General features: G+C 60.9%; 33 protein-coding genes and 1 pseudogene (1 of these 34 only partly in view). 16 read left to right on the forward strand and 18 right to left on the reverse strand.

Annotation, left to right across the window (positions count from 1 at the left end; genetic code table 11):
• Positions 1-815, forward strand: the 3' portion of a protein-coding gene (locus HB633_RS19140) for a PAS domain-containing sensor histidine kinase (protein WP_213779748.1). 844 nt of this gene lie to the left of the window's left edge; only the last 815 of its 1,659 coding nucleotides appear in the window; its start codon lies off the left edge, out of view; it ends in the stop codon at positions 813-815.
• A gap of 7 nt (positions 816-822) precedes the next feature.
• Here the strand turns inward: HB633_RS19140 and HB633_RS19145 are convergent, their stop codons facing one another.
• From HB633_RS19145 to HB633_RS19155, 3 genes are all read right to left on the reverse strand, one after another.
• Positions 823-1,698 (reverse strand): hypothetical protein, encoded by an 876-nt coding sequence (locus HB633_RS19145; RefSeq protein WP_213779749.1) that lies wholly within the window; start codon positions 1,696-1,698, stop codon positions 823-825.
• Positions 1,699-1,991: 293 nt separating this feature from the next.
• Complete coding sequence (locus tag HB633_RS19150) at positions 1,992-3,050, reverse strand: helix-turn-helix domain-containing protein (protein ID WP_213779750.1); 1,059 nt, start codon at positions 3,048-3,050, stop codon at positions 1,992-1,994.
• Between the two features lie 275 nt (positions 3,051-3,325).
• Positions 3,326-7,666 carry a DEAD/DEAH box helicase gene (locus tag HB633_RS19155; protein WP_213779751.1) on the reverse strand — a complete coding sequence of 1,447 codons (4,341 nt, stop codon included), beginning with the start codon at positions 7,664-7,666 and terminating at the stop codon, positions 3,326-3,328.
• 277 nt (positions 7,667-7,943) lie between these two features.
• On the opposite strand from HB633_RS19155, the gene HB633_RS19160 reads away from it, so the two are divergent.
• The 7 genes from HB633_RS19160 to HB633_RS19190 all read left to right on the forward strand — a co-directional run bounded on the left by HB633_RS19160 (position 7,944) and on the right by HB633_RS19190 (position 16,265).
• The gene (locus HB633_RS19160) at positions 7,944-8,645 is read left to right on the forward strand and encodes a gluconate 2-dehydrogenase subunit 3 family protein (RefSeq protein WP_213779752.1); all 702 of its coding nucleotides are present in this window, start codon (positions 7,944-7,946) and stop codon (positions 8,643-8,645) included.
• 67 nt (positions 8,646-8,712) lie between these two features.
• Positions 8,713-10,497: a GMC family oxidoreductase gene (locus tag HB633_RS19165; protein ID WP_213779753.1), complete on the forward strand. Its 1,785-nt coding sequence runs from the start codon at positions 8,713-8,715 to the stop codon at positions 10,495-10,497.
• A gap of 11 nt (positions 10,498-10,508) precedes the next feature.
• On the forward strand, positions 10,509-11,837 hold the full coding sequence (locus HB633_RS19170; RefSeq protein ID WP_213779754.1) for a cytochrome c: 1,329 nt from the start codon (positions 10,509-10,511) through the stop codon (positions 11,835-11,837).
• Positions 11,838-12,107: 270 nt separating this feature from the next.
• Positions 12,108-13,103 (forward strand): 2-keto-3-deoxygluconate permease, encoded by a 996-nt coding sequence (locus tag HB633_RS19175; RefSeq protein ID WP_213779755.1) that lies wholly within the window; start codon positions 12,108-12,110, stop codon positions 13,101-13,103.
• Positions 13,100-14,380, forward strand: coding sequence for a four-carbon acid sugar kinase family protein (locus HB633_RS19180; RefSeq protein ID WP_213779756.1), 1,281 nt, complete (start codon positions 13,100-13,102; stop codon positions 14,378-14,380). The genes HB633_RS19175 and HB633_RS19180 overlap by 4 nt, the downstream gene beginning before the upstream one ends.
• Positions 14,381-14,435: 55 nt before the next feature.
• Positions 14,436-15,437 carry a 4-hydroxythreonine-4-phosphate dehydrogenase PdxA gene (pdxA, locus tag HB633_RS19185; protein WP_213779757.1) on the forward strand — a complete coding sequence of 334 codons (1,002 nt, stop codon included), beginning with the start codon at positions 14,436-14,438 and terminating at the stop codon, positions 15,435-15,437.
• 54 nt (positions 15,438-15,491) lie between these two features.
• Positions 15,492-16,265, forward strand: coding sequence for a DeoR/GlpR family DNA-binding transcription regulator (locus HB633_RS19190; RefSeq protein WP_213779758.1), 774 nt, complete (start codon positions 15,492-15,494; stop codon positions 16,263-16,265).
• 96 nt (positions 16,266-16,361) lie between these two features.
• Here the strand turns inward: HB633_RS19190 and HB633_RS19195 are convergent, their stop codons facing one another.
• The 12 genes from HB633_RS19195 to HB633_RS19250 form a co-directional block, all read right to left on the reverse strand.
• Positions 16,362-16,577, reverse strand: a complete 216-nt coding sequence (locus HB633_RS19195; RefSeq protein ID WP_213779759.1) for a hypothetical protein — start codon at positions 16,575-16,577, stop codon at positions 16,362-16,364.
• Positions 16,578-16,744: 167 nt separating this feature from the next.
• Positions 16,745-20,389: an ImcF-related family protein gene (locus tag HB633_RS19200; protein ID WP_213779760.1), complete on the reverse strand. Its 3,645-nt coding sequence runs from the start codon at positions 20,387-20,389 to the stop codon at positions 16,745-16,747.
• 65 nt (positions 20,390-20,454) lie between these two features.
• Positions 20,455-21,837: a hypothetical protein gene (locus tag HB633_RS19205; RefSeq protein WP_213779761.1), complete on the reverse strand. Its 1,383-nt coding sequence runs from the start codon at positions 21,835-21,837 to the stop codon at positions 20,455-20,457.
• Positions 21,834-22,091, reverse strand: a complete 258-nt coding sequence (locus HB633_RS19210) for a PAAR domain-containing protein (protein ID WP_213779762.1) — start codon at positions 22,089-22,091, stop codon at positions 21,834-21,836. Before HB633_RS19210 ends, HB633_RS19205 begins: the two co-directional genes overlap by 4 nt.
• Before the next feature lie 37 nt (positions 22,092-22,128).
• A complete protein-coding gene (locus HB633_RS19215) occupies positions 22,129-22,845 on the reverse strand; it encodes a hypothetical protein (RefSeq protein WP_213779763.1) in 717 nt (238 codons plus the stop codon).
• Positions 22,846-22,862: 17 nt separating this feature from the next.
• Positions 22,863-23,582, reverse strand: coding sequence for a hypothetical protein (locus tag HB633_RS19220; protein WP_213779764.1), 720 nt, complete (start codon positions 23,580-23,582; stop codon positions 22,863-22,865).
• On the reverse strand, positions 23,579-25,555 hold the full coding sequence (locus HB633_RS19225) for an alpha/beta hydrolase (protein WP_213779765.1): 1,977 nt from the start codon (positions 25,553-25,555) through the stop codon (positions 23,579-23,581). Before HB633_RS19225 ends, HB633_RS19220 begins: the two co-directional genes overlap by 4 nt.
• Position 25,556: 1 nt before the next feature.
• Positions 25,557-28,034 (reverse strand): type VI secretion system tip protein VgrG, encoded by a 2,478-nt coding sequence (vgrG, locus tag HB633_RS19230; RefSeq protein WP_213779766.1) that lies wholly within the window; start codon positions 28,032-28,034, stop codon positions 25,557-25,559.
• 380 nt (positions 28,035-28,414) lie between these two features.
• Positions 28,415-29,719, reverse strand: a complete 1,305-nt coding sequence (locus HB633_RS19235; RefSeq protein WP_213779767.1) for a sigma-70 family RNA polymerase sigma factor — start codon at positions 29,717-29,719, stop codon at positions 28,415-28,417.
• Positions 29,716-30,123, reverse strand: a complete 408-nt coding sequence (locus tag HB633_RS19240; protein WP_213779768.1) for a VOC family protein — start codon at positions 30,121-30,123, stop codon at positions 29,716-29,718. Before HB633_RS19240 ends, HB633_RS19235 begins: the two co-directional genes overlap by 4 nt.
• Before the next feature lie 37 nt (positions 30,124-30,160).
• Positions 30,161-30,574, reverse strand: a complete 414-nt coding sequence (locus HB633_RS19245; RefSeq protein WP_213779769.1) for a YciI family protein — start codon at positions 30,572-30,574, stop codon at positions 30,161-30,163.
• Between the two features lie 114 nt (positions 30,575-30,688).
• Positions 30,689-31,036, reverse strand: a complete 348-nt coding sequence (locus HB633_RS19250) for a YciI family protein (RefSeq protein ID WP_213779770.1) — start codon at positions 31,034-31,036, stop codon at positions 30,689-30,691.
• Positions 31,037-31,191: 155 nt separating this feature from the next.
• On the opposite strand from HB633_RS19250, the gene HB633_RS19255 reads away from it, so the two are divergent.
• From HB633_RS19255 to HB633_RS19290, 8 genes are all read left to right on the forward strand, one after another.
• The gene (locus HB633_RS19255) at positions 31,192-31,623 is read left to right on the forward strand and encodes a YqaA family protein (protein ID WP_213779771.1); all 432 of its coding nucleotides are present in this window, start codon (positions 31,192-31,194) and stop codon (positions 31,621-31,623) included.
• A gap of 412 nt (positions 31,624-32,035) precedes the next feature.
• Positions 32,036-32,491: a cellulose biosynthesis protein BcsD gene (bcsD, locus tag HB633_RS19260; protein WP_213779772.1), complete on the forward strand. Its 456-nt coding sequence runs from the start codon at positions 32,036-32,038 to the stop codon at positions 32,489-32,491.
• Positions 32,492-32,655: 164 nt separating this feature from the next.
• The gene (bcsP, locus tag HB633_RS19265; RefSeq protein WP_213779773.1) at positions 32,656-33,549 is read left to right on the forward strand and encodes a cellulose biosynthesis protein BcsP; all 894 of its coding nucleotides are present in this window, start codon (positions 32,656-32,658) and stop codon (positions 33,547-33,549) included.
• On the forward strand, positions 33,546-34,334 hold the full coding sequence (gene bcsQ, locus HB633_RS19270) for a cellulose biosynthesis protein BcsQ (protein ID WP_213779774.1): 789 nt from the start codon (positions 33,546-33,548) through the stop codon (positions 34,332-34,334). The genes bcsP and bcsQ overlap by 4 nt, the downstream gene beginning before the upstream one ends.
• On the forward strand, positions 34,331-36,541 hold the full coding sequence (gene bcsA / locus HB633_RS19275) for a UDP-forming cellulose synthase catalytic subunit (protein ID WP_213779775.1): 2,211 nt from the start codon (positions 34,331-34,333) through the stop codon (positions 36,539-36,541). The genes bcsQ and bcsA overlap by 4 nt, the downstream gene beginning before the upstream one ends.
• Before the next feature lies 1 nt (position 36,542).
• On the forward strand, positions 36,543-39,110 hold the full coding sequence (bcsB, locus tag HB633_RS19280; RefSeq protein WP_213779776.1) for a cellulose biosynthesis cyclic di-GMP-binding regulatory protein BcsB: 2,568 nt from the start codon (positions 36,543-36,545) through the stop codon (positions 39,108-39,110).
• 61 nt (positions 39,111-39,171) lie between these two features.
• A complete protein-coding gene (bcsZ, locus tag HB633_RS19285) occupies positions 39,172-40,299 on the forward strand; it encodes a cellulose synthase complex periplasmic endoglucanase BcsZ (RefSeq protein ID WP_255581008.1) in 1,128 nt (375 codons plus the stop codon).
• Positions 40,293-45,086 carry a cellulose synthase subunit BcsC-related outer membrane protein gene (locus HB633_RS19290; RefSeq protein ID WP_255581009.1) on the forward strand — a complete coding sequence of 1,598 codons (4,794 nt, stop codon included), beginning with the start codon at positions 40,293-40,295 and terminating at the stop codon, positions 45,084-45,086. The genes bcsZ and HB633_RS19290 overlap by 7 nt, the downstream gene beginning before the upstream one ends.
• Before the next feature lie 43 nt (positions 45,087-45,129).
• Here the strand turns inward: HB633_RS19290 and HB633_RS19295 are convergent, their stop codons facing one another.
• The 3 genes and pseudogenes from HB633_RS19295 to HB633_RS30955 all read right to left on the reverse strand — a co-directional run.
• Positions 45,130-45,870 carry an SDR family oxidoreductase gene (locus tag HB633_RS19295; protein ID WP_213779778.1) on the reverse strand — a complete coding sequence of 247 codons (741 nt, stop codon included), beginning with the start codon at positions 45,868-45,870 and terminating at the stop codon, positions 45,130-45,132.
• Positions 45,871-45,873: 3 nt separating this feature from the next.
• Positions 45,874-46,740, reverse strand: a complete 867-nt coding sequence (locus HB633_RS19300) for an NmrA family NAD(P)-binding protein (protein ID WP_213779779.1) — start codon at positions 46,738-46,740, stop codon at positions 45,874-45,876.
• A gap of 200 nt (positions 46,741-46,940) precedes the next feature.
• Positions 46,941-47,040, reverse strand: a pseudogene (locus tag HB633_RS30955) (polyisoprenoid-binding protein); the annotation flags it as partial.

The raw sequence follows: 47,040 nt of genomic DNA on the forward strand, positions 1-47,040 counted from the left end.
TGCGGCTGGAACTCACCGACGAAACCGCGCTCGTGATCGCCGATGCAACCCAGCTCGAACTCGCACTCCTCAATCTCGCGATCAACGCACGCGACGCCATGCCGTCGGGCGGCGTGCTGCGCATCGGCACGGTATCGAGGACGATTGCGGACGACGCCGATCTCGCCGATGGCGACTACGTCGAGCTCAGCGTTGCCGATTCCGGCACCGGCATGCCCGCCGATGTCGCAGCACGCGCCTTCGAGCCGTTTTTCACGACCAAGGAACTGGGTGCGGGCACGGGTCTCGGACTCGCTCAGGTGTATGGCATCTGCCGGCAGGCGGGCGGCCATGCACGCATTGAAAGCAGTCCGCATGGCACGCGCGTGTCGCTGTTTTTGCGCCGCTCGCCCGAGGTGCAGGCGGCGCAGGACCCATCAGCGGCATTGGTGGTCAACTCGAGCAATAAAACCGCGCCGCACATCCTGGTGGTCGACGACGATCCCGATGTGCGCGCGTTCATGGTGGAGACGCTCGTTTCGCTGGGGTATCAGGTGGACTCGGCGGCGAGTGGCCGTGCAGCGCTGGACATGATGGCCGAAGCGCAGCCTGACTTGCTGGTCCTCGATTTCGCAATGCCGCATCTGGACGGTGCGGCGGTCGCAAAGCTGGCACGCTCGAACGGTTACGTGATGCCGATCGTCTTTGCCAGCGGCTACGCGGACAGTTCGGCGCTCGATGCCGCCATGGGCACGAACATATCGTTGTTGCGCAAACCGTTTTCGATTGCCCGCTTGTCGGCGGCGGTCGCCGCGGCGTTGTCGGCGGAACGCTGATTGAAGCTCACCAGCGGCGCGATGCCGCTGGTAGCGCTGCTTGCGCAAGCACCGGGGCAGTTGTTTCCTCGATACCGGCATCGCTGCGCCGCCGCGCCTGCTCCGACTCTTCGACGAGCCGGTTCGCTTCCCAATCGCGCTGCCACTCCTCGACTTCCTGACGCCGTTCGATCGCGAGGCGCGCGTCGTCTTCCTCGTCGAGCCAGGCGGAGAACGTCGAGAACGCGCGCTGCACTGCTTCATACTGGGCGGCCGGGCCGGATACCGTGAACAGCAAACGCTCGCCGTGTCCCGGATGGGTCCAGTAGATCGCGGTCTCGTGTTCGGTCGCGGTGGCGGCCTTCGCGTAGGGCACGACGTACGCGCCCGATGCCGGTTTAGCCGGAGATACCGGCGCAAAATCGCTCCAACGCATCATCTCTTCTCTGGACGCTTCGAACTGTGGCGCTTCCGGCTTTACATCGCGCGGCGCCCGTTCTTTCGTCACGATCTTGACCGGCCACTCGAAACTGCCCGAGCGCAGGCGCTGGAACTCGCCGGGGGCATCGCTGGAAATGAATTCCTTCGATACCCGGTTCACATTCAGCGTGCGCGAAGCCAGCCGCAATACCAGATCGACACCGCCGCCGATCACGCGGATACGGCGTTCGTCTGCGCGGATTTCGGCCACGCACGGCGACGACACCGGCGATTCGCGCCGGTCGTCCATATATCCATGCACCCAAAGCACCGCCAGCACGAGCAACGACACCGCGATCGCGACGTCGGTCTGCGGCGCGAGGACGAGCCCGGCAAAAAGCATGGCGATGGCCACGGCGAACGTGCTGATCTTGATGAACCGCCCGAAGGCAGTCTCAGCATGGAAGAAAGCAAGCAACCACATGATTTTCCCGGATCTTTTCTTTGTTTTGACTTCATTGCCGCGGCCGGCAAGCGCGAAGGTCTAAATCGCCCGGCCTGCGAAATGCACGATGCCTCGCAGAACACTGAGTAAAAACTTCAAGGAAACGCTGCGGAAACCCCCGTTACCGCAGCGCCCCTTTCTCTCACACACGGCCCCGCCAGTTTCAGCAATGATGCGCGCGGCTCACTACGCCGCCCTCTCATTGCGTCCGCCTTTTCCACCCATTCCGTTCGCAACATTCAACACGCGCTTACAAATGACTCCACGCTCAGTCAGGCGCGCAGTTCGCGTACGCGCGCAGCCGTTTCCGCACCAATGCTGCGTGCATTGCGTACCAGACGCGCATTGGCAGCCGTACGCAGACTCGTCACACCGCTGGCAGAACACCGGGCGCGCGCTTCCGTTGGCGTGCAGCCAAATCGTTCCTTGAACGCCCGGTTGAACGTCGATTCGCTCATGAAGCCGACCGCGCACGCAATGGCGCCGATCAGGTCGCGGGTATGCATCGGCGATTCAAGGCGGCGCATGGCTTCGTCCAGCCGGCGCGCACGCACGTATTCGGCTACGCCGCCCATCGGTTCGAAAAGCTCGTACAAAGCCGTGCGCGATACCTTCAGTGTTTCCCGCAAGCGCGCCGGCCCGAGAGTGGGATCGGCGAGATTTCCTTCTATATAGCTGAGCGCCTGCGCCCGGACCATCGGCGTCAAGCGCGGGTCGCCGGACTCTTCGCGGCGCTCGGCACGGCGCAGCACGCATGCGGCCAGGAAGTCGAGCGTGGCTTCGCCGGCGACGCCCGATTCTTCGTCGTCCATCGATGTCGCCACGTTCGCAAGACTGCGCATATGCGCTGCGACCAGCCGCCCGATCGGGTCAGTCGCCGCCCAGGACAGACCGTGCATCTGCAGCAAGCCGCCGGTGCGCCGGTCGATCGCCTGACGTGGAATCATCAGCGTCAGCATGGGCGCGTCGCGGCTGACGCCGGTGTTTTCAACGGCCAGATCGCGCACGACCACGGAGCCGAGCGAGACCTCATGCGTGTCGCGGCCGAACGTGGACATCAACCTGCCGTCGAGCAGGCAATGAACGAGGTAATGATCCACGCCGGACGTCGCGATCTTGCGCTTCGTGCGCTGGAACGCGACTTCGCCGTGGGTGATGTGAGAGGTGAGCAGCATGCCGCCGAGCGCCCAGCTTTCCTGGCTGGCCCGAAACGGCGTGGCCGAATTGCTGGGGCGCTGGATCTCGAACATGGCGTCGAGCCCTTCGCGCCAGATTTCCTCGGCGTCGTTTTCCGCGAACTCGGCGCTGTCGAATTTGAGGATCAGTGGCATCGCATTACTCTGCCTATTTTATAAACCGGGCTGACTTTTGAATTGTCTTTATATACTTGACTGACGCTGATTTCGAAATAAAGCTGATTACCGGATGTTTCCCTTCATTCAGGATCGTTACTTGACGACCCTGGACTTATTATCGGCTTTCACTCGTCAAACTTTAATGCCGGTTTAAAACGGCAGGATGACAGACGCGGGTCCGGGGTCACCGGAAGCGCCAGGCGACGCGGCGTCTGCATGAGAGCCAAGGATTGAATCAGGGCCGAATCTGATCAACGCCCGGATAAAACCGGCGCTCGATCAAAGCTGCGCCGCACGAGATGCCAGCGGACGCGTTCTTGCAGTTCTTTATCGAGTTCCGTCAGAAAGCGCGTTTTACCCGCAATAACGGCGCCCACCGGCACGCCATCACGATAAAGCACGCGATTACCCGGCATTGCAGGGACTTTTTCTCCGGGCAATAACGTTCCTGCGAGGTTCAGCGGATCGACGGCGCTGATTGCGATCAGGCTGCCATCGGCGGGACGGTTGCGCATGTCGCGTAACAGCGGCACGGCTTCGGGCAACGCGAACTGCTCTCCCGACAAGCCGGCGACAAAGCGCCCGCCGCGAATTTCGCCGCGCGCTTCCAGCCGGTGAAAGACGCGCAGCAAGTCGCGCCACGGCGGCAGCCAGTCGGCTTCGCGTTCCAGCAGGCGCCAGAACACGACGCCGTAGCGGCGCAGCAAGGTCACGGCGACGTGTTCCAGCGCGTCGGTTGCAGCGCCTTCGGTCTGCGAGCGGCGCAACAACGCCCAGCGTCCGGCGTCGTCCATCCCGCCTATGAAACGCCCTCCACGTCTCGGCCTGCGGCTACCGAATGCAGTGCGCCGCGAAGCGGGTGCGAGCAAGGCGCGCAGGCCCGCGAAACTGTCGGCATTGACCAGTCCCATCGATACCAGTTCTCCCAACGCCGTCTCGAGTTCGGTGTCGAGCAGACGCACGTCGGTGCGCAGTTCGTCGAAGAACATCGCGCCGTGTCTGGTCAGGGCATCAAAGACCATTTGCGCGCGCGATGAAGGCTCGGGCGATTGAACCGGCTGCATCAGCGCGTTCCACGCAGGCAGATTGCGGCGCGGCAATAAAACGATGGGCGTGGTGCGCACCGGACCACCGGAGCTGCGCGATCGCGCGCCCGGCCTGCTCCAGACGACCTTGCCGGCACGGCAGAGATCGTCGAGCCAGGACATCGAATATTCGCCGAGCCGCGCGGGCAGGATTTCGTCTTCCCAGGCCACCGCCGGCGCTTCGTAACCCTCGAGCTGCTCGATGACCGACATCAGCGCGTCATGGCCATCGGCATGCGGATCGGCTTTGGAATCCGCGCTCAGATGCTGCCAGTCGAATTGGAAACGCATGAAGTCCTGCAGTTCGACCGGTTCTATTTCGCGTCGCAAGCGGCGCACGGTGTATCGATGAATACGGGCAAGCAGATGACGCTCGCACCATTCTTCTTCCAATGCGCCCGGACTGAAGCGGCCGCGCATGACGTAACCCTCGGCTTCGAGGCGCGTAAGCGCGAGCGCCACGGATGAGGCCGGGACCACCAACGCGCGTGCGATTGCTGAGACCGGCAGCGGGCCAAAACCGCTCAATCGCGCGCGAACGATTTCGGTGAGTGCATCGTCTTCGTTCCATGTCTCGTCGAAACCGGCGAGCGGTTTCAAGAGCGGCTGCATGGGCGCGACCGGATGGATGGCACGCACGCATGTGAGGCGTTCGAGTGGCACCCACAAGCCTTCATTCGATGCCACCAGCAACCGCGTTGCGCGTCCGGAATTTGCCAAAGCGACGAGCCATGCGGGCCAGCCATCGTTGGCGTGCGCCTCGGCGTCGGTGATGCAGGCAAGTGTGGACAACGCTTCGTGCATTTCGTCGGCGTTACGCACCGATGGCCACGCTTCTTCGCGCACGCCCTCGATGGCTCCGGCGTCGAGCGCGCCGAGATCATCGGCGGATTCGGGGTCGGTCCAGCGGCGCGCTAGCACTGCCTGCGTGCGGCGTTCCTCGATGGGGGCATCGTCGAGAAAAGCGTATGGACGCGCCGATAAAACCTCCGCCGCCAACGGCGACGGCGCCGGCAGATCGCGCGTGATCAGCTTGATGTCGCCGCTTTCGATACGGCGCAACACCGCGAGCCACGCGTCGCAATCCATGGCGTCGTGCAGACAGTCATCGATAGTCTGGTCCACCAGCGGATGACGCGGCACCTCGCGCTCGCCCACCACGTTTTCGATGCACGCGACTTGATCCGGGAACACGGCCGCCAGCAGATCCTCGCTTTTCATGCGCTGCAATTGCGGCGCGACGCGTCTTCCTCCGGCATAACGCGGCAAGGCGAGCGCGTTGGTCGCGTTCCAGCGCCAGCGCACGCCAAAAAGCGGCGCGTCGAGCAGCGCCTGGACCAGCACGTGTTCTGCCGTAGCCGAGCGCAGATAACGCCAGACTTCGTCGAGCGGAAAACTATGGCTGCCCGTCAGCGAGAGAACAATCGCATCCTCGGTCGCCGCCGCCTGCAACTCGAAGTTGAACGTGCGGCAAAAGCGCTTTCTCAGCGCCAGGCCCCAGGCGCGATTCACGCGGCTGCCGAACGGCGTGTGAATGACGAGTTGCGTGCCGCCGGAGGCATCGAAGAAACGTTCCATCACCAGCGTATCTTGTGTCGGCAAGACGGAAAGCGCCGCGCGCGAACGCGCAAGATATTCGACGATCTGCCGCGCTGCGGCATCTCCAATACCCGTGGTTTCATCGAGTTTCGTGATCGTTTCGTCAACCGTGGCTGAACCGAGCCACGCGTCCACGTGCTGATGCAACCGCGCGATCGCAGCAGACAGTTCGTCGCTGCGGCCCGGCGCCTCGCCGAGCCAGAAAGGAATGTTCGGCGGCTGGCCGTGGGCGTCTTCCACCCTCACCCGGCCGCCCTCCACGCGCAGGATCTTGTACGACGCATTGCCGAGCTGGAACACGTCGCCGGCAAGACTTTCGACCGCGAAATCCTCGTTGACCGTGCCGATCTGCAAACCCTGCGGTTCGAGCAGGACGGCGAAGTCGGCGTTGTCGGGAATCGCGCCGCCGGACGTGACGGCCGTCAATCGGCCGCCTCGCCGTCCTCGCAACGTATGCGTCACCGCGTCCCGATGTACATAGGCGCCGCGCACGCCGGTTCGTCCCGTGTAGCCTTCGGCGAGCATCCGCAACACCGCGTCGTATTGCGCGCGTTCGAGCGTGGCGTACGGCATCGCGCGGCGCACGAGCGCGAACAACGCATCCTCGTGCCATTCGCGGCTCGCCACTTCGGCCGCGATCTGCTGCGCGAGTACATCGAGCGGCGCGTTCGGGATATGCAGCGCGTCGAGTTCGCCGCGCGCGACGCAATCGAGCAGCGCGGCGCATTCGATCAGATCGTCACGGGATTCGGGAAAGAGCCGCCCTTTCGGGGTGCCACCGACCTGATGCCCCGAGCGCCCCACGCGCTGCAAAAATCCACCGATCGAGCCCGGTGAACCGAGCTGGCAGACAAGCTGCACGTCGCCGATATCAATGCCGAGTTCCAGCGAGGCCGTCGCGATCAGCACCTGCAACTCGCCGCGCTTGAGACGCTGCTCGGCGTCGAGCCGCTGCTCTTTTGCAAGGCTGCCGTGATGCGCGGCGACTGCGGCACGGCCGAGCCGCTCGGTTAGATGGCGTGCGACCCGCTCGGCCATGCGACGCGTGTTCACGAACACGAGCGTGGTGCTGTGCATGGCGACGAGTTCGGCGAGCCGGTCGTAGACCCGTTCGCGCACGTCGTTCGACATGATCGCGTCGAGCGGCACGGGCGGCAGTTCGAGCGCGAGATCGCGTTTGCGGACGTGGCCGACATCGACAATCGAACACGGACGGTTGCCGGTCAAGAATTTTGCGACCAGTTCGATCGGTTTTTGCGTCGCCGACAACCCCACGCGCACCGGCGTTTCCTGTCGCCGTTCCACGCACAACGCATCCAGCCGTTCGAGGCTGAGCGAGAGGTGCGCGCCGCGCTTGTTCCCGGCGACGGCATGGATTTCATCGATGATCACCGTGCGCACGGTGGACAACATCGAGCGTCCGGAATCGGAGCTCAACAACACGTAAAGCGATTCCGGCGTAGTGACGAGAATATGCGGCGGGCGCTTTTTAACGGCGTTGCGTTCCTTTTGCGTGGTGTCGCCGGTGCGAACGGCAGCGCGGATTTCAACGGGCGGCAACCCTAGGCGCTCGAGTTCCTTCGAAATTCCGGCGAGCGGCTCTTCAAGATTCAAGCGGATATCGTTAGAAAGCGCCTTTAACGGCGAGACGTAGACGACCGTCGTCTCGTCGGGCAACGCATGCTTCACGCCTTCGTGCACAAGCTGATCGATTGCCGCGAGGAACGCCGTCAAGGTCTTGCCGGAACCCGTGGGCGCTGCGACGAGCGTTGAACGGCCGGCCTTGAGCAACGGCCAGGCGCGCGCCTGCGCTTCGGTGGGCGCGGCGAAATGCCGGTTGAACCAGCTCGTGACGGCGGGGTGAAAGCCGTCGAGCGGTTTGGGATTGGCTGGGGGCCTGGCGATCATTCCCAATTATATTGCCGATGAAAAAAGTCCGTGCGCGAGCAGCACGCCCATCCTTATTTTCTTTCCAAACGTGAAATAAATCTGCATTACTTAATAATTCGTCTTGATTACATCCAATGCAACAATAGTTCATCGATGAATTTCAGTTAGTTAAGTTTTAACTACTATGCAATACTGAAAATGTAGAAGCTCACGGAAGGTTTAACCGCTTCGCTCGTGCATCGACCAGTCCTTAGTCATGCATATGAAAGTTTCAAACCATAAAAAGGACTCCACAATGCCTCTCGGAATCTCCCCCGCACGTCGCGCATTTCTTCGCGATGCCCTCGCCATGGCGCCAGCCGCCGCGGCAGCCGGTACAGGCATGCTGGGCGCCACGCTTGCCAAGACAGTCTCCGCCGCCGGCGCACCTGCGTACCGGCCGGCCTACTTCAGCTCGGCGGAGTGGACCACGCTCAACGCGCTGGTCGACCGCCTGATTCCTGCCGATCAACTGGGTCCCGGCGCGCTCGAGGCAGGCGTGCCGGAGTTCATCGACTTGCAGATGAACCTCCCTTACGGCTACGGCGCCCTTTGGTACATGCACGCGCCGTTCGTCAAGGGAGCATCGCTGCTCATGGGTTATCAACTTGAATTCTCACCCCGCACAATGTACCGCAGCGCGCTCGCCGGTTTTGAGCAGGCAGTTCAAGCGCTGCACAAACAGCCATTCAACCTCCTCGACGAAGCTGCGAAAGACGCACTGATCGCTGATCTCGAACACGGCACTCTGCGTATCGGCGACGTACCTCCGGTGGACTTCTTCACGCAACTGCTGCAGAACACGCACGAAGGGTACTTCTGCGATCCGAAGCACGGCGGCAACAAGAACATGGCGGCGTGGCGAATGATCAACTTTCCAGGCGCGCGCGGCGACTACACGGACTGGGTCGAACAGTATGGCAAGCACTATCCGTTGGGGCCAGTATCCATTGGTTGAAACTCAGCGAGAAAACTGAAACACGTTTCGGCGACATCGCCCTGTTGGAAAAACGCAAGGATCATCTATGGCAGAAATACGAATGAAGCCCGTCGACGCGGTAATCATCGGCTTTGGCTGGACTGGCGCCATCATGGCAAAAGAGTTGACTGAAGCCGGACTGCACGTCGTGGCGCTTGAACGCGGCGCATATCGCGATACCTATCCCGACGGCGCATATCCCGGAAGCCTCGACGAACTCACGTATCTGCAACGCTGGAAGCTGTTCCAGAAAATGTCGAAGACGAGCGTCACTTTTCGTCATTCCGCGAGCGACACCGCGTTGCCCTACCGGCAAATCGGTGCGTTCAAACCCGGCGAAGGGGTGGGCGGAGCGGGGCTTCACTGGGCCGGACAACATTGGCGCGTGCACCCCGAAGAGTTGAAAATGAAGTCGCATTATCAGGAGAAATACGGCCGCAACTTCATCCCCGAGTCCATGACGCTACAGGACTTCGGCATCACCTACGAAGAGCTCGAACCGCACTTCGATTTTGTCGAAAAGATGATGGGAACGTCTGGTCAGGCATATTGCGTAAAAGGCCAGGTCGTGGCGGGCGGAATTGGCAATCCATTTGAGGCCAATCGTTCGGATAACTATCCATTACCTCCGCAAAAAACACCTTATCCTGCTTATCTTTTCGAAGTGGCGGCGCGCGAATGCGGTCTGCATCCGTTTCAGGAGCCGTCGGCAAATGTGTCCCAGCCTTACACGAATCAATATGGCTGTCAGATGGGTCCGTGCAATTTCTGCGGTTTCTGTTCGGGTTATGCCTGCTACAACTATTCGAAGGCATCGCCGAACGTCAACATCCTGCCCGCGCTCAAACAGGTCGCGAACTTCGAGTTGCGCTGCGACTGCAATGTGCTGCGCATCGACCTCGACCGCACGAAGAAACAGGCAACCGGCGTGACGTATGTAGATGCCAACGGCAATACCGTGATGCAGCCAGCGGCGCTCGTGATTGCGAGTACTTTTGCCTACAACAACGCGCGCCTGTTCCTGCTGTCGGGCATTGGCAAACCGTACGACCCGAAGACAGGTAAAGGCGCTGTCGGCAAGAACGTTGCGTACCAGACCATGTCGTCGGTGCGGCTGTTCTATGGCCCGGGCAAGAATCTCAACACGTTCATAGGTGCAGGAGGCAACGGCGTAGCGCTCGATGACTTCAACGCTGACAACTTCGACCACGGTCCGCTCGGCTTCGTAGGCGGCGGTCCTGTCTGGTGCAATCCGACCGGCATCAAACCCATCTCCGGGATTCCGGTTCCCACAGGTACGCCAGGCTGGGGCAAGGGCTGGAAATCAGCGATCAAGGACAACTACATCAACACAGCTTCCTTCGAGGTTCACGGCTCGAACATGGTGTACGCCGACAACTATCTCGATCTCGATCCTACCTACACAGATAGCTTCGGCCAGCCGCTGTTGCGCTTTACCTTCGACTTCAAGGATAACGATATCCGCATGGTCCGCTACATCACGGAACGAATGCAGCAAGTGGCGCGCGCCATGAACCCGAAGTCCATCCAGACGAGCGTCATGCAGATTGGCGATCACCTCGACTTGCGCCCCTACCAGACCACGCATTGGGCTGGCGGCGTGGCCATGGGCGCGGACCGCGACACCAGCGTGGTCAATCGTTATCTGCAAAGCTGGGACGTGCACAACGTGTTCGCAGTGGGCTCGGGCGTGTTTCCGGTCGGTATCGGCTATAACCCAACCGGGCTCGCGACAGCTTTGGCGTACTGGTCCGCCAAAGCGATCCGTGAGCAGTATCTGAAAGATCCGCGGCCGCTGGTCGATGCATAGGCCTACAAAATATGAACCTTTTCCTCAAGATTCCCGGCGGTTCTGCGTTGATGTTCTCAGCTGTGTGCTCCGTGAACGCGGCCGTTCTGCCACCGCTCGAACAGCAGCAGGTCGCGCGCGGTGAATATCTCGCGCACGTGGCGGATTGCGTCGCGTGCCACACGGCCGTCAACGGCCGGCCTTTCGCGGGCGGCTTGCCGATCAACTCGCCGATCGGCCAGATTTATTCGACCAACATAACGCCTAATGAAACAAGCGGTATCGGCGCATGGACGTACGACGATTTCGCTCTCCTACTGCGTCGTGGTCAAACCCGGGCCGGCTACACGGTCTATCCAGCCATGCCCTATCCGTCGTACGCACGCATAAACGACGCCGATATGCACGCGCTGTTTGCGTATTTTCAGCACGGCGTGCAGGCTGTCGACCAGCCCAACCACGAGAACGCCATTCCATGGCCGCTATCGATACGTTGGCCGCTTGCGGTGTGGCGCAACATGTTCGCGCCGGCGCCGGCGCCCTACGCTCATACCGGCAGTTCCGGGCCATCGGTTGCGCGAGGTGCGTATCTGGTGGAGGGTCTGGGACATTGTGGCAGTTGCCATACGACTCGCGGCGTTGCGATGCAGGAGCAAGCGCTCACGTCTGACGACAACCTGATCTATGTGTCGGGAGGAGCTGAGATCGACGGATGGATCGCGCCTTCGCTCAGGAACGAGAACGGCGGCGGCCTGGGCGAATGGAGCGAGGTCGAGATTGAAGAGTTCCTGCGCACCGGGCGCAATCATCGCAGCGCGTCGTTCGGGCCCATGAACGATGTGATCGCCCAGTCCACGCAGTTCATGACCGATCAGGATCGATCGAGCATTGCCGCGTATCTGAAGTCGCTGCCGGCGCGCCGCACAGACGCGAAACCCTATGTCTACGATGACCATGTCGCGGTCGAACTTCACGCCGGGCGCGTGACTGGCGCAGGCGCGCAAATCTATCTCGATCGTTGCGCGGCGTGCCACAAATCGAACGGTCAGGGTAACGGCAAAGCGTTTCCGCCACTTGCCGGCAATGCCGTGCTGCAGACGTCCGATACCACTTCAGCCATCCATATCGTGCTGTCCGGCAGCGCCATGCCCGCTACACGAACGGCACCCTCCGCGCTCACCATGGCCCCTTACGCCCACGTGCTGAACGATCAGCAGATAGCAGACGTCGTGTCGTTCATTCAGACCAGTTGGGGAAATACGGGTGGCGTGGCGTCCGCGAGCCAGGTCGCAAAACTGCGCAAGACAGCCGTGCCGGTTGTGGCCAAAACGTTCTCGTTCGGTGAACCTTGGGCGAAGTGAGCGGCGCTCATTGACCGGATGCCGGGATCGACCCGGCTAACAGTCGGTATCGATGGAAAAAAGCACATGTTCCTGAAAAGGAAGAGGTGCTTTTTTTCAGTTTACCGCTTGAGACATTCAAAATGATCGAAACGATCATTCTAACGATCGATTTGCGCATTTCAGCAATCCGGACTACACTTCATTTTGATCATTTCAATCAAATGTGTGATCGATTCGAGCATTCGACTCGAAGTCGCCCTTCAGACAGGCATCAAACCGGAGACCGGCATGGCCCAATTACCTATCAAACGCTCGATCGAGCGCGTTCCCGGCGGCATGATGATCGTGCCCTTGCTGATTGGATCGCTCATCGCGACCTTTTTGCCCGGTATGCCGAAGTTCTTCGGCTCCTTCACAAACGCGCTCTTCACGGGCGCGTTGCCCATTCTTGCCGTGTTCTATGTGTGTATGGGCGCGAGCATCGATGTCAAGGCCACGCCCTATCTCGTCAAGAAAGGCGGTGCGCTGTTCGCGGCGAAAATTGGTTCCGCGATCCTAGTCGGGATCGTGCTCGGGCACTTTCTGGGTGAGCAGCCGGTGTCATCGGGCATCTTTGCGGGGATTTCGACGCTCGCCGTCGTCGCCGCAATGAACGATACCAACGGAGGCCTCTACATGGCGCTGATGGGCCAGTACGGCCGCTCGGAAGACGTGGGCGCGTACACGATCATGTCGCTGGAATCGGGTCCTTTCCTGACGATGGTTACGCTCGGCGTGGCGGGGTTGTCGGCATTTCCATGGCCGACGCTGGTGGGAAGTATCCTGCCGCTGGCGGTCGGCATGCTGCTGGGTAACCTGGATCGCGAAATGCGCGACTTCCTCGCGCGTGCCGTGCCCGTGATGATCCCGTTTTTCGCTTTGGCACTGGGCGCGAGCCTCGACTTGCATAAAGTCTGGCAGGCCGGCCTGCTCGGCATCGGCCTTGGATTGGCGGTCGTGATCGTGACGGGCATTCCGCTTTATTTCACCGATCGCATGACGGGCGGCACGGGCGTGGCAGGCGTCGCGGCCGCGAACACCGCGGGCAACGCGGCCGCCGTTCCGGCCTTGATCGCGGCGGCGAATCCGGTCTACAACGAGGCCGCGAAAAGCGCCACACTGCTGGTTGCGGCGTGCGTGGTGGTGACGGCAATCGTGTCGCCGATCCTGACCGCCGCCGTCGCCAAACGCGTGAGCGCCCGAGCCGAGGAGCGACGCGTCCTGAACAAGGAGGCCACGCGATGAACGCAACGAACATTCGCCGCAGCATCCTGATCATCGCCGACGACCTGTCCGGCGCGGCCGACTGCGCGATCGCGTTCGCCGGCGCGGGGCGGCGCACCATCGTTACGCTGGATGCATCGAGTGCGGTCAAAGCCGGTTCAGATGCTAATCCGGTCGACGTGATCGCCGCCGATACCGACACCCGCCGCCTCGCGCCGCCAGCCGCCGCGCGCCGGACTGCCGACGCGCTCAATACGCTCAACGCACCCGGGTGTCGTGTCTACAAGAAGATCGATTCGACCTTGCGTGGCAACTGGGCCGCGGAAGTCGCGGCGCTGCAACCGCGCGCGGGTCTTGCGATCGTCGCGCCGGCATTTCCCGCGACCGGCCGGACCACGCACGGCGCGCGCGTACTCGTGCATGGCGAGCCGCTCGAAAGCACCGATACCTGGAAGCTCGAGAACGCCGACCGGCCGGCGAACGTGCAGACCATGCTGGAAGACGCGGGTCTGCGCTGCGATTCAATCGATGTGGAAACCCTCCGAGGAGACGCCGAGATCCTGCGCCAACGCATCCGTGCGACGACGAAGGAACGGATCGAGGCGCTGATCATCGATGCTCACACCGGCGACGATCTCTATCGCCTCGCCGAGATCACCTCGCAACTCGACCACGATCTGTTCTGGGTCGGATCGGGCGGACTTGCGCGCGAACTGGCGGCGCTTCCCGATCTCTTCAGCAGCCCGCCGGGCGAAGCGCCCGTTCATGAGAAACAGGATGGCGCAATCCTCGTGCTGGTCGGCAGTTTGTCGGCCGTCTCGGAGCGTCAGTGTGCGATGCTGCGCGAGCGCGCGGGCATCGCCGAAATGATCGTGCCGCCGGCCGTGCTACGCGCCGGAGATACGCATGCCGACTGGCGCGAATGGCAATCGAAGATCGGCGATTTTCTCGTGAAGCGCATCGATTTGCTGGTTCGCATCGGTCGCGACGATGCCTTCGATCCCGCCGAAGGCGCGCATTTATCTAATGCGTTGGCCGCGTTGGTCGCGCCGCATTTCGGGCACGTGGGCGGCCTGATCGCGACCGGCGGCGAAACCGCCCGCGCGATGCTGAGCGCAGCGGGCATCGGCAGCCTCGACCTGCTGGCCGAAGTCGAAGCCGGCGTGGCGGTGGCGCGCCCTTCGGCGCCGCTGGCGTCGCGGCCGGCCATCGTCACCAAGGCCGGCGCGTTCGGCAGCGAGCACGCGCTGTTCGGCGCGTGGGAACACCTGCAGCGGCTGCCACTGAATACGCATTGAATCCGGCGCGCGACTTCAACGAAGCGCCCCACATACACGGAGCAACACCCAGATCATGAGCAACTATCTTCCCGTAATCGGCATCACGATGGGCGATGCAACCGGCGTCGGTCCCGAGATCGTCGTCAAGAGCCTGACGCACAAAATGGTCTACGAGCAATGCCGCCCGCTCGTGATCGGCGATGCGCGCCGGCTCGAACAAGCCAACAAGATTGTCAACGGCACCGCGAAAATCCGCCGCATCAAGGACGCGACCGAGGCTGCGTACGAGCCGGGCACGATCGACTGTATCGACCTGGACCTGATCCCCGACGACCTGCCCTTCGGCAAGCTGTCACCAATCGCGGGCGACGCCGCGTACCAGTACATCGCGCGTGCGGTCGAGCTGGCGGAATCGAAGCAGATCGACGCCATCTGCACCGCGCCGCTCAACAAGGAAGCGCTGCACGCGGGCGGCCACAAGTATCCCGGCCACACCGAAATGCTCGCGCATCTGACGGGCGTGAAAGAAGTATCGATGATGCTGGTCGCGCCGCAATTGCGCGTGATTCACGTGACCACGCATATCGGCATCATCGATGCGATCAAGAAGATCGAACCCGGTCTCGTGCAGCGCACGATCGAGCGCGGCAACGCGACGCTCATCAAGGCGGGGATCGCAAAGCCGCGTATTGGCGTATGCGGCATCAATCCGCATGCCGGTGAAAACGGCCTGTTTGGTTATGGCGAGGAAGAGGAAAAGATCATCCCGGCGGTGAAGGTGTTGCAGGAACAGGGACTGGACGTCACGGGCCCGCTTCCCGCCGATACCCTCTTTTTCCGCGCCGGCCGTGGCGACTTCGATCTCGTGGTCGCGATGTATCACGATCAGGGACATGGACCGGTGAAGGTGCTGGGTCTCGAAGCCGGCGTGAACGTCACGGTCGGGCTGGAAGTAATCCGGACGTCGGTGGATCACGGCACGGCATTCGATATCGCAGGCCAGGGTATCGCCGATGAACGCAGCCTCCTCGAAGCCTTGCGTCAAGGCGCGGAGCTCGCCACGCGCCGCGGCTGATGAGGCCGGGTCGTGTAACATCGGCGGCCTTGTTCCCTGCATGAGCCCCTCACGATGAAAGCCGCCGACCGTCACCGCGCCATCCTCGATCTCGTCCTCACGCGCGACGCCAACGTCGAGCAATTGAGCGAAGCGCTGGGGGTATCGGAGGCGACGGTGCGGCGCGATCTGACCATGCTCGCGAAGGAGCGGCGCCTCGTGCGCACTTACGGCGGCGCGACAGCGCTGGTCGGCTCGCACGAGCCGGAGGCGTCGCTGGAAGAACGCAAGTCGGCGCAGCGCGAGCAGAAGGAAGCGATCGCGCAAGCAGCGGCGTTGCATGTCCGGGACGGCGACACCGTTCTACTCGATGGCGGCACGACATGCGCGGCGCTCGCACGGCAGTTGAGCGCGCATCACGATTTGCACGTGGTCTCGAACAACCTGCTCGCCGTGATGACGCTGGCGAATGCCCCGGGCGTAAGGATCACGCTGATTGGCGGAGACTTGCGGGCATCGAGCATGAGTACGCTCGGGCCGCTTGCTGAACTCGTGCTGAGCCGCTTGAGCGTGGACGTGGCGTTTCTCGGCGCCGATGGCGTGGCGGCGGATTTTGGGCTGTGCGAGGCGACGGCCGAGCAGGCTTATCTGAAGGATTGCATCATCCGCCGCGCGGCAAAAGTCATCGTTCTCGCCGATGCCGACAAGCTCGGGCGCGCCAGGCAGCAGCACTGGACGCCGCTTGAGCGGGACTGGACCTTGATCACTACGGATCTGGCCGGGGCGGACAGGCTTGCGCCGTTCAAAGCGTTGAAAGGGGTTGCGGTTCAGGTGGTGACGATGTCGTGATCGTCCTCAGACGCGCTAGCCTACGGGATTGTCCAACGCGTCCAAGATTACCGAATATCCTTTACAAAGCGCGCCACATCCTGATTGAGGTCGTCTCTAATTTGCCTGCATCACGCATACGTCACGGTAAGCCACACTTATTTTAGCCGGCGACATGTGGCGTAAAACACTGTCGGAGTAGACGGTATGTATGAGCATCGACAGCGCGCGCAGTTCATTGCCTGAAACCAGTGTGATCGCCTGTTCTTGCAACTGTTTTTCTGGCGTCCCTGCTTCGCGTTGCATTGCAGTCAACGCGGCGACTTTCCCCAAGGTGGCACACCTGTCCACTCGCGCCGCGCCAACAAGAGCGTATGAGTGGACCGGCGTAACAAGCGCAAGGGCGAACAGGAGAACGTGCCTTATATTTGACCTTGGCGATAACATTACACGATCCAGCAGGATTCCCACAATCGCGCCCCGTGGAAAAGAGCGCGACTTCATGGCTGATGCCCAATGTCGCCACTTGGTAGCGGCGTGACGGCCTGTTTTGCGGCTTCGCGCGCGGCTTTCGGCAAGGGCGGCGGGCTTGCGCCGCTGCTCTGCGGTATCACGCGCTGTTTATCGATGAACATGCGGTTTGGCAACGTAAATCCTTTCAGAGCGAGCAGTTCCAGCGGTCCTTTGCCTACGTCAGTGCGCATAAAATAACTTAGCGGATACGTCAGGCTCGCAGGCGCAGCGGTGAGCGGCGGTTGCATGACACGGCCGTCGAGTGACCCATGTCCGCGTGATGCATCCTGTTCCGCACCGCTCCAATCGTCTGCCGCTGGATGAGAAATTTTGCGCGAAGTAGCGTCGATAGCCGTGGCGGCAGCTGACACCATCCTCGTATCCGGCGCGGCTTGCCATGTCAGTTGAAACGTCGCGCCATCGATGGGCTCGACGTTCGCGCGCTCCAGCATCCGCACGAACGCCCAACGCCCGCCAAACTCGAAATTCTTGCTCGTGCCCGCCGTTTCGGTTTGCCATTGCAAGCGCGTACCCGCGACCTGCGGATCGTTCGATGGCCACTGCAACCCTTGCCATCGTTCCCGCTGGTTGTAGTAATGCAGCTTCTGCGCGTCGAGCGTCAGTACGGTATCCGTTATGCCCGGTGTCGGAATCGGCTTCAAGTCAAATCGATATTGCGGCTCGCCCTGCGGCATCAAATGCCCCGCGACGCGTTGCAATATATTCACTGCTTTCAGAAACGCCGGATCGAATTGCAATGCGCCGCCCGTGTTGACTTCCACCCATTGATCGCCTTGCAATTCCAGCACGCCTGCAAGTTGCGAACTGAGAAACGACGCGATTAACCCACCTTGCGGTCTGATGAATCGGGTCAGCTCGGGGATCGATGCGTCGTTGTTGGTGTTGTCGAACGGATAGCGTCCCGCGAACGACTTATTCCAGTTGACCACGATGGACTGATGCCAGGTATCGTTAAGGCTCGCCTGTGCCGGTTGCAAAACGATCTGTGTAGCTTGCGCGACAGGCCGTACGAACAGTGCATCGCCCATTCCAGACCATTGCGCGCCAAGGCTCGCTGCGATCAGTTGTGCGTAGGCCTGGGTGTCGGCGAGTTCGGACGCTTTGCCTTGAAACAACGCTTGCGCGAGCTGGCGGGCTTGCACGTCGGCATCCGTGCCGTTGCTGATCTGCTGAAGCTTTAAACGCAGCGCTGTCAGGCGTTCTAAGTAGCGTTGCATGCTGACGTCGCCGGCCACCGTTGTTTTTGCAGTTGCCGATTCGCCGACCTGTCCTATAAGCCTAAGCACCGGACCGAACGATGCTGCCAGCGGCCCGACAGCGCTCGCATTCGCAATCGCCGTCATGTCCTCTTTCTTGCCAAACATGTTCTGCGCTTTCGCGACCAACGTATCGGATAGCAACGCCCGACGCAAACCCGCATTCCCTTGATAATCGAGAGATTTCATCAAAGCGATCACCGGCGACTGACGCGCGTCGGCAAGCAGTTTCATTTGCTCAATGGCGGCGGGAATGTTGGGGGCATTCTGCCATTCCAGCGCATTCATGAAACCCTGCCAATGCTCGGCGTAGTCGTTGAAGTATTGCGTCGTCAGGGCTAGTTCAAGCGCATCAGTGGATGATTCAGGTAATGCTTGTTCGGCGGTATTGGAAAGAACCCAATCCCGCGTCACATCCCGGCTCTTCGCGGCCTCGGTAATCGCCGCTGCGACGTAACCTTCATAAGCTTGGCGCGTGTAGACGCCAGGCACTGTCGCGCTGGTGCGAATCAACCCGCGCGTGTCGGTGCCTGCTGTGAGTGTTGCAAGTGTCTGATCCGGGTACCTGTTGCCGACGCCGGCGAGCACGTTTTGATAAACCGTGTCCTCCGAATTGCGCACACCGATCACTGAGAGCAATGTTTGACGCGATGCATTCACAAGTTCGGCGTGCGGCTGGATGCGCCAGGCGTCGTGCGTTTTGAGATGTTGCGCATAAAACTCAAGGAGGCGTCCGGAGATATCCAGCTTCGCGCCCAGGGAAATATTCGCGCCCGTGGACCAGTAATGCATCAGTTGCGGCGTGATGAAACCAACATCGATCCGGTTCGGCTCTGCCAGCATGAGGTAGGTTTTAAGCGCTTTGTGGCCGTCCTGAGCAGCCGCGTTCGCGTGGTCATCGAGGGCATCAGTTGGCATCTGGCTTAGCTCCAAAAGTGAGGCTTCAAGGTTTTGCTGAATGGGCGCCACCAGCAAAGATCGACTGGCCTCCGTGTAGTGCGGCCACAGCGCGGCGAGAATCGCGGCGTCCTGATTCAGTCCGAAGCGCGACCATAATGGCGGCTGATGCGCGACGCGCTCTTCATAGGTGCCAAGTTTCTGTTGCAACGTAAGCAACGCTTGCAGTCGGGCGGCGGGATCGGTTGCTGTCTCGAGTTTCTGGATCGTCTGCCGTGCTTCTACAACGTCGCGCCCGTTTGTCATCCCCGACACAAGCATGCCGGCGATCCATACGCAAGTGACGGCAAGGGCAACGACCGAAAACACCGTCAGGGGATGCCCGTTCATGCGCTTGCCGCGCGGCTTGCGCGAGATCTCGGCTAGGTGCTTCCAAAGCGGTAGATCGGCGGCTGTCAGTGCCTCGTGGTCGGTCTCTTCAATATCGATCGTCACGGGGTACGGTGCAAAAAAAGCGCTGATTACCGGTTGATGCCGGGCGTTGCGGTCTGCCAATGACGCAATCAGTGCTGCCAGCGACGCGCTGCGCTTTTCGAGCCGCTGAGACAGAACCGCCCCATACGTGTCCTTGGTATTTCGAATCAGTTGCGCAATGCTTTTATGGCTGATCCGGCTACGCAGTGCGAGCAGCGCCGATTCAATCGAACGCTCATTGGCGTCAGCAGGAAACTCACAGCCGATGAGCGCGGTGCGTCCATCGTTGAATTCGTCAGTCTGCGCCACGTCGAGCGCATACACCGGCGCGGACCAATGCAGGATGTCGGCAATGTGCGTGAGGGTCACGCTGTTGGTATTGGTGCCACGACGCGGCAACGTGGTGTCGGCGTTGCCGTCGAGCGTCAGGATCACGGCATCGACCGGGCGGCGTCGGCGCAGCGTGTAAATCTGCGTGAGCCATGTGGTATCGGGACGGCCATCAGTATCGGGCGCGCTCCAGAGCAATAACGCGTCGCCCGTGCTTAACCAGCCTTGTGACGTTAGCTCAGGCATCAATCGACGGACTACGGCGTTATCGCCCGTTATGAGCAGTCTGGGTTGGCGACGTAACGTTCGTTCACGCAAAGCAAACTTGAGGCTGTCGAATTGGGATGCCTTCCGATTCTCCGCTAAATCCGCGTCTTCCTGATCGAATTGATCGGGCGCGGCGTCGGTATTCATCGCTTCGCGAGGCACTGTGTTATCGAGCGCAGCGTCGCGTGTCAGCGCACTCCACGCGCTCGCAACGGGACCGCGAAACCCGATTAGCAGTGCACATACAGTGCCGATCAGCACGAAAAGTGCGCTACGTTCGGAGATCAGCGATGCACCCGGTGTGCTGCTGAAATACACAGCCGATGCCGCAAGCGCGCCAACGACCACAATGATCGCGGCGTATTTCACGCTGAAACGGGTAGTCATTTAATGATTCACTTTGTACTGTGAGGTCCAACGCGCGGCGCGAGGAACGCCATGCACCGGATATATCAACGCGCTTCGTAGGCGAAGGCACGCGAGGTTCGTTTGAGGGTCCATATTTCAGCGCCGACCTGAATCGCGACCAGGACGGGAATCGCGGCAAGCATCGCGATCTTCAGCGTGTCGCTCAGGCCATCGGGCAACAGAATCAAAAACAGGCACGCGACGAATGCAACAACCATCGCCAGAAACGGCCATGAGAAATAGTGAATTGGCGGATGCGCGGGGCGTAATACCGGTGTCGGATTAGATGCCAACAAATTCCATGCAACACCGCTCGTATGCGGGACCGCGATAAGTTGCGCGCCTTGTCCGTGTTGAACCATTTCGGAGGCTAACGCCTGAGCAAGCCAGCGGTTCGCCGGGCCGCCTTTGCCAATTGCCTTGTCAATGTTGTGATGCTCGATCTTCAACCCTGAGTCGTTCAGGGCGGCAGCGACCGCGTGTGCGGTGATCTTGTTCAGATGGCTCGACCAGAAATGGCGAAGTTTGCCGACCGGCGTCTGCTCGGCGCTTAAAAGCGTTGTTAATGCCTGCTCCGCGGTGCTGAAATCGGCGGTGATCGGCCTGAAGATCAAGGCTTGCGGCCTGATCTTCGTTTGCGCGGCAAATTTCGTCGAGGTCAACAGCAAGGCGACCGCCACTTCGGAAAACTTGGGGGCGACGTCAGGTGCATGCAACTGGCATGCAAGGACGATGCGGCACTCGGGCGGGCGCACGGCGAACCATGGGCCCGTTAATGGCGATATTGCGTCGGGTGCAAGCCACTGGAACGTGGGCGTGTGCGACAAGCCGAGACGGCCCCAAGCCGCACGCAGATGAACGATGTCATTCTCGCGCTCGGTTTGGTAGACGATTTCCATTTGCTCCGCGCGTTTCATGCGGTTCAATGCGGGAACAAGCGGGGTGAGGAGTTGATCGAAAACCGATTGAAGTCGTGAGCCGCCTTGGCGCACCTCCAGTTCTGATAACAACAGTGCTTTTCCCGGATTGTCCGGAAGCGTTCCCTCAAGTTTCAGCATGCGCTCGGCGAGCTCAGGTTCAGGCGACAGCACGACGCTATCGACCACAACGATCCGCGTCTGCGTCCACCGCCGCCAGCCTGTTTTGTGCTCTTCAGAAAGGTAGTTCCACCAAATGGCGCGGTTCTGGTCCTGCAGATACGCGAAAAACAATGCGCCGCACACGCCGAACCAGAAGAGCCAAGGAATGACAATGAGGCCGATCAAAAAATCCGGCACTAACGCGGGCTGTCCCTTGGGCCAGGTATAGATGCGCATCGCAGCGCCGATTGCCTGGATAAGAACAAACAGCGCCGCCAGCAACCACACTGGGGGCGGTAGCGCATCCGCTTGACGCGGCACGCTGGATAAATACCAACGACGGTTCATGCGATCGTCACGCCCGGATTACGTGCAATGACCACACTGCCGCATTGCGTGCGACAGCCATCAACCACGAGGTTTTGACCATGAAAGCTAAAACCCGGTCCATCTTCGACGATCGGATTGTCGCCGTGCTCGGGGCACGACACAATATCGCCTTTGACCGCGGCCTTGCGTCCGTTCAGATTGAACGCTGAAGAAGCGGATTTGACTTTGCCGCCGTGACTTGTGTCGTCGCCTTCGCAGACTGGTTTTTTCATGGATTCTCGCAGTCGATTTGGTTACGCTTAATTTGTTTTACGGTGTCGGCTGTCCAGCCGAGCGGATTGAGGCGTCGCAGGTAAAACGGTCTTGACCAGAGGGTGTGTGAAGACCTTCTGGAAGCAATTTCTTGTTGGTTGCCCACGCGCTATCTGGATGCAGTCCCTGCGGGTAAGGCTTATTTAGTTCGATTTGAAACGCGAGGGGAAGCTTCGTCACGTGTGTGTTGTATTGAGCTTTGTCGGCAATATAAAGCGCATCCTTGGTTACAGCAAAAGTGTATTTTTCCGAAGCCTCGGAAGGCCGACTAGAGTATTTCAAATAGTCAAACCATCGAAACGTGCGCCCGCGATCGGTCGAATAGGCGAGCGAGTTGGTGCAACCCCGCTCACCGCACGTCGTATTTTCGGATGTCGGAAGTACGATATTTGAGCCCGAAGGATCATCAATTACTAAGCGCCCTCGGTAGTCGGTTGGCGAACCCGTCCAGACTTTTTGGTGTATGCCTAGCCGTGTGTCGTTGTAGTAGTTGTCGCCATAGCATTTATCATAATTTTCCAGCGAGACAAACCGGTGGTCGTCAATGCGATAAGTCACCTGTACGGGTGCGTTCGGGTCTGGTTTATAAGAGTACGTGCTACCGACGTGGCTGTACGCGGCGCGTTGATCCGCTGTCATATCCTCATAATCAGTCTGGCATCCAGCCAGTGCTAAGACCGCGATTAGCAGGCTCACCGTTGCAATGCGCTTCATGCGCCTCTCCATTTTTCTCACGGCGTTTTCGGCTGTCCGGCGGAACGAATAGAGGCGTCGCAGGTAAAGCGATCTTGGCCAGAGGGCGAGCGGAGTTCGGAGAGAACAGATGGCCGTCGCGACGCAGTAAAATTGCCGCCGAACACGCCGGGAGGATAGGGTTTGTCAAGCTCGATATCTTTTACAAGAGGAAACCCTTTCACGTAAGCATCATCTTGCATTGTCTCGGCCACATACAATTTATCCTTTGTTACTGCGATCAAGAACTTCTTTGAATCATCTGAGGGCCGACTGGAGTATTGCAAATAGTCAAGCCAGCGAAATTTGCGTCCGCGATCGGTCGAATAGGCGAGAGAGTTGGTGCAACCTCGCTCACCGCACGTCGTATTTTCGGATGTCGGAAGTACGATATTTGAGCCCGAAGGATCATCAATTACTAAGCGCCCTCGGTAGTCGGTTGGCGAACCCGTCCAGACTTTTTGGTGTATGCCTAGCCGTGTGTCGTTGTAGTAGTTGTCGCCATAGCATTTATCATAATTTTCCAGCGAGACAAACCGGTGGTCGTCAATGCGATAAGTCACCTGGACAGGTGCGTTCGGGTCTGGTTTATAAGAGTACGTGCTACCGACGTGACTGTACGTGGCGCGCTGATCCGCGGACATATCCTCATAATCAGTCTGACATCCAGCCAGTGTTAAGACCGAGATAAGCAGGCTCACCGTTGCAATGCGCTTCATGCTCCTCTCCATTTTTGGTTTTCTTGATCTGTCTTAGTCACGACTTCAGAGACGGTCTCCGTGTCGATCGTGGACGGCATCGGCGGCGTAGATAGCTCACCATCGTTGTAATACGGGTCGGCCATTTGAGTCCAATCAGCCTCTCGTATCAGGTCGTACCAAAAGTCTTTTGATATGTCGTAGGCATCGCAAAAACCAATCGGCAGGTCGTATGCGACTACGCGGCTCATAAACGCATGATGTTTTGGAAGCGTGCTGTGATTAGTTGGCATCGGTTGGTAGTTAGCGATGCGTTTGTGACGCTCTTCCTCCGTTTCAAGCTCGCGGCGCTTTCCTGTGTTTGCATACACATCTTCTCGTTCCATCCAGAGCTGGCGGTCGTAGATCGAGTCGAGGTACACGTATCCGTCGTCTAAATACTTGCCCTTCGAATCTTTCGCGGCCAGCATGTTTTGGTCCCTGCGCGATTCGTCAAAGTACACTTGCCTGTCGTCTTTTCCCGTCGCGGTCGTCACCGGGGTTTGCACTGACTTGGACATCTCTTCCGCCGTAATCGGATCAGGTACCTTTTCGGCGTTAATCGTCACCTTTTGGCTTCGTTTTGGTACCGCCCACAGCAGCGTCCCGAGCACCCGACGATTGCCGTTCCAAAAATCATTTGGGCCTACGCCCGCTTCGGGATTGGCGATGGGCGGAAGCGTGCCGAAGTTCTGTACGCCGGGCTCATCGCCGCACGGCGTGCCGCGCGCCAGCATGCGCTGTCTCACGGTATCGCCCAGTTCGCCAAGCAGTTCATCGTCTACACCTTGCCAGCCGATACTCTGAAGCGGCGCGGAACCCATCACCCGGTCATGCGGATTAAAGTAGACATAGAAGCGCCCGTGGTTATCACGCTCAGGCAAACCGTAGTGCATTTTCAAATCAGGCCGCCAGAAATTCATGTCTTCGCTCGCCCCGACGTGCAGTTGCTGCATAAGCTCTTCGGTGTAGACGCATTTATCCTCCTTGATGCGTTGAGCGACGGCCTTAAAAGTACGCACGCGCGCGCCGGTAGTGGGCCGTTCGTTGCCACACGTAAGCGAATCCGTGAACTTGTCTTTTAGCGCGAACGGCGAGTTCATCACGATCAACGCATCGGGCGCACGCGTCTTGCACAGCAAGGTCGCGGCCATCGCGACCATCGTCCCCTGACTGTGAGACATGACCGTGATGGTGTCGCGCGGCGAGTTCGCGCGGATTTTGTCGATCAAATCCGCGAGTCGTTGCGCGGCCCGTGCGCAATAGGTCCGCGGCGGCGCATCGTGGATTTCACGGTCCCATTCGGTGTTGAACGCCTGCAGGTTGATGCCCGCCACGTGCTTTCGAAATCCAGTTTTTCCCCACATCTGCTGCAGGTTGTTCGTTCCATTCTGAAAGGGGCCACCGCCCCAATGCCACGGCCCGCGATCGCCAGCCTTTCGCTTCCAGAAGTCAGCGCCCCACACATTGCGCATAGGAATTCGCCATTCCTTCTCTTCCCCGTCTTTAGCGCGGAAGCCCCAGTAAAAGCGGATGACAGGGGAAAGAGCTCCTTTCCAATCGGGATCAAGTCTACGAGGAATCTCTTCGCCCGTAGCTGGGTCCCGTCCAAGATACTTATTTGTCTTTAGGTCGCTTCGATTGAGTCGCTTGTTCAGCCCTTCACACAATGCGATCTCCGCGTCGTCATACCATTCGCCCTGCGAATTCACGCCATGCACGAAGATAACAATGCCGGGTAGGTGCGGCGGAATAAGCGCTTCTGCGCGCACCTCGAAACTGGCTGGCGTATGAAAGGATTCCCAATACATTCTTCCAAACGCATCGTGTTTCATGGGCACCACACGTGTAGCATGCTGGTGCTTATAGCGGCTACCTTCGGCGGGCGCTCCCGTAGCGTCTGCGTCTGCGTTGTTGTCTGCCGGTGTATTGGGTTGGTTTGAATCGTCGCTCATATCAACCTTTCTTGAATTGGGTCAACAGCTTCATGCCTTGCGCAATATCGGCCTTCGAAAGCGACGTTTTACCGTCGTCACCAGTAACGCCTTCAACGACTTTTCCGTCTGCAAGCTGTATCTTGTAGGGACGCTTTACGAGCGGACGCCCGGTCACTGCGTCGCTGAGGGTGAACATCTCGTCATGGGAAACATCCAGTTTTTCGAATTTCGGCAATGGCAGCGACAAGCCGCCTGGACCCACCAACACCACCTCGGTGAAATGCAAATACAGCTTTCCCGCGCCGCCCATATGAACGTCGTCGGCGAGAATCTTTTCGTAGGCCGTACCGCCTCCGCCAAGCACCACGCCATTGGCTGCGTTCGCGGTGAGCGTACCTTCGGCGCTGCTCAGGTGCATGTCCTTTGCAGCCACCATTTCAATCGCATCTGACTGCGCCTGAATCAGCACCTTCCCGCGTGCCGCGAACAATTTGATGCCGAGCTTGTAGGCAAAGAGAGACAACACGTCTCCGGCCGCGATCGCCATATTGCGCAGCGCACTGATGCCAACGCCGGCGCTTGTCGTCAACGTCACGTCCTTACCGGCAGCCACCGATATCCGATCAGGTGTCGCCACTGCAATTCCAGCGGGAGCCGACAGCACCATGACCGCCTGCTTTAACTCGGCAACGTTCTCCTTGAGCCACTGACTCTCAGCCTTGAGCGCGGCGATCTCGGCCTTTGCGACCGCAGCAGCGTCAGCCAGTCCTTGCGCTTGGGCATTGGATACCTGCAATTGCCCGATTGCGGGACTCATATCGCGCTGCTTGCCCTGAGCCTTGGGCTGCAGATCGGCGGAGAGGAACAGTCCCTTGCCGGCGCGCACCGCGCCGTATTCGTCGGTACGCAGCTCGAAGCCGCCACCGCGTTCTTCGCGCTTGGCATTGACCATATGGCCCAGCGTCAATTGCGATTTTCCGTATTCGGTCGCCGTCTTGATGTGCTCCTGGCCCTTCCAGTCCTCCATCCGAAACTTGTTATTGGACTGCGTGCGCAGGACGTTGCGCGACATCCATCGTTCCTGATTGTGGATCAAGTCGGACTGAATGCTGTTGTGATGGAACTGCGAGATGAAGAGCTTGTCCGGGTCGCCGTCGCGCGCCATGATGACGGCTTCCGTGCCATCGAGTACGGGGAAGTGGAAGCCGGTTTGCAGCGCACCCGCGAAAGGTTTAGCCATGCGCAGCGGCACGCTTTCACCACCCGGATTCCATTTATCGAAATCAAGGTCGAGACGCACCGGGTAATGCCCGGCCTTGGTCAGATATGCATAAGGGTATTTGTTCGGCGATGTGATGCGTGCGCTGAGTGCCCCCCATATTCGGGGCCACTTTTTTTCGTCAATTTTTAATCGGAAACGCCGGTTGGACGGGATCGCTTTATATGAATTGCCGTAGGCCACACCCCGACCACCGGAATGAGTCACCTCAATGACGACTTGCCCGCTCGGCGCATCGGGCAACTCTTCGTCAATGCGCAGAATGCGACCCGGTCGCAGCTCCAGCACATTGCTCTGTCCGTGGTACACGACTTGCCACGCGATTGCGGCTTCGTGCCGTAACTGCGCTTCCCAATGCGCGTCGTTTTGGCTGAGGTGATGCGTGCCGTACACGTAGGGCTGACCATAGGTGGTCGTATCATCAATCGCGACGTTCGCCTCGTCCTTAAAACGCTCCCATGCGGCCAGCGGATTGTAGTCGGCGACCATGACCGATTTTGGCACCACTTCAGCGTGTGTCTCAAGCACGAACACCGCTTCGACGCCTGCCTCGAGCCCCGCATTCTCCCGATACGGCACCTTCAGTTCGGGCGTATATACGTAGTGGTCGATATCGTCACCGAACACAACCACGTCACCGTGCTTGCCTTGTTCGATGTAAAAATAAATGCCGCCCTTTTCACATAGAAGTTTGATGTAATCAAAGTCCGACATCTGGTACTGCAAGCGGAAGTCATGGACGGGATATTCGCGGCGCAGCTTGAATACAAACTGGTGGTCCATGAATTCGCGCAGCATCATCGATTCAATGATTTGCGGCGTGCTCTGATGCTGGTAGACGCGGCTTGCGTGCAGCAGGCGCATGCGCGCCATTTGCGACTCGACCACGATCGTGTAACGGAAATAGTCCTTTGTTTTCTTGATCCGTTTGAACCCCGTGACAACGCCACGATAAACACGCGGCTGTGTGCTGTCTTCGGCGGTGATCGTAAAGTGACCGTCGCGCCCGAGGTAGTCGGCGCGAGAAAGCTGTTCAGGGTGTGTGAACTCGATCGTGATCTCGTAAGGCGAAGCCATGCCTTCATGCGCTTGATACGAGATGACCGATATGTCCTTGGCGTTCGCTGCGCTCGGCACGTCAAGGTGGTATGCCTGCCGCCCCGTTACGCGGCCCTTATCCAGTCGGTACGCGTCGGCGTGCTCATGAGTCTCCTGCATGTTTGAAGCCTTGATCTCTCAGGTGAACCGTGACCAACTGATATTGGCGATTCTTTTATTGGAACAATCGTTCTAGTCGTTGCAAAAACTAGACGTAATCGTGAATGATCAGCCAACGTCGTGTAAAAGGGCAAGGGGCGATAGCGGAATCGGCGAGAGATTCGGATTTATCTGAGATATGTTTCGACTTAAGACGTATCAGTCGCGTCAGGAACACGATAGGAAACCGGTTGTAGCGTGTGCCTTTTTGGGTCTAGTCCTGAGTCGAGAACTTTCGTCTTCGATGCATCTTCCGTTCTTTGACCATAAGTTTAACTAACTAATTATGCGCAAGACGCTCATACGCACAATCTTTCTTGGAACAAGCCCAACGGCAAAAGTTATTTTACCGAGTCTCGCCGTTCAACCTCCGCCCGCTCTAGCAACAACTCTTGCTCCCTCACGTTCCTGGTCATCGACGCGGCACGCTCGAACTCCTTGCGCGCTTCTTCGTGCCGCCCGATCTTCGCCAACAGATCGCCCCTGACGCTTGGCAACCAGTGGTAGTTCGCGAGCGCGGCGTTTTCGGCGAGTCCATCGACGATCGCGAGACCCGCCGCCGCATCAAACGCCATGCCCACCGCGACCGCCCGGTTCAACTCCACTACAGGCGAAGGCGCGACTACAGCCAACGCGTCGTACAAAGCGACGATCTGTTCCCAGTCCGTGTCCTCCGCGCGCCGCGCCCGCGCATGACACGCCGCCAATGCGCCTTGCAATGCGTACGGCCCGCGCATCCCGTTCAACGCCTCGGAACGAGCCAGCGCCGCCAATCCGCGCCGGATCAGCAACGGATCCCATCGGCTGCGATCCTGGTCCATCAGCAGGATCGCCCGGCCGCCGGCGTCAGTGCGCGCATGAATACGCGATGCCTGGATCTCCATCAGCGCAACCAGCCCGTGAACCTCGCTTTCATCGGGCGCGAGGCCGGCCAGAATCCGTCCGAGACGCAACGCGTCATCGCATAAGGATGGCCGCATCCAGTCGTCGCCAGCCGTGGCCGAATAGCCCTCGTTGAAGATCAGGTAAATCACTTCGAGCACCGATGCCAGCCGCGCCGCGCGGGCATCGGCTTTCGGCACTTCGAACGGCACGCGCGCCGCCGATAACGTCCGCTTCGCCCTGACGATCCGCTGCGCGATGGTCGGCTCAGGCTGCAGGAAGGCGCGCGCGATTTCATCGGTGGTGAGGCCGCCGAGCAGACGCAAGGTCAGTGCTACGCGTGCATCGAGCGACAAAACCGGATGGCACGCAATGAAGACGAGCCGCAACAGGTCGTCGCCGATATCGTCTTCGCGCGCGGCGCCGAGGGCATCGACGAAATCCGGCGTGACGTGTTCCTCGCGCGCATCCATGTCGAGCCCCAGTTCCTCGTGTTTGCGGGCGTGCAACGCATCCTGGCGCAGCCGGTCGAGCGCCCGATGCTTTGCCGTGGTCACGAGCCACGCGCCCGGATTGTCCGGCACGCCATCCACCCGCCAATGCTCGAGCGCCGCGATCAACGCGTCCTGCGCGAACTCCTCGGCAAGGGACACGTCCCGCACGAGACGCGTAACCACGGCGATGACCTTCGCCGATTCCAGCCGCCATACGGCTTCAATTGCGCGATGCGTGGCTTGATTCTGGTCGCCCGGCGTTGCACTCACGGCGCGCCCGCCGCGTTCGGATCCATGTGCACGAACTCCCACGTATGGCCATCGATATCTTCAAAACCATGGCTGTACATGAAGCCATAGTCCTGAACCGGACGCGGCGTGGTGGCGCCGGCGCGCACGGCCTTCGCGACGATCTCGTCCACTTCCGCGCGGCTTTCGCACGACAGGCACGTGAGCGCTTCCACATGCGTCTTTGCATCGATGATCGTCTTCGCCGTGAAGCCCTGGAAGAAAGACCGCTCGAGCAACATCACGAAAATGTTTTCACCGACAATCATGGCCGCACCCTTGTCATTGGTAAAACGCGGCTCGAAGGTGAAACCCAGTTCGCTGAAGAAAGTTTTCGACTTGTTGAGATCGGCGACCGGCAGGTTTACGTAGATTTGCTTATGCATTTCAAGGTCCTTGGTTTTTCCAGTCGAGCATCAGGCTTTAGCGCTGCGCGGGCAGGAGTTCTCGAAAGCGATCGAACGCTTCGCCCGAACCCAGTTCATCGAGTTCGTAAAGTTGCCGCACTTCTATTTCGCCGCGTTCACGCTCCCCCATTGGCGCGGGAAAACGGCGCACCCATTCCACGGCTTCTTCGCGCGAACGGACCTGGATCAGCGTGTACCCGGCGATCAATTCTTTCGTCTCGGCGAAAGGTCCATCCGTGATCGTGCGCCGGCCGTTCTCGTACCGCACCCGCCAGCCCGTGGCGGTCGGATGGAAACCGCTTGCATCGAGCAAGACGCCGGCTTTCGAGAGTTCCTCGTGATATGCGCCCATCGCGCTCAACAACGCATCGTCCGGAAGAACGCCTGCTTCGGAAGTTTCGCTTGCCTTGACCATGATGATGAATCGCATCGCCGTTCTCCTCCGGGTCAGAACGAGAACGCCGCGCGCCCTCATCCCCACGACGATTCACAAGTCACCGTATCGACATTTTTCCGATGACTTTCAACGGCATCGGGTAAACACTCAGACCCAGCATGGCGCGATCTTGCGGACTTCGACCTCGCACCATTCGGCTGCCGGACACGCCGATGCAATTTCGATCGCTTCCTTCTCGGTCTCGCATGTGAGCATGAAGAAGCCGCCGATCATTTCCTTGGCTTCGGCGAACGGCCCGTCGATCAAACTTGCCTTGCCATCGCGTTTCCTGACCCGCATGCCATCCGATGCCAGCGATTCACTTGCGACCAGCAGTCCGCGCTCCTTCAGGCCGGCGCCGAATTCGACCATGCGATCGTAAAGAACCCGGCCTTCGGCTTCCGTGCGTTCGGCGCGCTGACCAACCGGCTCGGCAATGAGCAGCATGTAAGGCATGACGTCTCCTGGGTGATGTTTCGTGAAGGCTCAAGGTAACAAGTGTGGTGCGCGCTTTCAATCCGTTCATTTACCCTGGCCGAACCGCGCCGTCATGCCGGAACCCGGTAAGCTGTCGGCCTTTCTACCGCCGCGCGCGCTCCTTGCATCCATCCATGGTCGATTTATCCGTCTACGCCGGCCTCTTCGCGGTCGCGCTCGTCGCCGCGACGCTCTTCCCACTGCAATCCGAAGCGTTGCTCGCCGGATTATTGATTGCCCATAAGCAACCAGTCTGGATGCTCGTCGCGGTCGCGAGCGTGGGAAACGTGGTGGGATCGACGATCAATTGGGCGCTTGGACGCTCTATTGAAAAGCTGCGCGACAAACGCTGGTTCCCGATCAAGGGCCGCGCGCTCGATCGCGCCGAGAACTGGTACAAGCGCTTCGGCCGATGGACGCTCTTGCTCAGTTGGACGCCGGTCATTGGCGACCCATTGACGATGATTGCGGGCGTGCTGCGCGAACCCTTGTGGTCATTCCTGCTGATCGTGACGATTGCGAAGACGGCGCGTTACGTGGTGATCGCGGCATTGATCGCGATGTAGCGCACGGCCTTCTAAAGTTGATCCGCAAGTGCTGGTTACTCCAGGCCAATGCTGGTTTACGCTGACATCCGAATGCCGGGTTCAAACGTACTAAACCTGACCAGGCATTTCGAGGTAATTAATCTGACGAAAGAAATCGATGCTTAAACGTTTGCGCCTTCCGTGTCATCCTACATAAGCTGAACAAAGCGGGCTTTTTGCCCTTTATTTGCGGCTTAAACCACAAAAGTTTTTGCTAAGGTGCGTTAAGTGGCAAAAACAAATCACCTTGAAGTAGACTCCCCGCTTAACGGGTAAGCCGTACTGAAAACGTTGCTCAATGCAGACCAGAAACGTGTAATTAGTACTGATTTACGGCGGCCTTTGAGAACATCAAATTTCTACTGACTCCTCGCTGCATTCTCCCGACACCATGGCTATGACTCTGGACTATCTGCTGGACCGGCAAATTTCTTCGCAGTGGCGTGGCGTACTCGTCGCGCTCGCCGAAGAGTTCGACACGCAGATTGGCCGCGATGAACTCCGTCAGCTGATGCAACGCGTCGGCCGCCGTTTTGCGGCCGCGCATCCGCTTCCTCCTTGCAGCAGCACGCCCGAACTGGGCGCTGCATTGAATGCGGTCTGGAATGACGTCGACTGGGGTTTTGTGGAAGTGGCCGACGAAGCGGAATATCTGCGCATCGTCCATTGTTGCCCGCCCTTGCTCGCTTTCGGCGCGAATGCTTTGCCATGGACGCCGGCATTTCTGGAAGGTGCATATCAGGAATGGCTGAGCGCGCTCGGCGCTGACGGGCTCGCCGTCGTGCAGGCGGGAGAATTCGATGAAACCGCTGCAGTCGAGTTCAGACTCGGCCGTTATACAAACTGAAGCGCCGGATAAAGCAGCGCAGTCGTAAAGCTTCAAGGCAGGACCACGAATAAGGCAGTCGATCAGGCATTACCCATATAAAGCGCCATAAGCGCACAGGTCACTGGCCAGTGATCGCAAGGGTAAAAGCCCAAAGTAAAACCGAGAGTACGAGGATGCAGCACATGAACCCTTCGCGCGACATTGAAAAGCTGTTCGACCAGTTCGGCGGCGATGCCGGTAATTATCAGGAGATCGGTCGGGAAAACGAGGCGAGCCACGCGCGCACCCGGTGGCCGCTGCTCGCGACGCTCGACTTGTCGCAGCCGTCGATTCCCAATATCGTGCCGGGTCGTGATTCGCTGCTTTCGCCGGTGCCGGACCGGTCCACCGAAACGCGCAAGAAACCTTGGGGCGCACCCGCCGACACGGCGCCGGCCGATGACGCAGTGGCGTCCAGCGCGGCAGCAAACGCACCGGCGAATCCGCCCTTCACCCGCGACACGCGCCCACGCCTTTTCTCGCGCCCGAACCGCAAGACCATTCCGCCCGTTGCGAACATCGCGCTGCCGGGGTCTCCGGTCGGCGCGGAGCGCTTCTCGGCGCTCGTGGATGCGGTCGAAGGTGTATCGAATGTTGAGGACACGCCGGCCGTGGCCGCACCCGACCTAATCGCCCGGCTCCAGCCGTCCGCTCAGGCGCCGGCGCTGGAAATGCAACAGCAACATCGGCCGACATTGCCGCGCTCCCAGCCGCTGGCCACGCCTGGACAACTGCCAGGCTTCGCGAGCGCGTTCCAGGTGCAACGTCCGCAACCCGCCGCGAAACCTTCCTTGCCACGCATCCAGGCTACGCAGACCGCCCCTGAACCCAAGGCGCCGTCGATCCTCGGCAAGCTGTTCCGTACGCAAGGTGCAAGCCACACGGCAGCCGGTCAGCAAGGCGGCGCGCCGCGCCCGGACTCGCTTCAGTCGATGTTCGAGCGTCTGCGGGAACCGGCAGCGGCCGCATCGCCGGCTTCGGAGGACGATGTACCCGTCGCAGGTTCGTGGCTCGCGAAGCGCGCTGCCCGGTCATGAAGGTCATCACCGTGGTATCCGCCAAAGGCGGCGTAGGTAAAACCACGCTCGCCGCAAACCTGGCCTCGGTGCTGGCCGCGCGCGGGCGTCGCGTGATCGCGCTCGACCTCGATCCGCAAAACGCGCTGCGCCTGCACTTCGGCATTCCGCTCGACAGCATAGATGGCCTTTCCCGCGCGACGCTCGCCAACGACGCATGGCAAACCGTGATGTTCGATGGCGTCGACGGCGTCACCGTGCTGCCCTACGGCGCGGTCCTGGAAGACGATCGCCGGCGCTTCGAGGCGTACATCGACCGGGAGCCGCAATGGCTCGCGCAATCGCTGGAAACGCTCAAGCTCGATAGCAACGACATTGTCATCGTCGATACCCCGCCGGGTTCCTCCGTCTATACCCGCACCGCGCTGACCGCCGCGAACTTCGCGCTGAACGTGGTGCTGGCCGACGCCGCATCGTACGCGGCCATCCCGCAGATGGAACGCATGATCGAGGCCTACGCCACCCCGCGCGCCGACTTCGCGGGCACGGGTTACGTGGTGAACCAGGTGGACCAGACGCGCCAGTTGACCAAGGACGTGCTCAAGGTCTTGCGCAACATGCTGGGCGGCAAGATGTTTTCGGGCGTCATTCATCTTGACGAAGGCGTCAGCGAATCGCTCGCGTGCGACACCACGCTGATCCATTACGACCCTTTGAGCCAGGCCACGGCCGATCTCCGCGCGTGCGGCGAATGGCTCCTGAATTCTGTCGATGCCATGCCGGTCTCCCCGAGGAACGTCGCATGAACAAGCCGCGCGCACGAGGCCTTTCCGAGGCGGATGCAATCCCTTCGCGCATTGAGCGCGTGGTGGATTCGGGCATCTGGAACAGCCGGATTTTCACCGGCCTTCTGACCGTATTCGCCATCGCGACGATGTACTTCGTCTGGACGGTGCCGCTGGTTGCGACCCAGCAATTGATTTTCGCGTGCTGCTGTTTCGGTTTCGCGATGGCGTTTCGCCGTCTGCGCGGCCAGTACGCCACGCTCGTGATGATCATGTTGTCGGTAACGGTCACCGGACGCTATATGTACTGGCGGCTGACCGAAACGACCTACTGGGAGCGTCCGCTCGACGCCGCGTGGGGTCTGCTGCTGGTCGCGGCCGAAGTGTATTCGGCGATCGTGCTGATGCTCGGTTATTTCCAGACGGCATGGCCGCTGCAAAGAAAGCCGATGCCGCTGCCGAAGAACCGCGATGAATGGCCGACCGTCGACGTCTTCATCCCGACCTATAACGAGCCGCTTGGCGTGGTGAAGCCGACCATCTACGCGGCGCTCGCGATGGATTACCCGAAGGACAAGATCTCGATCCATGTCCTCGATGACGGCCGTCGTCCGGACTTCAAGGCCTTCTGCGAAGAAGTCGGCGTGACGTGGACCATCCGCACGCACAACCGGCATGCGAAGGCCGGCAACATCAATGAAGCGCTCAAGACCACGAGCGGCGAATATCTCGCGATCTTCGATTGCGATCACATCCCCACGCGCTCGTTCCTGCAGATCGGTCTTGGCTGGTTCCTGAAAGACAAGCTTCTTTCGATGCTGCAAACGCCGCACCATTTCTTCTCACCTGATCCGTTCGAACGCAATCTCGGCACCTTCCGCAAGGTCCCTAACGAAGGCGAGTTGTTCTACGGCCTCGTGCAGGACGGCAACGACCTGTGGAACGCGACCTTCTTCTGCGGCTCGTGCGCGCTGCTGCGCCGGACCATGGTCGAAGAGATCGGCGGCATTGCGGTGGAGACCGTGACCGAAGACGCGCATACGGCGTTGAAGCTGCATCGACTGGGATATACGACGGCGTATCTCGCGATTCCGCAGGCAGCAGGCCTCGCGACCGAAAGCCTGTCAGGTCACATCGGGCAGCGGATTCGCTGGGCGCGCGGCATGACGCAGATTTTTCGCATCGATAACCCGCTGACGGGCAAGGGACTCAAGCTTGGCCAGCGGCTCTGTTATCTGAACGGCATGATGCACTTCTTCTACGGCATCCCGCGCCTCGTGTTCCTCACCGCGCCGCTGTCGTATCTGTTCTTCGGCGCGCACGTGATCCAGGCGGCGGCGGGCACGATCGCCATTTACGCGTTGCCGCACATGATGCATGCGAGCATTACGAACTCGCGCATGCAGCGCCAGTTCAGGCATTCGTTCTGGGCCGAGGTATATGAATCCGTGCTGGCGTCGTACATCACGGCGCCCACCTTGCTTGCGATGATCAACCCGAAGCTCGGCAAGTTCAACGTGACGGCCAAGGGCGGCCAGATCGCAAAGGATTACTTCGACTACAGCATCTCGCGGCCGTACCTGATCCTGCTGGTGCTGAACCTGCTTGGGTTTATCGCGGGGATCGTGAACATTTACATTCATTGGGACGTGAAGAGCGAAGTGAACACGGTGCTGCTCAACCTTGCGTGGACCACGTACAACATGCTGATCCTCGGCGCGAGCGTGGCGGCTGCAAGCGAACGCAAGCAGGTTCGCTCCACCCATCGCGTGGAAATGAAGATGCCCGTGATGCTCAAGTTTTCAACCGGCCGCACGCTCGCCTGCGAAACCATGGACTACTCGGAAGGCGGCGTGGGCGTGAGGCTGCCGGGCGACCTGCAAGTGCCGCTGCACGAGAAGGTCACCGTATCGCTGTTTCGCGGCGACGAGGAATATGCGTTCCCCGCAACCGTCGGGTTCAGCGCCGTCGGCCGCGTCGGGCTGCGTTTCTCGGCGCTCACGCGCGAGCAGGAATTCGAGTTCGTGAAGACCACTTTTGCCCGCGCCGATGCCTGGACCCATTGGGCCGAAGGGCGCACGCCGGACGCGCCGCTGCGCGGTCTGCGCCATGTGCTGACGGTGGGCGTGGGCGGTATCGGCGCGTTGTTCGAGCATCTTTTCAATGACGCGCGGACGTGGGTTGTGACGCGTGCCCCGGGCGCTAAAAAACTGAAGACCAAAGACTGACATGCGTAAGGGAATCACGATGCTGCGCCCGGGCAACGGCCGAGGCGAACTAGATCAGGCTGTGCCCGCGCCGCTGCGCTCCCGCCCGATCGCCCGTGCGTTGATGCGCTCGCTCGCTTGCTGGATGGCGTTGCAGACCGCGTTGGCCGTGCCGCTGGCATCGCTTGCGAGTGCTGCGGCCGCCTTGAGCGCCAGAGAAGCTTCGGCCGCGGCGACACCGGCCGCACCTGCGCCTACCGCGACTGGCGGCGTGCCGCTGCCCGGCCCTGCCGCGCCATATAACAAGCTGACCATCGAACAACCGCCGCTCGCCGTGGCCGTGCCCGCATTCGGGCAAGCGGCATCGGGCGCGGTGGGTGCATCGGCGGTGCCGGCTGTCAAGACGCTGGCATCGAAGACGCCGACAACCGCCGAACCCGGCACGCTGGTCCCGGGCGGCCGGCGCCAGACACTGACCTTCGCCGATCTCGGCGCACTCGACCCGCTGCAACTGCGCGGCACCGACGGCCAGAACGGCGTGCCGTTTTCGGTGCGCGGCGACGAAGTCGTGACGGGCGCGGTGCTGCATCTTATCTATAGCTATTCGCCGTCTCTCCTGCCGTCGATTTCGCAATTGAAGGTGCTGGTCAACGGCGAAGTTGCCGCGACCCTGCCAGTGCCGCGCGATCAGGCCGGCATTCTGGTGGCGCGCGATGTGTCCATCGACCCGCGCTTCATCACTGAATTCAACCACCTGAACGTGCAGTTGATCGGCCATTACACGCAGCAATGCGAGGACCCGTCGAACTCCACGTTGTGGGCCACTGTCAGCAACGCGAGCTCGCTCGACCTCACGTATGCGTCGCTGGAAAGCAAGGCTGATCTCGCCGCGCTGCCCGCTCCTTTTTTCGATAGACGCGATGTCCGCCGCCTCGAACTGCCGTTCGTCTTCGCGCAAAAACCGACGCCTGCTACGCTCGAAGCCGCCGGTACGGTTGCGTCGTGGTTCGGCTCGCTGGCGGGTTATCGCGGCGCGGTGTTTCCGGCGCAGATCGATAACGTGCCGCTTTCCGGCAACGTCGTGGTGTTCGCCACGCCCGACCAGCATCCGGCCGGCGTGCAGATTCCCGAAATTTCCGGGCCGACCATCGCCGTGCGCGACCGTGAAGGCGGCGCACGCGGTCGCATCCTGCTCGTGATGGGACGCAACGACGCCGAGCTGAAGACCGCCGCCAAGGCGCTGGGGATCGGACAAAACTCGTTCTCGGGACCGAGCGTGACGATCACGCAACTCAACGATTTCGCGCCGCGCAAACCCTACGACGCCCCCAACTGGCTCCCGACCGATCGCCCGGTGCGCTTTGGCGAACTGGCCGAAGCACGCGACCTAACGGTGACCGGTTACAACGCGGACGCCGTGCGCGTCAACCTGCGCGTGCCGCCCGACTTGTTCATGTGGCAAACGAAGGGCGTGCCGATCGACCTGGGTTACAGATACACCGTGCGCCCGGCGCTCGACCGTTCCACGCTGAACATCAACGTGAACGATGGCTTCGTGCAATCGCTGCGCATCCCGGCCGTGGCGACTTCCACGTTCGATCTGGGCCGCTATTTCAATCGCGTCCTGCCCGATAAAACCGCTGCCGCGCGCCATCAGATCTACGTGCCGCCGCTCCTGCTCACGCCGCGCTCGCAGTTGCGTCTGCACTTCTATTACGACTATCCGAAGACTGGCGAATGCCAGGGACGCATTCTGGACAACGTGGTGGGCGCGATCGATCCGAACTCGACCATCGACCTTTCGGGGTTTCCGCACTACATGGCGCTGCCCGATCTCGCCGCGTTCGCCAACGGCGGTTTCCCGTTCACGCGTATGGCCGATCTGTCGCGGACGGCGGTAATCATGCCCGACGATCCCAGCTCGGCCGACTACAGCTTGTTCCTGCTGGAAATGGGACGCATGGGTGCATCGACGGGATATCCCGCGGCCGGCGTGACCGTCGCGCAAGCCGATCAAGTCGATAATCTCGCCGACAAGGACCTGCTGATCCTCGGTTCACCCGGCCGCCAGCCGCTCTTGCAGCGCTGGGCGAAAAACATGCCCTTCTCGGGCGACGCCGACTCGCGCAACTTCGAACTCTCCGATGTCGCGTTCAAGGTCGTCGACTGGTGGCACGGCGAGCGCGGCGTGGAACGCCTGCCGGCACGCGCCGACCTCACGCTCGTAAGCTCGAACGGCGATGCGCTCATCACCGGGTTCAAGTCTCCGTTGAAAGGCGAGCGCAGCGCGGTTGCGTTGATCAGCGCGGCGGGGCAATCGGATGCGGACTTGCAGTCGGCCTTGCTCGACAACGACATCCTTCCGGAAATCCAGGGCGCCATGGCCGTGATCCACGGACGGGACGTGACGGTGACATCGAATGGCCAGGCGTATTACGTTGGCCACCTGTCGCCATTCGAATACATGCGATGGGCGTTGTCATCGCATCCGCTCCTGCTCGTCTTGAGCGGCTTGCTCGCGGCCATTATCATCGCGGCACTGTTCTACCGTGCACTGCGCGCTGTTGCTGCGCGCCGTTTGAGGGATTGATATGCAGGCTGGTTTCAAGCGTGGATCGAAGACTGCAGTTTTGGCGCTGGCATTGCTCAGCATGGGGTTCACTCCTGGCGCCCGGGCTTCCGGGACGGTGACGAAGGAATGCACGGACTGGAATGCATACCGGACCTTCGCGTCGCGCTTCATTCAGGCCGATGGCCGCGTGGTCGATTACTCCACGCCGGCGCAGCAGACCACGTCCGAAGGCCAGTCGTACGCCATGTTCTTTGCGCTGGTCGCCAACGATCGCGCCATGTTCGACCGCTTGTTGAACTGGACCCGCGCGAACCTCGCCGCGAACCAGTTCGATGCAGGCAGCGTGCGGTTGCCATCGTGGCAATGGGGCCGCGGACCCGACGGCTCGTTCGGCGTGCTGGATCCGAATTCCGCGGCCGATTCCGATGTCTGGATCGCCTACGATCTGGTGCAGGCCGGGCGCCTCTGGAACGAACCGCGTTATACGCATCTGGGCGAAGCGCTCGCCGCGCAGATCGTGAAGCATGAAGTGGCGAACCTGGGCGGCATAGGGCCCATGTTGCTGCCCGGTCCGCAAGGCTTCCAGACCGGCGATGTGACGCGTCTCAATCCGAGTTATTCGCCGCTGCCGGTGTTGCGCGGCCTGGCTAACGCCATGCCGAAAGGTCCGTGGAATGCGCTCGCGGAGAACGGTTACAAGCTGGTGTCGGTGACATCGCCGCGTGGTTTTTCGCCCGACTGGGCGGCATTCAAAGGCGGCCAGTTCGTGGTCGATCCGCAAAGCGGCGACACCGGCAGCTACGACGCGATCCGCGTGTATTTGTGGGCGGGCATGGCGTCGAGCGCCGATCCGCTCAGCAAGCCCTGGCTCGCGGCGCTCGGCGGCATGCGCCAGGCCGTGGCGCAGACGGGCATTCCGCCGGAACGCGTGGCGGTATCGACTGGAATGGGCAGCGGTGAAGGACCGTTGAGCTATTGGGCGTCGCTTGCGCCCTACTTCAAGGCGCTTAACGACGAACGCGGTCTCGGCCTCGCGCGCACGCGGCTGGCCGTGCTCGATGCGCCCATCGGCTCGCCTGCCGCCGCGAACCGCGAGCCGGTGTATTACGACCGGGTGCTGGGCTTGTTCGGCGCCGGATTCATAGAAGGCCGATACCGCTTCGACGAAGCCGGCCGACTCGTCCCGAGTTGGAGAAGCGCATGTTGAAACGGTCTCTCTTTCCTTTGACGACAAACGCCGGCGTCCGCGCGATCGCGCTGAGCATGGCCGCGGGATGCGTTGCGAATGTGCCATTGACGGCGTTCGCCCAGGCGGCAAGCAGCGCCGCCGACACCAGCACGAACGCCAATGCCCCTCTGACCGTGTTGATCGACCAGGGCCGCTATTGGCAATCGCACCGGCGTGGCGACCTTGCCGAACAGGCGTGGCAGAAGGTGTTGCGTATCGACCCGAAGCAGCCCGACGCGCTTTACGGCATGGGCATCATCCTCTCCGATCGCAAGGACGGCAGCGGCGCGCAGCAATATCTGTCGCGCTTGCGTCAGGCTGCGCCGCAGTATCCGAATATCGATGAACTCGGCCGGCGGCTCGGCGAAACCAGTCCGCGCGACCAGACCGTCAACGACGCGCGGCGTCTCGCGCAAAGCGGCCAGAGCGCCTCGGCGGTGCAGGAATATCAGCGCGCGCTGAGCGGCAAGCCCGCCACGCCCGAACTCACGCTCGAGTATTACCAGGCGCTCGCCGCCACGCCGCAAGGCTGGGATCAGGCGCGTGCGGGCCTCACGCAGCTTGCAAAGCAGAACCCGAACGATCCGCGTTACGCGCTCGCGCTGGCCCAGCATCTGACCTATCGCGATACCACGCGCCGCGACGGCATCGCGCGTCTGGCGCAGTTGAGCAGCGACAGCACCGTCGGCGACCAGGCGAAGAAAAGCTGGCGTCAGGCGCTGTTGTGGCTGGGCGCGCGGGCATCGGATGCGCCCTTGTATCAGGCGTATCTGCAGGCATCGCCGGATGATCCGGCCGTCAAGGCCCGTTTCGATTCCATGGTCCAGCAGGACAAAGAGGCGCAGGAACGCTCGCAGGCGAGCGCTGCGACCGATGCCCGCGGGCGCACCGTCGCCGAAGGTTTTGCCGCGCTGGATCGCGGCGATATCGTCACGGGACGCGCGCGCTTTTCGGCGGTGCTGGCGCAAAGCCCGAATGACGCCGATGCGCTCGGCGGCATGGGTATCGCCGCGTTGAAGCAGGAAAAATTCGATGAAGCGCGCACCTACCTGGAACGTGCATCGCGCGCCGGGAACGCCGCGCGCTGGAAAGACGCGCTGACCAGCGCCACCTACTGGAGCTACACGAGCGCGGGTATCGGCGCACGCAGCAACGGCGAAACGGCCAAAGCAAGATCGATGTTCGAGCGTGCGATCGCGTTGAATCCATCCGACACGACCGCGCAGACCTTGCTCGGCGAAACGCTCCTTGGCAGCGGCGACCCGCGTGGCGCCGAACAGGCGTACCGGATGGCGTTGCGCCGTCAGGCCGACAACCCGGATGCCATTCGCGGCCTCGTCGGCGCACTCGCCGCGCAAGGCCGTGGCGAAGAAGCGCTGGTGTTCGCGAACCAGTTGAACGCCGAGCAGCAGGCGAAGGCCGGCGGCATCAACAAGTTGCGCGGCGAGGCGCAGGCGGCGCAAGCCCGCGCGGCCGAAGCGCGTGGCGATCTCGGCGCGGCCCGCAGCCTCTTCGAAGATGCGCTCCTGAACAATCCCGACGATGTCTGGATGCGCCTCGACCTCGCGCGCATCTACGTGCGCCAGGGCGCGGTCGGCAATGCGCGCAGCATGATGGACGGCCTGCTTGCGGCGCATCCCGACATGACCGATGCGCTGTACGCAAGCGCGTTGCTGTCCGCCGAGACGCAGGATTGGGCCACGGGTTTGTCGCAGCTCGATCGCATTCCAGCCGCGCAACGCACGCCGGCGATGACGACGTTGCAGCATCGTTTATGGGTTCATGTTCAAGCCGATACCGCGAGCCGCATGGCGCGCGCCGGCCAGACGCAGCAGGCCATTGCAGTGCTGCAGGCCGCCACGCCGGTCGCGCAGAACAGTCCTGAACTGATCGGCGTGCTCGCGACCGCGTATCTCCAGGCCGGCGACACCGGCCGCGCGTTGTCGCTCGTCCGAAGCGCGATGGCGAGCGCCTCCGCCGATACCGGCCTGCTGCTTCAATACGCAGGTATCCTGACGGCCGTTCCCGTGCCGGCCGGACAGACCAATCCGCAGCAGGACGCCGAGTTGAACGCCGTGATGCGCAGGCTCGCGGCGTCGCCGCTCACGCCTGCCCAGCGTATCGACTTCAACAATTTGAACATTGGTATCGTGGTGAAACAGGCCGATACCGTGCGTCAACGCGGCGATCTCGCAGGCGCGTATGAAGTGATCTCGCCATGGCTTGCCGCAACGCCTGACAACGCCGACCTGCAAGCCGCGCTCGCGCGTCTCTACACATCCGCCGGTGACGATAAAAGCGCGCTCGGGAGTTATCGCGCGGCATTGGCGCGCCGTCCCGACGACGTCAACCTGCAGGTTGCAGCGATCGGCGCGGCGTCGGGCGCGAAGGACTTTTCGTTTGCCGAAGCGACCGCGAAGCAGGCATTGCTCGCATCGCCCGACGATCCGCGCGTGCTCGCCGCGGCCGGGCGCATGTATCACGCGGAAGGCAACCTGTCGCTGGCATCGCGATATCTGCAGCAGTCGTTGATCGCGGCGAACACGCCGGTGGGTCAGACGCCGCGCGGGCAACAGAGCGGTCAGCCGGCCGTGCCACGCGGATGGGAAACGGCAATGCAGCGCATCGGTTCGGCGCCGCTGCCGGGCACCAATCCGTTTGAAGGCAAGACCGCCGTCGATACCACTACGAACCCCGGCGGAACAGCAACAGGTCCGCTCGCCGGATTGTTCTCGCGTTCGTCGGACCCGGCGCCGGGTTTGCCTGGCTATCCGCAACAGCAGCCCTATTCGCAACCTCGCGCGCAGCAATACTCTCAGCCCTATTCACCGACGCAGAACGTGCCGAACTATTTGCCTCCCCCGCAGCCCGCGTCATATTCGACACCTTACGTTGCGCCCACTCCGGTTCCGTATTCAGCGCCTTATCGCGCGCCGGCCAATGGTGCACGTCCCGTAGCGGGCAGCGGTGGATACGGTCCCGATACCTACGGTTCAAGCCAGTCGGGCGCGCCGTCCGCGGCGCCGTTGCAGCCGTATCCGGGACAAGGACCCGCCCAGGACGCCGGGCAATATCAGCAGCCATATCAACAGCAGCAGGCGTATCCGGCGCAGCAGCAATACCAGCCGCAACCATACCAGCAGCAATATCAGCAACCGTATCAGGCGCAAAACCAGCAGCCATACCAGCAACCGTATCAGCCACAAGACCCGGCGATGAGTGCGCCCTGGCCCATGTCGCCCGCCGCACAGGAAGCGCAAGCCAACGCTCAGGCTTCGCAGCGCGTGTATTCGAGCGCACCCGCAGCGAAGGCAAAGCGCACGACGACGGCCAGAACGACCCAACCGGCTTCGCGTCAGACGACGCGCCGTTACGCGCCTCCCGCCGACGAAACCAACTACGCGCAACAGCAGCCTTACGCGTATCCGCCGCAGCAACAGCAGCAGCCGTATTACTCGAACCAGCCGTATATTCCGCAGCCGCCGGCAGGCTATGCGCAGGCGTACGTCCCGTCGCCCACGGCGCAAGTCACGCAGCCGGGGCAGCAGTCCTACCAAGGCAATATTGCAAACGCGCAGACGCTCGGTGTCGCCGATGAACTCGCGCAAATCAATCGCGCCCAGTCGAGCACGGTATCGGGCGGCGTGGTGTTTCGCAGCCGCACGGGCGAGGACGGGTTGTCGAACCTGACGGATATCGAGGCGCCTATCGAAGGACGAATTCGCGCAGGCAATGGCCATGTCGTGGTCACGGCGACGCCCGTCACGCTCGACGCCGGCACCGCCCAAGACACGGCCGATACCCTCAAGCGTTTCGGCTCGGGGCTGGGTGCGCGCGGCGCCGTCAACCAGTACGGCAACCAGACGGCGACCGGCGTGGGTTTATCGGTGGGATACGAAACCAACAGCGTGAAGCTCGATGTCGGGACCACGCCGCTCGGCTTTCGCGAAGAGAACGTCGTAGGCGGCGCGCAATACAAGGGCGCCGTTACCGACAAGGTCTCGTACTCGGTCGCGGTCGCCCGCCGCGCGGTCACGGACAGCTTGCTGTCGTACGCGGGCGCGCGCGATGCGCAAGCCGGCATTACCTGGGGCGGCGTGACATCGAATGGTGGACGCTTCGACCTCGGCTGGGACGACGGCACGAACGGCGTGTATTTGAATGCATCGTTTCAGTATTACGACGGCAAAAACGTCGCGAGCAACACGGCGGAAAAAGGCGGTGGCGGGTTCTACACGCGCCTCTATTCCGATGCCAACCAGACCCTCACCGCCGGCGTGAACACCACGCTGATGCACTACGACAAGAACCTCTCGTTCTTCACGTACGGCCAGGGCGGTTATTTCAGCCCGCAACAATATGTGATCCTGAACTTGCCGGTCGAGTACATGGGACGCAGCGGCGCCTTCACGTACGACATGAAAGGCTCGATTGGCGTGCAGCATTACCGGCAGGATGCGTCGGATTATTTCCCGACCAACGGGAACGTGCAGCCGGTCGGCAACACCGGAATCATTCCAACGAACGGCGGGTCCTACGGCAGCCAGACGAAGACCGGTATTTCGTATTCGTTCAGCGCGACGGGCGAGTATCAGCTCGCGCCGCAATTGGCGGTCGGCGCCACGGCGTCGCTTGGGAACGCATATCAGTATCGCGAATATCTGGCGGCGGTTTATATACGCTACAGCTTTACGAAGCAGAACATGGTGCAGCCGTCGTTCCCGCCTTCGCCTGTCAGCTCGCCATACGTGTCGATGTCGAACTAAAAACACGAAGCCCCGGAGCGTTGTCGGCCCGGGGTTTTGTGTATCAAACCAGCACGCCTCCGCCATCCACCACGTAGGTCTGGCCTGTCGCAAAGCCGCTTTCCATCAGGAACAGATAACCCGCGGCAACGTCGCGTGCCTCGCCCACGCGTCCCGTAGGCAAGCGTTTTCCGGCCTGTTCGTACATGGCGGCGCGCTCCGCCTCGGACATGTTCTGCCACAGGTTGGTCGCAATCAATCCGGGCGACACCGCATTCACGCGCAACGGCGCGAGTTCCACAGCGAGAGCGCGCGTCAACGCATCCATTGCGCCGCAGACGCTTGCCCCGAACGCCCAGCCACTTTGCGGACGCAACGCCGCAATGCCCGTTGTCAGAACGATCGATCCACCCTTCGCAAGGTACGGCGCGCCGTGTTTGACGGCAGCGAGCGCCCCCCAGTAGCGGATATCGAATGCGTGTCGCGCCTCGCTTAGATCCGTAGTCGCAATCTCGCCAAGCCGTAACGAATCGCCGGCCGTGAACACGAGATGATCGAAACTTCCGGTTGCATCGAAGAACGACTGGATTGCGTGTTCGTCGGTTAGATCGAGCGCGTGGCCTTCGGCTTTCGATCCAAGCGATGCCGCAGCATCCGCCACCCGTTGCGCATTACTCGATGCAATCACGACCTGCGCGCCTTCCTGCACGGCGTACTCCGCGACCGCATAACCAATCCCCGACGAACCGCCGAGCACGACGACCTTCCTGCCCTCGAGCCTTCCGCTCGCACTGATATTCGTCATGATTCAAGCTCCCTTTTCGATCAGCGATTGCAGCACGGTATCGAGCGGAACACGGCCTCGGCGCACCTCGTTTTCACCACCTTCGAAGCAGATCCATTCCTCGTTGAAACCATCGATCATCTGCATGCGTGGCAGCGGGTTCTTCATGCCTTGCGAGCGGAACAGGTCTTCCCAGGTATCACGTGCAACAATGTTCATGCGCACATCGCGTCCGAGCAGACGCCCGAGACTCTCCGCGATCATGTTCGGCGATACGCGCTGCGCCCCCTCCAGTTCGATGATCCGGCGCCCCGTCCACGTCTCGCGCAAAAGGTCTGCAGCAACCCGGCCGATATCGGCGGTGGCGACCATTGGAACGAGTTTATCGAGCGGCTGGAGAAAACTCGGCACGACGCCGGTTTCGCGCGCCGGAGCGATATCCCACGCGGCGTTTTCGATAAACCACGCCGCGCGCAGGAACGCCACCGGCACGGGCAAAGAACCGAGTTCCTGCTCCATGATCTGAAGCTGATTGAGCAAGTTGGGCTGCGTGGCCTGTGCGCCGATAGTCGACAGCACCACGACTTTTCGCGGCTTTGCTGCAGCAAGCGCGGCGCGCAATGAAGCGATTGCCTTGCACGCCTCAGTAAATCCCGGCGACGGATCGAAAGTCGGCGGCAACAGGATGAATACGCCTTCCGTGCCTTCGAATGCGTCTTGAAGCGCGTGTTGATCGTTGACGTCGGCGAGTGCTACCTCGCAGCCTTCCTTGGCCCATGATTCTCCTTTGGCTGCATCGCGCACGACGGCGCGGACGTCGTGGCCTGACGCCAGCAGCAAACGTGCGACGACTCCACCAACCTGCCCCGTGATTCCGGTAATAGCGAACATGGTGTTCTTCTCAATATTCGACAGCGGACGCTGCGTTGAGAAGAATTGTGTGTTTTTGGCGGGTGTTTGGCGATGACTTGCCGGTCATTTCATTGATGACACGGCGTCATTTATTATTTCATCGACATGCTTTGAAAGCAGACGTAGAAAAGCCGTTCCAACGTCAACTGGAACGGCTTTTTAAACGCGTGAAGCAATACTTACTGGCGCACGCCTTCAGCCTGGATATGCAGCGTCGTCTTCATCTTGAAGCCGTACGCCTTGCCGTAGTCCACACCGAAATCACCGCGGTCGAACGTA

This window comes from Caballeronia sp. dw_276 (genome assembly GCF_018449635.1).
Classification (GTDB): domain Bacteria; phylum Pseudomonadota; class Gammaproteobacteria; order Burkholderiales; family Burkholderiaceae; genus Caballeronia.

Coding starts and splice junctions, on each gene's coding strand:
- HB633_RS19145 (WP_213779749.1), bottom strand. CDS start 1,698: ATGTGGTTGCTTGCTTTCTTCCATGCTGAGACTGCCTTCGGGCGGTTC.
- HB633_RS19150 (WP_213779750.1), bottom strand. CDS start 3,050: ATGCCACTGATCCTCAAATTCGACAGCGCCGAGTTCGCGGAAAACGAC.
- HB633_RS19155 (WP_213779751.1), bottom strand. CDS start 7,666: ATGATCGCCAGGCCCCCAGCCAATCCCAAACCGCTCGACGGCTTTCAC.
- HB633_RS19160 (WP_213779752.1), top strand. CDS start 7,944: ATGCCTCTCGGAATCTCCCCCGCACGTCGCGCATTTCTTCGCGATGCC.
- HB633_RS19165 (WP_213779753.1), top strand. CDS start 8,713: ATGGCAGAAATACGAATGAAGCCCGTCGACGCGGTAATCATCGGCTTT.
- HB633_RS19170 (WP_213779754.1), top strand. CDS start 10,509: ATGAACCTTTTCCTCAAGATTCCCGGCGGTTCTGCGTTGATGTTCTCA.
- HB633_RS19175 (WP_213779755.1), top strand. CDS start 12,108: ATGGCCCAATTACCTATCAAACGCTCGATCGAGCGCGTTCCCGGCGGC.
- HB633_RS19180 (WP_213779756.1), top strand. CDS start 13,100: ATGAACGCAACGAACATTCGCCGCAGCATCCTGATCATCGCCGACGAC.
- pdxA (WP_213779757.1), top strand. CDS start 14,436: ATGAGCAACTATCTTCCCGTAATCGGCATCACGATGGGCGATGCAACC.
- HB633_RS19190 (WP_213779758.1), top strand. CDS start 15,492: ATGAAAGCCGCCGACCGTCACCGCGCCATCCTCGATCTCGTCCTCACG.
- HB633_RS19200 (WP_213779760.1), bottom strand. CDS start 20,389: ATGACTACCCGTTTCAGCGTGAAATACGCCGCGATCATTGTGGTCGTT.
- HB633_RS19205 (WP_213779761.1), bottom strand. CDS start 21,837: ATGAACCGTCGTTGGTATTTATCCAGCGTGCCGCGTCAAGCGGATGCG.
- HB633_RS19210 (WP_213779762.1), bottom strand. CDS start 22,091: ATGAAAAAACCAGTCTGCGAAGGCGACGACACAAGTCACGGCGGCAAA.
- HB633_RS19215 (WP_213779763.1), bottom strand. CDS start 22,845: ATGAAGCGCATTGCAACGGTGAGCCTGCTAATCGCGGTCTTAGCACTG.
- HB633_RS19220 (WP_213779764.1), bottom strand. CDS start 23,582: ATGAAGCGCATTGCAACGGTGAGCCTGCTTATCTCGGTCTTAACACTG.
- HB633_RS19225 (WP_213779765.1), bottom strand. CDS start 25,555: ATGAGCGACGATTCAAACCAACCCAATACACCGGCAGACAACAACGCA.
- vgrG (WP_213779766.1), bottom strand. CDS start 28,034: ATGCAGGAGACTCATGAGCACGCCGACGCGTACCGACTGGATAAGGGC.
- HB633_RS19240 (WP_213779768.1), bottom strand. CDS start 30,123: ATGCATAAGCAAATCTACGTAAACCTGCCGGTCGCCGATCTCAACAAG.
- HB633_RS19245 (WP_213779769.1), bottom strand. CDS start 30,574: ATGCGATTCATCATCATGGTCAAGGCAAGCGAAACTTCCGAAGCAGGC.
- HB633_RS19250 (WP_213779770.1), bottom strand. CDS start 31,036: ATGCCTTACATGCTGCTCATTGCCGAGCCGGTTGGTCAGCGCGCCGAA.
- HB633_RS19255 (WP_213779771.1), top strand. CDS start 31,192: ATGGTCGATTTATCCGTCTACGCCGGCCTCTTCGCGGTCGCGCTCGTC.
- bcsD (WP_213779772.1), top strand. CDS start 32,036: ATGGCTATGACTCTGGACTATCTGCTGGACCGGCAAATTTCTTCGCAG.
- bcsP (WP_213779773.1), top strand. CDS start 32,656: ATGAACCCTTCGCGCGACATTGAAAAGCTGTTCGACCAGTTCGGCGGC.
- bcsQ (WP_213779774.1), top strand. CDS start 33,546: ATGAAGGTCATCACCGTGGTATCCGCCAAAGGCGGCGTAGGTAAAACC.
- bcsA (WP_213779775.1), top strand. CDS start 34,331: ATGAACAAGCCGCGCGCACGAGGCCTTTCCGAGGCGGATGCAATCCCT.
- bcsB (WP_213779776.1), top strand. CDS start 36,543: ATGCGTAAGGGAATCACGATGCTGCGCCCGGGCAACGGCCGAGGCGAA.
- bcsZ (WP_255581008.1), top strand. CDS start 39,172: ATGGGGTTCACTCCTGGCGCCCGGGCTTCCGGGACGGTGACGAAGGAA.
- HB633_RS19290 (WP_255581009.1), top strand. CDS start 40,293: ATGTTGAAACGGTCTCTCTTTCCTTTGACGACAAACGCCGGCGTCCGC.
- HB633_RS19295 (WP_213779778.1), bottom strand. CDS start 45,870: ATGACGAATATCAGTGCGAGCGGAAGGCTCGAGGGCAGGAAGGTCGTC.
- HB633_RS19300 (WP_213779779.1), bottom strand. CDS start 46,740: ATGTTCGCTATTACCGGAATCACGGGGCAGGTTGGTGGAGTCGTCGCA.